This is a genomic window from Leifsonia sp. Ger2509 (assembly GCF_055231915.1).
Genome location: NZ_JBUYVB010000003.1, coordinates 1,871,734 through 1,928,785, shown reverse-complemented (window position 1 = coordinate 1,928,785; position 57,052 = coordinate 1,871,734). Strand labels below are relative to the sequence as shown.

Genomic DNA, 57,052 nt, shown 5'->3' with positions numbered 1-57,052 from the left:
CATCGACGTTCGTCAGCAGCCCACGACCGTCGAGAACTCATCGTCCTCCGGAGAGGTCGTCGATCTTCTCCGCGCCGCCGGATTCCGCACGGCTCTCGTCGACGACATGGAGGCATGGCTTCAAACCCACGTCATCTTCATCGCGGCCTTCGAGCAGGGGATCGTCGACGCGCAGGGCGATGTCGCAGGCCTGGCCGCCGACTATCCCGCCGTTCGCTCGGTCGTCACCACAGTGCGCCGCAACCTCTCAGCGTTCGTGCGGCGAGGCGGCCAGGTCGTGCCGGCGGCGCTCAGGGTCATCTTCCTTCGGATGCCGATCTGGTTCGCGACCCGTTACTGGATGCGCCAGTTGGCGGGGCCGCTCGGGCGAGTCGGCTTCCGACCTCACGCGATGAAGTCGGAAAATACGGAACTCCCCGCCCTGCTGGACGATGTCCACATCCTTACCGTGTCGCGGCCGGTCACGTGAGACCGGGCGTCGGGTTGTACGGCCGGTAGGTCTTCCAGAACCGGAAGTACCGGCGTGCGACAAGAGCCGTCGTTCCGATGGCGTATCCGAGACCGACGATGATGCCGACGATGACGGCCACGACGGTGGCGGCGTGTGCGTCGAGCGCGATGACCGACGCGAACAGTCCGACGAGAGCGCCGACGACCGTCGCCACGAAGAGGAGGCTGCTGCCGAGAACCTGGCTCGCTCCGCGCGGGCCGAGGAAATAGTAGGTGACACGCGCACCGTCGTTGTCATCGTGCGATGAGGCCATGAAGACGGCGCTCACGCCGGGGGACAGTTCCTCGTAGGCGGCACGGAGCCTGTTCATGGCGAGCACGTACATGAGGTCCTCCATGTTCACGTTGGCGACCCGGAGATGCGTGAGGGTGCCGACGAGCACGAGCAGACCGATGACGACGGTGCCGAACATCGGGAAGATGCCCCTGAAGGCGGTGGCCTGGCCGACCAGTGCGACGCTGACGAGCGCGGCCGAGGTCAGAGTGAGAAGCATGCTGATCCGCGTGAGAACTTCGCTCTGCGTGCTGCTGCGCGACGCAAGAAGACTCCAGTGCTCCGTCGCGAGCAGCTGAGCCCGCAATGCCGGCGATTCCTGTGCGCCCGACGGAACGGCAGGGTGCTCATCCACCATCCCCGAATTGTCGTCCCCTGTGGAGCGGATGTCCAGCAAAGCCACCTGACGTTCGCCTGGCGTTCCACCCCGCAGTTCTGGTGCATGCTGTGACCATGGAGCGTGTAGTCGTACTGGGGCGGGGCGGTGCGGGCAAGAGTTCTGTGGCGCGCGAACTCGGGCGGCTCACGGGCCTGCCGGTGATCGAGCTCGATGCGATGTACTGGAATGAGCGGCTCGAGCCGCGTCCCGTGCCCGAGTGGGAAGAGCTGCAACGGGGTTACACGGCGGCCGACCGCTGGATCATGGACGGCGACCTGGGGCCGTACGACTCGCTCGCCCCGCGCCTGACGCGGGCCGACACCGTCCTCGTGCTCGACTTCTCCCTGGTTCGTTGCGCATGGCGAGCGCTTCGTCGATCGCCCGAGGCCTGGTCGTTCTGGCGGTGGGTGCTTCTCTGGAGAGTGCAGAGCCGACCAGTCCTCTTCGCGTCGATCGCGCGGTGGGGACCGCATGCGCGCACGATCGTGGTTCGCGGCCCGCGCGCACTCGGACGGTTCGTCGAGTCGGTCGAATCGCCGGTCGGCTGAGCGCCCCCTCCCACTCGCTACGATGGCGCCATGACTGCGACCCGCGACCACGACCCCGACCGCCTGGCGGTCCTCGCGCTGGTCCGTTCGATGTACGAGTCCTACATGCGCGGCGACCGCGCGGGAATCGACGCCTGCCTGGCGGACGGTTTCACGATGTTCGACTCCGCGCATCCGGGACTGATCCACGGGATCGCCGAACTCGACGCCGTGCGCGCCGGTCGGCCGAACGCCGGCGGCCCTCCGACCGAGCGGCTCTCCACCTACGACGAGCACGTCGAGGTCCGCGGCGGGCTCGCCATCGCCGCCTACTGGCTGCGGGTCGAGGATGGGTCGGGCGCTGAGGTCGAACTGGTCCGGAACACCGCGATCCTGCAGCCTGCGGGCGATGGCTGGGCCATCGTGCATCTCCACGAGGATGTCGTCGGCTGACCCCCACTGTTCATCGGCGCACTCTAGACGCTTCGGTCCACGGAGGACGAGTATCGACAGTGAAGCGATCCCGAGGAGGGGACGAACATGGAGCAGAACGAGCCGACCGCGTCCATCATGAATGCGCACAAACGTGCCTTGGAGAGTCTTCCGTTCGCCGACACCGCCGACTTCGAGGCCGTCGAGCGGGGTTTCCTCGGCACGCTGGACGATCCGGCGATTCGGAATGCCGCAGGCGACATCGTGTGGGATGCGTCGACGTACGACTTCCTGACGGGGGATGCGCCCTCCACGGTGAACCCCAGCCTGTGGCGGCAGTCGATCCTGGTGGCCAGGCACGGCCTGTTCGAAGTGGTCGAAGGCGTATACCAGGCGCGCGGCCTGGACCTCTCCGTGATGTCATTCATCGAGTCGGACAACGGAGTGATCGTGGTCGACCCGCTGATCTCGGCGGAAACGGCTGCGGCCGCATACGGGCTCTACACGAAGCACCGCGGTGAACGGCCCATCGTCGCCGTGATCTTCACCCACAGCCACGTCGACCATTTCGGCGGTGTGCTCGGCATCGTCAGCAGTGGCGATGTTCAGTCCGGGCGCGTGCAGATCGTCGCACCGGAGGGGCTCCTCGAGCACGCGATCGCCGAGAACGTCTACGCCGGCGTCGCAATGAGTCGGCGCGCCGGGTACATGTACGGCGCGGCGCTCGACCGCGGGCCGAAGGGACAGGTCGGAGCGGGTCTCGGCCAGACCACGTCGACCGGCTCACCCGGGATCCTCGTGCCCACGATCGATGTGGGTGAGACGGGGGAGACCCACACGATCGACGGGGTCGAGATCGAATTCCAGTTGGCGCCCAACACCGAGGCGCCTGCCGAGTTCCACTTCTACGTCCCGCGTTACCGGGCGCTGTGCATGGCGGAGAACGCCACGCACACCCTGCACAACCTGCTCACGCTGCGCGGTGCGCTCATCCGGGACCCGCACGTCTGGTCCCAATACCTGACCGAGGCGATCGAACGCTACGGCGACAGGGCGGATGTGCTGTTCACCTCGCATCATTGGCCCACCTGGGGAAACGACGACATCCTGCACTTCCTCGCGATCCAGCGCGACCTATACGCCTATCTGCACGACCAGACGCTCCGGCTGCTGAACAAGGGCTTCACCGGTCCGGAGATCGCCGAGGACTTCCCGATGCCGCCCGCGCTCGAAGCGGAATGGAGCACCCACGGCTACTACGGCTCGGTCTCGCACAACGTCCGCGCCATCTACCAGCGCTACATGGGCTTCTTCGACGGCAACCCGGCCCGCCTGTGGCCGCACCCGCCGCATCCCCTCGCGGAGCGCTACGTCGCTGTGATCGGTGGCATCGACAAAGTGATCGCGGCCGCCCAGCAGGCGTACGACGACGGCGACTTCCGCTGGGCCGCCACGCTCCTGGACCACGCTGTCTTCGCCCAACCGGACAATGCGGCGGCGAAGAGCCTCTATGCCGACACGCTCGAGCAGCTCGCCTACGGAGCCGAGAACGGGACCTGGCGGGACTTCTTCCTCTCCGGGGCCACCGAGCTCCGCGAGGGGAACTTCGGGACGCCGACGACGGCGAACGCGCCCGCGATCCTCGCTCAGCTGTCTGCGGAGCAACTGTTCGATGCTGTCGCGATCACGGTCAACGGTCCGAAGGCATGGGACCTGTCGCTGGTCTTCGACATCACCTTCAGCGATCTCGATCGGAGCTTCCACCTCACGCTCCGCAACGGAGTCCTGATCTACGTCGAGAAGGAACCGACCGGCGATGCCCAGCTCCACCTCACCCTGACGAAGGGGCGTTTCCTTCAACTCCTCGGTGGGGACACGAGCGCGGACGGTCTCACCGTGGAAGGAGACGCGGCCGTCCTCAGCGCGCTGACCGGCGTACTCGACCCGGGCGACCCCGGCTTCAACATCGTCCTGCCCTGAGCCGCCGGCCGATCCCTCGGTGTTCGAGTCGTCACGAACCGCCCTATCCGCTCGGAAAGAAGGTCGGTTAGCGACCACTCGATCGCGGTCAGATCTCCACGTCGCTGCCCATGGTGACCGTCCGCAGCGCGGGGAGGTCGAACCGGGCGGCCGGATCTGCGGCGTTGTGAGCGAGCGCGACGAACAGGGAGCGCCGCCAGCGGACCATCCCTTTCGCCCGGGTGGTGCGGATGGCCCCCCGGGAGATGAAGTACGACGCGGTCCGGATGTCCGAGGCCTTGAGTGGCAGCACGCCGGTGTCGCACGCCGCGCGCAGGGCTCGCGGGATGTCCGGTTCGTCGGAGAAGCCGAAGCGGATGCTCAGAAATTCGATGCCGTCGTCGGCGTAGCCGAGATCGTCGAAGTCGAAGGCCTCCAGCGTGGGCACGTGGGGGACCTGTGCGGTGGTCGCGGCGACGATGAGGACGTATTCGTGCAGGACGTGATTGTGCTTGACGTTCGCACGCAGGGCGAGCGGAGTGCTGTCCTTGTTCGGATGCGGGAAGATCGCGATCCCCGGAACCCGCGCGAGGTTCTTCGCCCGCACGTCCTCGATGAACTGCGCGAGCGAACCCTCCTTCCGCTTCCTGTCGTCCTGGACGAGCTTGCGGCCGCGTCGCCACGTCGTCATGACAGTGATGACCGCCGCGGCGATGAGCAGGGGCACCCATCCGCCGTTCACGATCTTCGGAAGGTTGCCGGCGAGGAACGCGAGCTCCAGACCACCGAAGATGACGGCTGCGGCGGCCATCTTCCACGGTCCCCAGTTCCACAGCGGGCGAGCGACGAGCACCAGCAGCAGCGTGTCCACCACCAGCGCTCCGGTCACCGAGATGCCGTAGGCCGTCGACAGCCGGTCGGATGAGCCGAAGGCGAGCGCGACGGCCATCACCCCGATGAAGAGCATGGCGTTGATGGCCGGCATGTAGATCTGGCCGCCTTCGTGCTTCGACGTCTGGCGGACGGTCAGCGGGGGCAGCAGCCCGAGCTGCACCGCTTGCCGTGACAGCGAGAACGCTCCGGAGATGACGGCCTGGCTGGCGATGACGGTCGCGGCCGTCGCCAGGATCACCACGGGGAGGCGTCCCCATTCCGGGATCAGCAGGAAGAACGGATTGGCGATCGCGCCGGGCTGGTGCAGGACGAGGGCGGCCTGCCCGAGGTAGTTGATGACGAGAGCGGGGAAGACGAGGAAGAACCAGGCGCGCCGGATCGGAGTCCGCCCGAAGTGCCCCATGTCGGCGTAGAGCGCTTCCGCTCCGGTGATGACGAGCACGACGGCGCCCAGCGCGATGAACGAGATGGACGGATGCCCCACGATGAAGAGCACCGCGTAGCTGGGCGACAGACCGAGCAGAACCGACGGGTACTGTACGACCATGCCCAGGCCGGCGCCCGCGAGCACCACGAACCACAGCACCATCACGGGCCCGAAGAGTGTGCCCACCCTGCCGGTTCCGAATCGCTGGACGACGAAGAGCACGACCAGGATCACCGCCGCGATCGGAATGACCAGGTGGGAGATGGCCGGCACAGTGACGTGAAGGCCTTCCACTGCGGAGAGGACACTGATGGCGGGCGTGATGATCGAGTCGCCGTAGAACAGGGCGACTCCGACGATGCCGATGACGAGAAGGATGCCGGCCTTGCCGGCCTGCTTCGAGTACAGCCGCTGGGCCAGCGCCGCCAGGGCCATCACTCCGCCCTCGCCGTCGTTGTCGGCGCGCATCAGGATGGTGATGTATTTGATCGACACCACGATCGTGATGCTCCAGAACATGAGCGAGATGACGCCGAACACATCGCTCTCGTTCGGGCGCACCGCTCCGCCGTCGAGCTGGAACACCGTCTTCAGCGCGTACAGCGGGCTGGTACCGATGTCGCCGAAGACCACGCCCAGGGCAGCGAGGGCCGCGCCGGCGAGAACGCGCGAGCGATGATTGCCGGGCGGGGGAGTCTTCTCGCGCCCTCCGTTGGACGCTTTCGTGTCCTCCGGTTCGGCTGACACCGTCATCGAGCGCCTCCACATCCGCTGCGCCGCGGAATCTCTTCTCGCATTAACGCAACGCTACCCCCGGATGATGGGAGTGGCCGCAACGACTATCGGTCGCCGCTGGGGCCCGCGATCCGGTAGTCGATGATGAGATAGCCGGTCGGCGAAATCTCGCTCCGGAGGGTCTCGAGCCTGAGCGGCGCCACACCGTCGAAGAGACGTCGTCCGCTGCCTGCGATGCCCGGGGCGATCACGAGCCGCAGTTCGTCGACGACGCCGCCGGCCAACAGCGCCCGGGCCACCGTGATGCTCGCATGCACGCCGATGGCACCTCCTGGTCCGCTCTTCAGTCGCCGCGCGAACTCGATCAGGTCGCCGTCGATGGCGTGCGCGTTCGTCCACTGCTGCTCCAGTGGCGTCGAGGTCGCGACGTGTTTCGTCACGGAGTTGATGAACGTCGCGAAGGGTTCGATCCGGCTGTCAGGCCAGAATCCGGCCCACTCGTCGAAACTGCGACGGCCGAGGATGACCGCATCCTGCTCGCCGATCACTGCGGCGAGGTTGCCATCCATCGCATCGTCCCACTCGGTGAAGAACCGGTTGGGATCCTCGGCCACGCCATCCAGGGACAGCAGTTCGTAAAGCACGATCTTCCGCATTCGCCCCACCTCCGGGCTCGTTGCGTCGGACTCTATCGAATCGGTGGGCGCACGACCAGCGGCCTGTTCTCGACACTCATGGGCTGATGGAGACCGCCACCGACCGCTGGCCGGTAGTGCAGCGGCGAGGCTGCGAGGATGCCACCGCCGACCAGCGCGAGTGCTGTGGCGACTGCGGCGGCCCGGATCAGGAGCCGGGGGGTGCCCTTCCTGAGCATGCGGCGCCCCAGCTCGACGAGGAAGAACCCTGCAAGCCCCCCGGACGTGTTGACGATCACGTCGGTGATGTCCGAACTCCCGATCGCGAGAACGTACTGGGTGGTCTCCAGCGCGATGCTTGCTCCTGCGATGCTGACGGCGGCGGTCCACCACCGCCACGACGGTGCGATCAAGCGCAGGTAGCTGCCGAACGGGATGAAGAGTGCGAAGTTCACCGCGACGTCGTACGGCGGGCTGGCGCCGCTGCCGTTCCATGCCACGAACGGGACGAGCTTGATGACGCGGTGCACGCCTCCGACGAACGGAACATCGAGCTTCCACAGCACGGCCCACACGAGCAGGAGCAGGTATGCCACGAACAGTGTGACGAGTCTGGCCTTTCCGGAGCGCATGACCCCAGTCAAACGGGCCGTGCGTTGCCGGGGCGTATGCGGTTCTCGATACGCCGACGATATGCGGCGGCTCCTAGCATGGAGCCTGTGCGCGTGCTGATCGTCGAGGACGAACCATATCTGGCGGAGGCCATCCGCGACGGGCTGCGCCTCGAAGCGATCGCCGCCGACACCGCCGGTGACGGCAACGCGGCGTGGGAGCTGCTGAGCATCAACGACTACGACATCGCCGTTCTCGACCGCGACATCCCTGGGCCTTCTGGCGACGAGATCGCGGCGCGCATCGTCGCATCCGGCAGTGGGATGCCCATCCTCATGCTCACCGCTGCCGACCGGCTCGACGACAAGGCGTCAGGGTTCGAGCTCGGCGCCGACGACTACCTCACCAAGCCGTTCGAGATGCGCGAGCTCGTGTTACGGGTCCGCGCACTCGACCGCAGGCGCGCTCGGAGCCGGCCGCCCGTGCGCGAGCTGGCGGGCCTCCGCCTCGACCCGTTCCGCCGCGAGGTCTTCCGGGACGGCCGCTATGTCGCGCTCACGCGCAAGCAGTTCGCCGTTCTCGAAGTGCTCCTCGAGGCCGAAGGAGGCGTCGTCAGCGCGGAGGAACTCCTGGAGCGGGCCTGGGATGAGAACGCCGACCCGTTCACGAACGCTGTGCGTATCACCGTCTCTGCGCTGCGCAAGCGGCTCGGCAACCCGTGGCTCATCGAGACCGTGGCGGGCGTCGGCTACCGCATCGACGTGGGATCGGACCCCGCGCGCGATACAGGCCGCCGTGAGAACACACGTGGATAGGATGCCCGGGCTGAGCATCCGCCTCAAGCTCACCCTCAGCTACGCGGGCTTCCTCATGCTCGCCGGCGCGCTGCTGCTCACGGCCGTGTGGCTGTTCCTCCTGCGCTACGTTCCGGCCAGGGCGATCGAGACCATCGGCGGTTTCGTGCCCGGCCGCGACGACCTCGTGCGGGCCTTCGTGCCTCCTGCAGCCTGGGCGATGCTCTTTCTTCTGGGGTTCGGGCTGGTGGGCGGATGGATACTCGCCGGCAGCATCCTCGCTCCGTTGGCGCGGATCACCGACGCCACCCGACTCGCGACGAACGGGGGGCTGTCGCACCGCATCCGCCTGCCCGGCCGCCAGGACGAGTTCCACGAACTCGCCGACGCGTTCGACGTCATGCTCGAACAGTTGGAATCGCAGGTCGCCGAGCAGCAGCGGTTCGCGGCCAACGCCTCCCACGAGCTGCGCACTCCGCTCGCGATCACGCAGGCTCTTCTCGAGGTCGCCCAGAACGACCCGGACCACGACACCGGGGTGCTCCTCGAACGCCTCCGGATCGTCAACGCCCGGGCGATCGAACTCACGGACGCGCTGCTGATGCTCAGCCGCGCGGACCAGCGCTCCTTCACCCGCGAGCGCGTGGACCTGTCCCTCCTGGCAGAAGAAGCAGTCGAGACTCTGCTTCCCCTCGCCGAGCTGCGCGGCGTGACTCTCACGGCAACGGGCGAGATCGCACAGACGGCCGGTTCGCCGGCGCTGCTGCTGCAGCTGACAACCAACCTCGTGCACAACGCGATCGTGCACAACCTCACCGAGGGTGGGATGGTGTGGGCCACGACCGCCGCCGGGCCTGAGTGGGTGACGCTCACCGTCGAGAACACGGGCGAGCTGCTCGATCCGGCGCTGGTGTCGACCTTCACGGAGCCGTTCCAGCGCGGCACCGAACGGGTGCACGCCGATCACGCGGGCGTCGGCCTGGGACTCGCGATCGTGAGGAGCATCGTGCGGGCGCACGACGGGCTGCTCACCCTCACCCCGCGCGAGGCCGGGGGCCTCTCCGTTTCGGTCCGGTTGTCTGCGGTGGGTGCGTAATCCCGAGGCTCTGCCGCTGTGAGCGGATCCCACCCCAATAGGATTGGGGCACCATCGGCAGAGTCGGGAGCATTTCGCGTTGGACACCATCCCCAGGTCAGCCCCGGACGACTTCCCGCGTCGTGGCGACCAGGGGCGGAAGACTCCGGATGCCATTGCGCGGCACGGCCGCCTGAAATCCGGCGGAGCCCTCGCGACCGTCTTCAGAGTGCTCGCGGCGACGCTGGCGGTCGTGCTGGTGAGCGGAGCATCCATCGCCACCATCGCCCTCTGGGATGTCTCCCGCAGTGTGAAACCGCCGGTGCACCTGGTCAGCGAGAAGACTGCGAGCCCCATCCCGCAGATCGGCGCGATCGACGGCGGCGTCAACCTTCTGCTGGTCGGGAGCGACAGCCGTCAGGGCCAGGACCCCATGTTCGGAACGGGCGCGGACGCCCAGGGTGTGCTCAACGACGTCACCATGCTGCTGCACATCTCGCAGGACCACACGAATGCGACCGTCGTGAGCTTTCCGCGCGACATGTTCGTGCGCATCCCCTCCTGTCCCGACCCGAAGGGCGGCAGCTTCTCGGCGATGTCGTCGCAGAAGATCAACACGACGCTCACCTACGGCGGCCTCCCGTGCACGGTGGAGACCGTCGCTCAGCTGACCGGGTTGAACATCCAGTTCGCCGCCCTCATCCAGTTCTCCGGCGTGATCGCCATGTCGAACGCGGTCGGCGGCGTGCCGGTCTGCGTCGCCCGCAAGATCGAGGACCGCTACACGAACACCTTCCTGGACCCCGGGATGCACACCCTCAGCGGCGTCGCAGCGCTCCAGTTCCTGCGCACCCGCCACGGCGTCGGCGACGGGTCCGACCTGGGCCGCATCAGCAACCAGCAGGTGTTTCTGTCGTCGCTCGTGCGCACCATCAAGAGCGCGGACACGCTCGCCAACCCGGTGAAGCTGTATGCGCTGGCGAAGGCGGCGGTGAGCAACATGCAGCTGTCGGAGAGCCTCGACAACCTCGACCGCCTGGTGCAGATCGGGCTCGCGCTGAAGGACATCTCGCTCGACAAAGTGGTGTTCATCCAGTACCCCACGGGCGTTTCAGGCGGCGGGGTCAAGCCGATCCCCGAGGCGGCGGATGCGCTCCTCGCGGCCCTCAAGGCGGACAAGCCGGTCGCGTTGTCGGGCGGCACCGGACCCGGCGACATCGGCTCCGTCGTGCAGTCGCCGGCGCCGACGGCCCCTGCACCGGGCGCCACGAAGGCCCCTGCACCGACCCCGTCAGCGACGAACGGGGCCGCGGTGCTTCCGGATGCGGACACCGGGCAGACGGCAGCCCAGGTGACCTGCTCCAAGGGGCGTACGCTCAACAAACAGTAGGCCGTAGGCCGCTCACGGAAAGGACCAAGCGATGACGGATGCGCGAACCGGCGGCACGACGCCCCCCGGCTGGCTCCCCGACCCCACCGGCGCCGAACGGCTGCGCTGGTGGAACGGTCACGACTGGACCGACCACTATGCAGCGCTTCCGCAGGCGGGTCCCCGGGCCCCGCTTCCCGGTGAGCGGCCGCGCATTCCCGACACGACGCCGGTCTACAACGTGTACATCTGGCTCGTCATCGGGGTGCCGATCCTGTCCATTCCTTTGCTTTTCCTCTTCTCTCCCGGAGTCTTCGAGTTCAACCCGCTCGGGTCGCGCACGGAAGTCGCGACGGCGACCGCGAGTATCCTTCTCGTATCCCTGGTGGTCGGGGTGTTCAGCTGGGTGCTCTGGGCGCTCACCGTGCTCTTCTCGTACCTCGACTACCGCGAACTCAAGCGTTCGGGCGTCGAGCGGCCGTTCCACTGGGCGTGGTCGTTCCTGTCGGCGTTCGTCTACGTGATCGGCCGCACCGTGATCGTGCACAAGGTCGCCAGGCCGCGCGGACTCGCGCCGATCTGGTGGCTCATCGGTGTGACCGTCGTCTCCGCGATCATTGCGGTCGTGTGGAGCATCAACCTCACGTCGTCGATCCTGCAGTACTACTACAACAACGGGTACAGCGGCGCGCTCGGGATCTGACGGGCGCTGAGGTGTGCTGAGCGGGCGGCTCTCGGCACCCTGAAAGAAGGCTGTCCGGCGCTGGCCCCTGCGTCCGTTATGATGGCTGTCGTGCGTCCGCATGCCGGTCGCGCTGGAGACGTCGCATAGTTCGGCCTAGTGCACCACCCTGCTAAGGTGGAGAACCCTTTACAGGGTTCCGTGGGTTCAAATCCCACCGTCTCCGCTCAACAAAATGCTGGTCAGAAGCGATTTTCTTCGCCCGGACCTGCGCTATTCGAGCCCTCGCCGGCTCTCAGCAATCGCTCCCCAGGACAGCGTTGCGGAGGATGTGCGCGGCCTTCAGCACTCGATGCCTCGACTTCCAGCCCGTGGGTCCGGAAGGAGGACGGGGCCACCTTCGCGTCGGCTACCGGTCGGCCGTTTGGTCCGCGAGGACGGTGATCATTCCCGCTGTGCGGACGGTGCTGAATCAGGCGCACCAGTCAGCTGATGGGCAGCAGGCCCATTCGGGCCGGCCACCCCAAGTGCCTGAGCAAATTCGCAGACCCGGGGAGTTTTCCGGCCGTCGAGGGAGGGGTACCGTCTTCGAAGCATGGATTGGAGATGGGTGTGAATGACGTGAAAAGTTTGTGGGCATCGGTGCAGGGTGACCCGGTATTCATGCGTCGGGTCAACGGCTGGCTGGCGTTGTTCTGGGTCGTGATGATCCCGGTTTCCATTGCAACGGGATGGGTGAACAGCGTCGTGTACGTCTCGGCGTTGTCGCTCTGGGCCCTCGTATCGGGGCACTGGTCCGCCTGGCAGGCAGCACGGGTCGAGGTCAAACAAGAAGCGGATGCAAAGCTCAAGGAAGAAGAGGATGTGCCGGCGGAGGTGGTCGCCGCGCTCGTGGCCGAGACGACCGTCGAGCCCATAACGGACGCTGCGCCCTCGCAGGCGTAAGACCGATCCACCGAAGCAACCACTGATCCGAGGATGGGGAGCACCCCGCCCGCACCCGACCCCGGATACTCCTACGGACGCTCTACTGAGATAGCTGCTGGTGCATCCCCGCGCGGATCAGAAGCACTCCCGCGATTGCAAAACCTATCCCTGGCAGGAGGGCGAACCAGGTCAGAGGAAGAGTGAACAGGCTCGCAAAGAACAGAACGATGCACCCGGCCGGAATTGCGATTGCCCATCTCGCCGACCCGTGCAGGGTGCGATCTGAAAGAAGCAACACGGCAGCAACAACAACCGCTGCGATGCTGATGAGGTACGCAAGCTCCGAAGGGCCCGGCCCGAGAGGCGAATGCGTCGCAATCTGCACGGTGTTCACCAAGACAACGGCCAGCCCGAGAAGACCGGCAACGATGAGCGCGACACGCCCCCGTCCCCGATAGGAAAAGCCTGTCGCGAGTAGCCCTCCGGCGATGATCACTGAGGGAATCACATTCACCGCAATGGACACGGGCGCTGGCAGGGGAACAGAGGCAAATCCACTGAAGACGATCAGTCGAGCCAACTCCATCACGCCGCCTATCAGGAGCAACAGCGCACCGATACGTCGATCAAGCCTCATGACGTGAGGATCGCACACTGTGAAATGGACGGCAAGGCGTGCGACCCGGCAGGTCCACCCACCGAATTAGTCGCAAGAAATACCGGGCTGCTCTTCTCACAGCCGGCGCCGCCGAGGCGATCGCCATCGAACGCCGGGACATCACGGCCAGGGCAGCATCCAACGACATCGTCACGACCCATGAGGAAGTGACAGGCTGACGCGCGGATGGTGCAGTGACAGGTTGCAGTGAGCCTCGCCCACTCGGCGCAAATGCGGCCATGCACACTCGCCATCGGGCATGGCCCGCGCCGCCGAACGGATGAACAATAGGAACGTATGCAACGACCCTCGCCACCGACGGGATGGAGCGGAACGATGACGTTCTTCGATCAGCAGGTCTGGGACGGCAAGACCTATGTAGGCGGGTGGCGCACCCTCTCGCGCGAGGCGACGGTCGTGTCGCCCTCGACCGCCGACGAACTGGCGCGTTATGCGGAGGCGGACGCTGCGGATGTGGCGGCCGCCGCCGCGATCGCTCTCGACGCTCAGCGCGAGTGGGCCGCGTGGGCACCCGACGACCGTGCGGCGGTGCTCCGGCGCGCGGCAGCGCTCATCGATGAGCATCAGGATGTGCTCTCCCGCTGGCTCATGGACGAGGCCGGCTCCGCATCGGGCAAGGCCGCGTTCGAGGCCGGACTGGTGAGCGGCGAGTTCTGGCAGGCGGCGGCGACGGCCCTGATGCCCTATGGGCAACTCCTGCGGACGAACCGCCCGCGGCTGAGTCTCGCCCGGCGCAAGCCGGTCGGGATCGTCGGCGTGATCTCGCCCTTCAACTTTCCGGGCATCCTGTCGGCGCGGTCGATCGCCCCGGCGATCGCGCTCGGTAATGCCGTGATCCACAAGCCGGACCCGCGCACGACGGTGAGCGGTGGGCTGTTCTTCGCGGGCATCCTGGAGGAGGCCGGACTTCCCGCCGGCGTCTTCAGTGTTCTGCCGGGCGGTCGGGAGGCCGGCGAGGCGCTCGTCGATCATCCCAGCATCCCTGTCATCTCGTTCACGGGATCGACCGCTGCCGGCCGCGCGATCGGAGCCCGGGCCGGACAGCACCTGAAGCGCATCCACCTCGAGCTCGGCGGCAACAACGCGCTCATCGTCCTGGCCGACGCCGACGTCGAGGCGGCAGCCTCGGCGGGCGCGTGGGGGTCGTTCCTGCACCAGGGCCAGATCTGCATGACGACCGGCCGCCACCTCGTCCACTCGTCGATCTATCCGCGCTACGTGGAGTTGCTCGCGGAGAAGGCGCGGAACATCCCGGCCGGCGACCCCGCGACCGGTGCTCCGCTCGGCCCGATCATCGACGAGCGCCAGCTGCAGAAGATCGACGGCATCGTCCGGGCCTCGGTCGAAGCAGGCGCGCGCCTGGTCGCCGGCGGTACGTACGACCGGCTGTTCTACGCGCCGACGGTTCTCGCCGAGGTGACGCGCGAGCATCCGGCCTTCTCGGACGAGATCTTCGGCCCGGTCGCGCCGGTGACCCCGTTCGACACGATCGACGAGCTCGTCGAGCTCGCCAACGCATCCGAGTACGGGCTCTCCCTCGGGATCCTGGGCGGCAACGCCTACGCGGCGTTCGAGCTGGCGGATCGGATCCCATCCGGCATCCTGCACATCAACGACCAGACGGTCGACGACGAAGCCCAGGCGCCGTTCGGCGGGGTTCGGGCATCCGGAACCGGTTCGCGCTTCGGTGGTCACGAGGCGAACATCGAGGCGTTCACCGAGACGCAGTGGGTGACCATCCAGGGCGAGATCGCGCGCTACCCGTTCTGACGCGGCGTGCTGTGGATAACAGGGATGTCGGCTACGGCCCCACCTAGACTGGTGCGCAGAACGAGCGAGCCGCCCCGATCTGGACACGCGGCGTGGGAGCCTCAGACGCGACCGGGAGGAAGATCAGTGGACGAACTTCTTTTGGTCCCGTTGTACAAACAAAGCGAAGCAGCCGCACTTCTCGGAATGCCGTCGTCGACGTTCAACCATTGGGCGAGCGGCTACACGACCTCGTCGGGAAATAGGAAAGCACCCTTCATCACCGTCGAACGGCCCGGGCGCGGGTACACAGTGCCGTTCGTCGGAGTCGCGGAGGCGTGGATCGTGCGTGCCTTCACGAACGCGGGTGTCCCGACCGCGAGGGTAAGGCCCGCGCTCGAGCAGCTTCGTACGCAGATCGGAATCGAGCACGCACTTGCTAGCGACCGGCTCAAGACCGACGGCGCAGATATTCTGTGGGATCTCCGGCAGAAGGATTCTACGTTCGACGACAATCGACTCGTCGTCGTGCGCAATGGTCAGGCGACGTTCGGCGAAATCGTTCGTGCGCACCTTCGGCACGTCGATTATCGCGATGGCTTTGTCGGCCAGCTCCGAATTCCTCGCGCCGACGGCGCCGATCTTACGCTTGACCCCCAGATCAACTTCGGCCAGCCGACACTGACTGAATACGGCATCCGCCGTGACGACATCCTTGACAGGATCGCGGCAGGCGAGACGATGGACGAGGTTGCCGCCGACTTCGACCTTCCGAGTCGGACTGTAGAGAACCTCGCGCTGTCGGCCGCGTAGGCGCAGACGGTGAGCAGCATCCGGTTCTTCTGCGACCGCAGTCTCGGCGATCATGAGGTACCGGACGCGCTCCGCGGAGCAGGATGGCTCGTGGTGAGCATGCGCGAGCGCTACGGTTCGGTGACCGCACAGCAGCTAGCTGACATCGACTGGATTCGTGACGCAAGCGCCGAAGGCGAGGTCCTTCTCACCGGCGACAAAACGATTGCAAAGCGTCCAGTGGAGGCACGGGCGGTCGTCACGGCAGAAGCGCGGGTATTCGCGCTTGGCAGCAGCCAGCTGACGGGCAGGGCAAAGGTTGACCGATTTCTCGGGAAGCAACGTGCGATCTTCCGGCGCGCGAACTCGATGCGCGGTCCTTACGTGGTGAGCGTTACCGGTCACGGGCTCGAGACGCTGAAGCTGCTTCAGTAGCGTGAGCGAGATCGCGCGCTACCCGTTCTGACGCGGCGGCCCGAGGTCAGCCGAGGACCTCGGTCACCCCGGAGAGCATCAGGCCGCGCGCTCCTTTGCTTCGGGCCCGGACGGCGCCCGCCTTGGTCGGGATGATGTGCCCGATCACCGGCTTGCCCAGCGACCTCACACGCTCCCACGCGCCCCGCGACGACCCGTAGTCGAGTCCCAGCGAGGTCCAGCGTTCCTGCGTACTGCTCAGCAGGTCTGGTGTCGCCTCGATCTCGGCGCCGTAGTAATAGCCCCACGAGCGCCATTTCTGCTCAGCCGCGAAGGCCGGCCAGTCCCTGCTCGTGCAGTAGCCTTTCGCGACGAACGTCTCGCGCGGGTTGGAGACGCGACGCGTCAACGCCAGGAGCTCGGGAAAGTATTGCGCCGGGACGACCTTCGGGTCGACGAAGATCGTGTGCGTCTCGCCGAACTCGCGGAGAAGGTCCGTGAAGCGGAGGTACGGACGTGGCGGCTGATGGGGATCGGTCGTCCCCTTCGCGGTGATCGAATACCGTGACACCTCGCGCCAGGTGTGTTCGGAAGCGACGAACCCTGACGTGCCCGACGTGCGGTCCAGCGTTGCGTCGTGCAGGCCGAACCACACGCCGTCCGAGGTGCGCGCCAGGGAGATCTCGAGGGCATCGACGTGATGGGCGGCAGCCTGCTGGTACGCGAACAGCGACATCTCCGGCCAGTCGGCGGAACCGCCGTGATGGGCGACCGAGAACGGGTCGGAGGCGAAGAGAGCGCTGACACGCTTGCCGCGTGGAGGGCCGAACAACTGCGGTCCCTGAACGACCAGCGGCCCGGCGAGCAGGGCCGCAGTGGTCACCGTCGCGGCGGCCGTGACGGACCCGATCACGAACGCGCGACGACTCACCGGGCGGCGCGGATCCGCTGAAGGTGGGGAGGCGGACGGCTCGGTCATGCGGCATGCTAACCCGCTCGCGTTCGAATTGGGCGCGCTCTCGCTGAGGATCGCCGCAGAGAATGGCCCCGACACTAGTCTGAGCAGATGCGATGGGGTCGGGGCTATTTCGCCGTGCAGGCGTTGGCCGGTGCTGCGTGGTGGATCGCGGTGTTCGCATCGCCGTTCGTGCGCGAAGCGACGCTCGGCAGCCTCGATCCGGTGGTCGTCGCGGTCCTCGACATCCCGCTGTTCGTGATCGCGTCGGCGCTCGCCGCGACGGGACTCCGCGCCGCGGCGTTCGTCAGTGCGGGATGGACGGGCCTCGTCACGCTCGCGCTCGCTGTCTACGCCACGGTCACGACCGAGGCCGGCTGGGGCGTTCTGCTCATGGCCGCCGCGGCCGCAGGTTCGATGATCGCGCTCTGCCTCGTCACCCTCGGCCGAGTACCCACCGAGTGGATCATCCGCGGCCCGTTCGCTTTCCGGCCCGCTGTCTCGCGCCGCACATCCGGCGGGCACATCGCATCGACGTTCACTCAGATCGTCGTCTTCTGGGGACTCTTCCTCGTGCTGATCCCGTCCGTGATCATCCTTCTCGAAGGGCGCTGGGGACTCGGGATGGCATTCCCGGCTTTCGTGGGCATCATCGGGGCTGCGGTCCTCGTGCTCGCCAGTGCCCTCGGCGTATGGTCGGCGATCGCGATGTCGACGCGGGGCGACGGAACGCCGCTGCCATCCGCCATGCCGAACCGCCTCGTGGTTGCGGGGCCGTATCGCTGGGTTCGCAATCCGATGGCCGTCGCCGGAATCATGCAAGGTGTCGCTGTCGGGCTGGTCGTCTCGTCGTGGCTGGTCGTGGCGTACGCGGTCGCCGGTTCGCTGCTCTGGAACTACGCTGTCCGGCCGCTCGAGGAAGCAGATCTCGAGGAACGGTTCGGCACCGACTTCGAGCAGTACCGCGACACGGTGCGCTGCTGGATCCCCACGGTACCGGGCCGCGCGCCCGCGAGCGACGCCGTCTGGTGAGGTAGCCGGCACTTCCCTTTCGAGCATCCTGCGGGCACACTGGGTGGAACGAGAGGGGGCCGAGACGAGGAACCCACGCGCTACCCGACACCTCGCCGCCCTCGCGGCCGGGATCTGTGCGCTCGCGGCCGTGCTCGTCCTCAGCCCTTCCTCCGCGCCGGCGAACGCAGCGTTCGCCGACCAGTGCGCCTCGCCGGATCGCACGCTGACCCCGACGGGCTCCACGATCGCGGTGGCGCCAGGGGAGACCGTGCTCCTCACCGGCGGGGCCTTCACCGGCGGGATCAACGCGCTGCCCGCGGGCGGCACCCTGTGCCTGGCGTCCGGCGCCTCCCTCACGCCGCCGTACATGAACAACGCCGAGGGTGCGCTCGTGATCGCCAGTGGTGCGACCCTCACCATGCCGTTCGTCTCCGTCGGCACCGGGTTCTCCCTGTCACTCGAGGGGACCGCGGTGTTCGCCGGGCTGAACATCAACGGCTCGTCAGCGATCGACATCGCGTCCGGCGGCGCTCTCACAATCAGCAACTCGTTCTCACCGTCTGCGGGAACGATCACCAACGCGGGCACGATGCACGTCGCATCGTCGATCAATCTCAACACCGCCGTCCGTCTCACGAACTCGGGGGCGTTGACGGTCGACCAGGGTTCGACGATCAACGGGAGCTTCGTGAACTCAGGCATCGCGAGGTTCGCCGGCACCCTCGTCGTCAACGGGTCCGGGCTTCTCCAGAATGACTGCGCACTGTCGACGACGGGCGACTTCAGCAACAACGGGCCCTCCTCGACGAACCAGGGCCTCGTCCTCGTGACCGGCCGGTTCAGCAACAACGGCACCTGGCAGCAGTCCCCGGCCGGAACGCTGGCGTCCGCGACGCTCACCGACGACGGCCACGTCACCGGCTTCGGCCAGTACCACTTCAGCGGGACCACCAGTGTGCAGGGTTCGTTCGTCGGCGACTCGGCGACCGCGCCCATCATCGTCGACAGCACGGCTCCTCCCGGTCAGATCTTCGACACTCAGACCGGCACGGTCGTCAACGTCGTCCGCGGCAACGTCGGCGACTTCGATCTCGGTTCCTACCCGGCGCCCGACTGTGCGACGCCGCGCCCCTCCGCCGACATCGCCGTCGAGAAGACCGGGCCGGCGGCTGTTATGCAGAACGCGACCGTTACGTACACGATCACGGTCAGCAACGATGGTCCCGGTCCGGCGGATGCGGTGGTGGTGACTGACACCCTCCCGCCCGGCCTCACCGGCGTGACCGCTTCGGCGGGTGGAACGGTGGGGGCGACGGCGGTGACGTGGAGTCTCGGAACGCTAGCCGCCGGAGCGGCGGTGACTCTCAGTATCCAGGGAATCGCCTCCCCGCCGCCGGGCTCCGTACTGACCGACATCGCCAGGGCAACGTCGACGACGCCCGATCCCAATCCGGGGAACAACGATGGATCGACCAGCCGTTCGAACACGATCGTCGTCCCGGCGGTACTGCCGAACACGCGACCGACTGCCGACGACGTCACCGTCGAGGGCAACACCGGTGCGACGATCCTGGGGCGCGCGACGGCGGTCGATGCGGAAATCGACCAGGCCCTCACCTTCACTATCGTGACGGCACCGTCGAACGGTCGACTCGGGATGTTGCCGGGCGGCGAATTCATCTACCGGAGCGGTCCCGCATTCACGGGCGTCGACACCGCGACCTTCAGCGTATGCGACAACGGCACGCCGTCGCTGTGTGATCAGGGCACTATCACGATCAACGTCTTCCCGATCGCATCCGACGGTGCAGCGCAGGTCTTCCAGAACCAGTCGGTGGTGATCCCGCTCGTCCCCGGGAATTCATCGCCGGGCGCCGTGCTGGCGAGCGCTCTCGTCACGCCGCCGGCGAACGGCACGGTGACGCTCGACACCGCCGCCGGAACCGCCACCTACACGCCGGACCCCGGCTTCCTCGGCGCCGACTCCTTCGTCTTCCAGGTCTGTTCGCCGACCGCTCCGACCCTCTGCGACAGCGCCACGATCGCCGTCACGGTCCTCCGGCTGAACCTGCCGCCGGTGGTCGACGATCTCACTATGCGAACCACGGCCACCGTGCCGGTGGGCCGGCAGCTGACGATCACGGACCCTGAGGGCGACCCCTTCGTCGCCGCCCGGGGCATCCCCCCGCGGTCGGGGACGGCCGCTGTCAGCGCGTCGGGATTCACCCGCTACCAGCCCTTGGCCGGCTTCGCGGGTCGCGACTTCTACACCGTGTTCGCGTGCGACGCCGGAACGCCTGAGCTGTGTTCCACCGGGATGGTGACGGTCGAGGTGCTCCCCGTCGCGGTGGCGGACTCGGCCACGACCACTGTAGGGGTCGCGGTGACCCTCCACGTGACTGCGAACGACCTCGGTCTGGTCACTGCCCCCACGATCGTCGATCCGCCCGCTCACGGTTCCCTGAGGGCGGTCGCCAGAGCGTTCGTCTACACGCCTGATCCCGGGTTCACCGGAACCGACACCTTCACGTACAGCATCTGCGCGGCCACTGCGCCCGACCTGTGCGCGGTGGCGACCGCATCCGTCACCGTGAACCCAGCGGTGACTCCGACGCCGACTCCGACGCCGCCTGCGCCCCCCGCACCCGAACAGCCCGCCGGATCGCTGCCCGGAACGGGTTCGGATGCAGGCGGCTGGGGCTGGCTGGGACTCCTCGCGGTCGCGGCTGGTACCGCCCTCGTGATCGCGCAGGCGGCCGTGCGACGGGCACGCCGCCGCCGAACCACCTCCTGATCGACGACGACCTAGGGCCGAGCCCCAGCGCGCGCGGCGACGAGCACGGTGTCCACCGCGTCGCCGCCGTGGCCGCCGCGCAGCTCCCCGTCGTCGTCGCCGCCCCGTCGGAGCTGCTCGCATCGTGTGACCGTCAGGACCAACTCGACGGCGGCGCGCAGCACGTCCGGCGTGTACAGCACGCCGGGTTCAGAGGGGCCGTGGCCGCCCGCGGCGATGTTGTCGACATCGTGTCCGACCACGACCAGGTGCCCGCCCGGCGCAACCCAGCCGGCGATGCGCTGGATGACGGATGCGTTGTCCGCGAGGTGCAGGTAGCCGACGACAACCAGGTCGTACTGCTGCGGCGGCGTCCACGTCCGGACATCCGCCTCGACCCAGTCAACGTCGTCGCCGCCTGGACGAGCTCTCGCCAGGTCGAGCCCGGCCCGCGAGAAGTCGACGCCGGTCGTGGCCCACCCCTGCTGTCGCAGCCATACAGCGGTGCGGCCGTCCCCGGTCGCCACGTCGAGCGCGGAGCCCGGCGCGAGGCTGCCCACGACCTCGCTGATCACGCGCGGCGGGTCGGTCGCCCAGATGCCGCCGTGCTCCGACGCGGCCCGGTACCGCTCATCCCAGCCCGACGCATCCATCGCGCGCTCCTTCCCACATGACCCGAATCGAGTATCGCAGCCGTTCGTGGGCCCGCCCCGCATAACCCCTCACCGGTGGAGCCGGGCGTGCGAGAAGGCGGACCTCAGCCTCCGGTGAGGACGACGAGCTGCTGTGTGGCGCGGGTCATTGCGACGTAGCGGTCGACCGCACCCTCGATCCCGGCGCCGAACAGCTCGGGGTAGATCAGCACCACCAGGTCGAATTCGAGGCCCTTCGACAGTTCCGGCGTCAGCATACGGATGCGCGGGTCGGCCGGAATGCGCATCCCGGCCATCCCGGCCTCCCCGGCGCTGATCACGCAGCCGATCCCGTCGTCGTTCGCGGCGAGCCAGTCTGCGACGATCGCCTCGAGGTCCGCGACGCGGCCGCGAAGGACGGGGATACCGTTCGAGCGGATGGAGGTCGGCACGTTCGCATCCGGGAGGGCCGCACGGATGACCGGCTCGGCCTCTGTCATGACCTCCTCCGGCGTGCGGTAGTTGATGGTGAGCGAGGCCAGCGTGACATCGTCGAGTCCGACCCACTCCAGCCGCTGCCGCCACGACTCGGTGAACCCGTGCCTGGCCTGGGCGCGGTCGCCGACGACGGTGAAGCTCCGGGAAGGGCACCGCGACAGAAGCATCTGCCACTCGGCGTCGGTCAGCTCCTGTGCCTCATCGACGATGATGTGCGCGAAGGGGCCGGCGAGCAGGTCAGGATCGACGCTCGGCAGGCCCGCTTCGTCGACGAGGGTGTTCGCGAAGTCCTGGCCGCGCAGCATCCACATCACCATCAGTTCGCTGTCGTCCGACGCGATGAGGTCGTCGACGACATCCGCCATCTGCGCCTGCTGGCGGGCGATCGCCGCCTCCCGCTTGCGCTTGCGACGGGAGGCGTCCGGGTCGCCGATGCGCTGGCGGGCCGCATCAAGGAGCGGGAGGTCGGAGACGGTCCAGGCCCGCGCATCCGCCCGCTGCAGGAGCCGGACCTCGTCGAGGGTGAGCCACGGAGCGCACAACCGCAGGTAGGCGGAAACCGACCAGAGGTCGCCGACGACGCCGGCCGGGTCGAGCAGGGGCCACGATTTTGCGAAGATGCCGGTCAGCTCTTCGTTCTGCAGCAGGGCGCGGCGAAGCAGGTGCGGCGGAATCTCCTCGTCGTCGAACCTGTCGATGAGGATCTCGAGCAGCGCCTCCCAGACCTGCTCGCGCGCCTCGTTGTGCGGGACGCCCGGGTCCGCCGCCCGGAACGCCTCCGCCCATTCGGCGGCGCTCAGCCGGAGGTCTGCCCACGGGGTCTCTACGGTCAGTCCTTTCGCCGGCGGCTGTTCGTAGTACCCGACCGCAGCCTCCACCGCCTTCACCAGGTCGGCCGACGACTTCAGGCGGGCGACGCGCTCGTCGGCCTCCGCCACCGCGGTCGCTCCTTCGGAGACCAGGTCGCGCAGTGTGCAGGTCTGCACTCCCTCCTCGCCGAGACTCGGGAGCACATCGTCGACATAGGCGAGGTAGCCGCGGTGCGGACCGACGACCAGCACGTCCCCTCGGTTGTGGGCGAGGTGCGGATCGGAATAGAGGAGGTAGGCGGCACGGTGCAGGGCGACGACCGTCTTGCCCGTGCCGGGGCCGCCGTCGACGACGAGCGCGCCGCGGGAACCGGCACGGATGATCGCATCCTGGTCCGCCTGGATCGTGCCGAGCACATCGCGCATCCGTGTCGACCGGCTGCTGCCGAGGCTCGCGATGAAGGCGGACTCTTCATCGAGTGCGGCATTGCCCTCGAAGCCGTCGGGGGTGAAGACCTCGTCCCAGAAGTCGCTGATGCGCCCGCGGATCCATCGGTAGCGACGACGGCTGGAGAGGCCCATCGGGTTCGCGTAGGTCGCGCCGAAGAACGGCTCGGCGGCGGGGGAGCGCCAGTCGACCAGCAGGCGCCGCCCGGCCCGGTCGGTGAGGCCGAGGCGGCCGATGTAGACGGCCGCGTGGTCGTGCGCGCCCACCATGCGCCCGAGGCACAGGTCGAGGCCGAAGCGCTGCAACAGCCGGAGCTGGCCGGACAGGCGGTGGATCTCCAGGTCGCGGGTGAGCGCCGCCTCACCGTCGCCACCGGGGGCCTTGCGCTCGATCTCGAGCCTCTGGGTGAGGTCGGCGATGGACTCGTCGAGGCTCCGCGCGATCGCGGCGAAATGTTCCTCGTCGAGCCCGATCAGCGCATCGTCACGCTTGGCGGCGAGTCGATCGGGCAGGTCGAACGCGCTGGTACGGGAAGTCACAGTGCTCGATTCTCCGTCACGACGGGGGCCTTGCGGCAAGCCCCCTACTCAGCTATAGATTGAAAGTGGAAGGGAGTTCTGCTCCCTTCCTTTTTTGTGCGCGGGGTCGGGCGGGTGCGGGACGGCGGCGAGGGGGCGACGGTGCGCAAAGTCGGAATAGGCGGTTCGTTATTCCGACTTACGGTGCTAAGTCGGAATAAGAAGCTCATCATTCCGACTTATGACTGCTAAGTCGGAATAACTCCGCTACTGAGGACAGACGGTTGACAGCAACGTCGACACCCACCGGACGCTCAGTCAACTCCCGGCCGCCATCGGCGACGATAGGAGGATCCGCGCCGAAAGGGTGACATGTCAGACTCCAAGAACGCTCGAACCCGCGAAGCCAAGGCGGCGGCACGAGCGAAGGCAGCCGCGCTGCTCGAGCAGCAGCGCCGCCGCGAACGACGGAACCGGCTGCTGCTGTGGTCGGGTATCGGTGTGGCGGTCGTCCTCGTCGGCGGCCTCGTGAGCGGCGTGATCGTGGCGAATGCCAACGCGAACGGCAAATCGCCCGCGACGGGGTCCAGCAGCGCACCGACGTCGGCATCGGGCGCGGAGTCGTCACCGCCCTGGGCCGCACCGGCCGATCCGTCTGCGCGCGCGAAGGCCGCGGGCCTCACGATGCTGAGCAGTGAGGGAACGGTCGAGCACATCCACTCGCACCTCAGCGTCACCGTCGACGGCGCGGCCGTGAAGGTTCCGGCACTGCTCGGCATCGACGAGACGAACGCGCAGATCTCCCCACTGCACACGCACGACGAGTCCGGGATCGTCCACGTAGAATCCCCGGTCAAGGCCACCTTCACGCTGGGCCAGGTGTTCACCGAATGGAACGTCGCGCTCGCGGCCGGCCGGATCGGCGCGTATTCGTCCGCATCCGGTGACGCCGTGACGACGTTCGTCGATGGCAAGCCGGTCACCGGCGACCCGGCGGCCATCACGCTCGCCGACCATGAGGACATCGACATCGTCGTGACCAAGTCGGGCGAGACGGCGACCGCGCCGGCCGCGTTCAGCTGGCCGGCGGGGTACTAGCCGGCCGCGCCGCTTGCGGCGAGAGGGCTCGTTCCGGCCGACACGGTCAGGCACGCCTGCCACCCTCGGCCGGAACGGGCGCACTCGCCCGTCGTCCGAGGCGTCGTCGCAGTTTCAGCGGATGATCACGATGCGCCGCCTGTCGGAATCAGGAACGGTGGGTACGGATGCGCGCAGCCCCGCGCCTACTTGGCCTTTAACGCCGCCTATTTGCCGTCGATTCACCGCCTAACTTCGCGACGACCGCTCCACCGCTCTCGATAAAGGGATGAGCTAGTACGCGGCAGCTTGAAACGATTCGACGTGACTTCTCGCCGCTTCATCCCACGTCAACGAGAGGAATCCATGAAACCGATCATCGCAACTTCTGCCGGACTTGTTGCCGGCCTGTTGCTACTGGTCCCTGCCGCACCAGGCTTCGCGGCCGAGTCCGAAGGCTCGCTCGCGCCGGCCGCGGTCGGAGAGCCGAGCCCGCCCGATGATGCCGTGCGGGCACGACTCGAGGCCCTCGTCGGGACACAAACTCAAGCCGAAATCGCCGCGATTATCGCGGCAGGCCCGTCTGAGACGCTATTCGATCCCGAAACGGGAGGCTCATCGGCCGCGTTCGCGACAGAGCAACCGACTGTGTTCCAGCGAATGATCACTATGCGCGGGCCGGGCTGTGGTGGCGGCGACGCGTGTGCGTGGAGTGGGACGATCCCTCACGGCTGGTATGGGACCGGTTCACTTGCAATCAATACGAGCGGAGTAACGCGAGTGAGCGCGGGCGACTATCTCTCGACTTTCTGGTACAGCTCGACGCAAGGAATCGTTATTGCAAAGGGTCAATCTATGACGCTGCCCACGACCTACAACCTCACAAGGCTCACGCGCGGCTGAGCCTGTCGGAACAGGAGTTCCGGGACCGACGCGACCCGGGCATCCGCACCCGGAACTCCTGTTTCACGAAACGCAACCCGACAAGGCGGAGGGGCAGCCGGCTCGTGCCCGCGCGCGGCTGCTCGACGGACTGTGTGTGCACGCATCCGCCGGTTCTATCGCGCACCACCCCTACCTTTGTGCCGCCCCTGGCCCCTAGCCCGAAGCCGTTGAGCCCGGGAAAAGTCCGCGAGATTCTGCGGAATCCGCGGACTTTTCCCGGACTCGACCGGGCAACCACCAGGTGTGAATTCTCTCAGGGGCGCTTACGCGCTGCGCCCCATGCGAGTACAGATTGGCGTCGTCACCACTGGTGCTGCACGAGCAGCGCCGCGAAGGAGGATGCTGCCCGTGCCACGTCGTCGAACGTTCCCGAAGTCGCCCCCGATGCACGGTATCGACCGGATGGTCCGCAACGTCGAGACCGGCAGGTTCGAGCGTTCGCTCTCGGCGCTGACGGCGGCCGGAGCGGTCGTCACCGCCGGTGAGATCTTCTTCGAGCACGACAAGGCCAGCTTCGGCAACAAGTGGATGTGGGTCCCTGTCGTTCTCGGACCGATCGGTGCCGCCGCGGGCATCGCCGGGTTCTTCAGCGAGCGCATGGCGAAGACGCTGCTGCCCATCGCATCCCTCACCATCATCGCCAACGGTATTCAGGGCACGTACCTGCACGCCCGCGGCATCGGCCAGAAGCCGGGCGGCTGGCGCAACGCCCGCTACAACCTGGAGATGGGCCCGCCCCTCCTCGCACCGCTCCTGGTGACGATGGTCGGCGGCATGGGGGTGCTCGCCGCGATCCTTCGGCGGGAGAAATGAGCGGCCTCGCGCTGGACCCGGCGGACGGCGGCGGACGGTTCCCCGGTTTCGACATCCTCGAGTTCCGGGAGCGCTGGGATGACGCGACCCGCAGCGTCGTCGAGGGCCGCCTCGGGATGCTCCCGCCCATCCGCTTCTTCTCGGTCGCCGAGGAGGCCGCGGCGACCGCCCTGTTCGATCAGCTGCTCTACCAGCGCACGGAGCGGAAGGTCCCGGTGACGCGGATGGTCGACTCCCGCCTTGCAGAGCGGGAGACCGACGGCTGGCATTACGACACGATGCCCCCGGACGATGTCGCGTGGCAGCGGTCACTGGCGGCGCTCGACGAGGATGCGAAGGCCGCCCACGGCGCGACCTTCAGCGAGTGCGCGTGGGACGACCAGACCGACCTTCTGGCGGCCGTCCACGACAGCGAGGCGGAGACGTGGCACGGGATGCCTCCCGCACAGGTGTGGAGTCTGTGGACCCGGTACGCCTGCACCGCCTTCTACGCGCATCCGTGGGCGTGGAACGAGATCGGGTTCGCCGGGCCCGCGTATCCGCGTGGCTACAAGGACATCGGCGTCGACCGGCGGGAGCCGTTCGAGGTCGCCGACGCGAGGCCGGCCCAGGACCCCGTGAGGGATGCGCCGGATGCCCGCTGACGTCCGCACGCGCAACGAGTCCGCCTGGCTTCTGACCCCGCGCGGAGCCCTCCCCGACGACCTCGGGATGCGCCACTTCGACGATACGGACGTGGTCGATCTGGTCATCGTCGGGTGCGGCGCGGGCGGCTCGACCATGCTGCAGCGGACGGCGCGTGCCGGCTGGAAGGTCGTCGCGCTGGAGGCCGGACCGTTCTGGGATCCGGAGCGCGACTGGGTCAGCGACGAGGCCGGATCGCACCAGCTGTACTGGACCGAGCCGCGGCAGATCGGCGGGAAGAACCCGGTGCCGCTCGGTTCCAACAACTCGGGGCGCGGTGTCGGCGGCTCGATGGTGCACTACGCGGGCTACACGCCGCGGTTCCATCCAAGCGACTTCCGGACCCGGTCGCTGGACGGCGTCGGCCAGGACTGGCCGATCGACTACCCCGACCTCGCGCCGTACTACCGGGACCTCGAGGAGGAGCTCCCGGTCGCGGGGGAGCACTGGCCCTGGGGCGACCCGCACGGCTACCCGCACCGGCCGCATCCCGTGTCCGGCAACGGCGAGGTGTTCCAGCGGGGGGCGCTCGCGAGCGGCATCACCGCGAAGGTCGGGCCTGTCGCCATCGCGAACGGCCGTTTCGGGCACCGGCCGCATTGCATCTATCGCGGGTTCTGCCTGCAGGGCTGCAAGGTGAACGCGAAGGCGTCGCCGCTGGTCACGCACATCCCGGATGCGGTCGCTCACGGCGCCGAGGTGCGCGCCGAGTGCATGGTCACCTCGATCGAGGTCGACGAGCGCACGGGCGAGGCGACCGGCGTGCACTACCTGCGTGACGGTCGTCCCCGGTTCCAGCGGGCGCGGATGGTGGCGGTCGCTGGATACTCGATCGAAACGCCGCGCCTGCTGCTCAACTCGACCTCGGCGCGGTTCCGCGACGGACTGTGCAACGACTTCGACCAGGTCGGCCGGTACCTGATGGTGCAGGGCGCGCCGCAGACCGCCGGGCGTTTCGATTCGGAGGTGCGGATGTGGAAGGGCCCACCACCCGAAGTGAGCACCGAGGACTTCTACGAGACCGACCCGACCAAACCGTACAAGCGCGGGTTCTCCATCCAGACCGTCTCGCCGCTGCCGATCACCTGGGCCGAGCACGTGATGGCCGAGGGGCGGTGGGGTGCGGAGTTCCGCCGCTACATGACGGACTACGTGCACTGGGCGTGCCTCGGCGCGTTGTGCGAGTTCCTGCCGCTGCCGGACAACCGGGTGACCCTCGCGGATGAGAAGGACCGTTACGGCCTGCCGGTCGCGCACTTCTCTTACACGCAGTGCGACAACGACCGGATGCTCGCAAAGGCCGCTCAGGATGTCATGGAGCGCATCCTGAAGGCGGCCGGCGCCGACGAAGTGATCACCATCCAGCGCTACGCGCACCTGGTGGGCGGATGCCGGATGGCGGCGGACGAATCCGACGGCGTCGTCGACGCGGACTGCCGCACCTTCGCCGTCCCCAACCTGCTCATCGTCGACGGCAGCGTGCTCCCCACCCAGGGCAGCGCGAACCCGGCGCTCACGATCATGGCGCTCGCCGCAAGGGCGGCTGACCGCCTGGTGACGCATCCCGAACCACCAGAGAGAGGAAGACCATGACGACCACCGTCAGCGATTTCGTGATTCAGCGCATCCGGGAGTGGGGGGTCCGACGTGTCTTCGCGTTCCCCGGCGACGGCATCGGCGAGTTCGACGGCGCTCTCGGCAAGGCGGAACGGGACGGCGAGGGTCTCGAGTACATCCGCCCGACCCACGAGGAGATCTGCGCCCTGATGGCCACGGCGCACGCGAAGTTCACCGGAGAGGTCGGTGTGTGCGTCGCTACGTCGAGCCCTGGTGCATTCCACCTGCTGAACGGGCTGTACGACGCGGCGATGGACAACCAGCCCGTCGTCGCGATCGTCGGGCAGCAGGGGCTCAACGCGTTCGGCACGTTCAACCAGCAGCAGAGCAACCTCGAGCGGATGTTCTCGGATGTGGCGGCCTATGTGCAGACGGTCCTCTCGCCCTCCCAGGCGCAGGCGGTCGTGGACACGGCGTTCCGCACGGCTCAGGTGCGCCTCCAGCCGACGGTCATCATCCTGCCCCACGACGTGCAGGGGATGGAGATGGTCGAGCCGTCGCCCGAGATGTGGGTGTCCCGGTCGAGCTCGGCAGCGCCATCCATTGCGGTCGTTCCGCCGCGCGGGCAGCTTGCGAAGGCCGCCGAGATCATCAACGCGGGCAGCAGGGTGACGTTCCTCGTCGGTCATGGCGCCAACGGGGCGACCGACCTGGTGCTCGAGGCGGCGCGCAAGGCCGGCGCGGGGATCATCACGGCACTCCGCGCCAAGCAGGTCATCCCGTCGGATGTGCCCTACCACACGCAGCAGCTCGGCCTGCTCGGCTCGCTGCCGAGCTACCACCAGATGCAGGACTGCGACACGCTGGTGCTGCTCGGCACGAACTATCCGTACGGGCAGTTCCTTCCGGCGACCGGACAGGCGCGGGCCGTGCAGATCGACCTGCGGCCGGAGCAGCTGGGGCTGCGGTATCCGACCGAGCTCAACCTGTGGGGAGACGTCGGCGCGACGCTCGCCGAGCTCGTGCCGCTGCTGGACGAGAAGACCGACCTCGCCTGGCAGGAACGGGTCGCCGCGGAGATGGTCGACTGGGAAGACGAGATGGCCGCGCAGGCCGAGGTCGAATACCAAGACGGGGTGAACCCTCGGCGCGTGTTCCGCGAACTCAACAAGCGGCTGCCGCCCCAGGCGATCGTCACCGCCGATGCGGGCACGACCGCGGACTGGTACGGGCACCACATCCGGCTGCGGCGCGGCATGATGGGCGACCTGTCGGGGCGGCTCGCGACGATGGTCGCCGCCATGCCATACGCGGTCGCCGCGAAGTTCGCCTATCCGGAGCGGCCGGTGATCTGCACCATCGGAGACGGGGCCTTCCAGATGCTCGGGATGAACGAGCTCATCACCATCAAGAAATACCTGTCGCGGTGGGAGAACCCGCAGCTGATCATCCTGGTGCTCCACAACGACGACCTCACCCAGGTCTCGTGGGAGATGCGAACAGAGGATGCGAACCCGGTGTGGTCCACCTCGCAGGATGTCGAGTCGGTGGACTACGCGGGGTGGGCCGAGTTGCTCGGCTTCACGGGCATCCGCGTGACCGCCGACGACCAGGTCGCGGCCGCCTGGGACAGCGCGTTCGCGACCCGTGGTGTCACGCTCATCGACGCTCACACGAGCCGGAACGTTCCGCCGCTCCCGCCGCACATCACCAGGGAGTTCGCCAAGAACACGGCCCTGGCCTTCCTGAAAGGCGATCCGTCGGGCCGCGGTGCCATCCTCGATTCGGCGCAGGCGCTCCTCACCGAGGGGGTCGAACGCGTCAAGGACAAGCTGCATCTCGGGGGCGACGACTCGAAGGGGAAGTGATGCCGGGCGAGGCGACCATCCGTGCCGTTGAGGTGCGCGGCTACACCGTGCCGACCCGCACCGGCGGGGTCGAACGGGCCGAGTCCGACGGCACCGCCCGCTGGGAGGCGACCTCGCTGATCGTCGTGCAGGTCAGCGCGGGCTCGGAGACCGGCCTGGGCTACGCCTACGGGTCTCCCGCGATGTTCGAGGTGGCGAAGGATGTGCTGCTTCCGCCGCTTATCGGGTCGGACCCGTTCGATACGACGCGCGCGTTCTGGGCGATGGCGCGGGCCGTGCGCAACCAGGGCTGGCCGGGCGTCTGCGCGGGTGCCATCTCGGCCGTCGACGTCGCGCTCCACGACCTGAAGGCCCGCCTGCTCGACGTCTCGCTCGCCGCGCTGCTCGGAGGGGCGCGCTCGTCGGTGAGCGCGTACGGCAGCGGAGGCTTCACCGACTACACCGACGGCGAACTGACCGACCAGCTCGCCGGATGGGCGGCCGAGGGGATGCGCGCGGTGAAGATGAAGATCGGCTCCGAACCCGACGCGGACCTCGCCCGGGTGACCGCCGCCCGCGCGGCGATCGGCCCGGACGTCGAACTCTTCGTCGACGCCAACGGTGCGTACGAACGCAAGCAGGCGCTGTGGTTCGCCGAGCGCTTCGCCGACCTGGGCGTCACGTGGTTCGAGGAGCCCGTCTCCAGCGACGACCCGGACGGGTTGCGGTTGCTGCGCGATCGCGCGCCCGCCGGTGTGCGGATCGCGGCGGGCGAGTACGGGTACACGCCCGCGTACTTCCACCACATGCTCGCGGCGGGGGCTGTCGACGTCATCCAGGCCGATGCCACGCGGTGCGGCGGTGTGACGGGGTTCCTCCTGGCCGCAGCGCAGGCGCAGGGTGCGAGCATCCCGGCCAGCTCCCACACGGCCCCCGCCATCCACGCGTCGATCGGGGCGGCCCTGCCCAATGTCGTCAACGCGGAGTACTTCCACGACCACGTCCTCGTCGAGCGGCTGTTCTTCGACGGGCTGCCCGCCCTCACGGACGGCGAACTCGTGCCCGACCGCGCCCGCCCCGGCCACGGCCTCGTCCTCAGAGAGGCCGACGCCGCTCCCTACCGGCAGCGTTGAGCCCGGGAAAAGTCCGCGCGATTCTGCCGGATCCGCGGACTTTTCCCGGACTCGACCGCACGCGCCGGCCGCTAGCGGTGCTCGGCGCGCGTGCGGGAGCCGAGTGGGACCGCGAGCAACAGGACCGCGAGCGCGATCCAGACGGCGATGCCCGCGACGATCCCGGCGACGGGACCGGCGACGAAGCTGAAGATGAACAGGACGACACCGCCCGCGAGCACGGCCACGAGGGCGACGGTCGCCTTGACGAACCGGTCGGCGATCGTCACGGCTTTGGGCTTCTCATGACGCCGGAACAGTGCACGATGAAGCGCGACGGGCACCAGCCCGAGTCCGGTGCAGACCGCAGCGAGCAGGACCAGCGCGAGATACGTGGCGGTGAGGACCGGCCCCAGCGACGTGAAGCGCTGCTGGAACGCGATCGTCAGCAGGAACCCGGTGATGATCTGCGTTCCGGTCTGCGTCACGCGCAGTTCCTGGAGGATCTCGTCCCAGTTGCGGTCGGATCGCTGGCTCAGCGACTCGTTGCGGCCGTCTTCCGGGTCGACATCGGGCTTTCCATCGTCCATGCCCGGAACGATAGTCCCGGCGGAGGTGCCGCGTAAGTCGCGGGCCGTCAGGCGTACACGATCGGGCTCGCAATTTCCAGCCCCTGCCCTCGCCGCCGACGCGGTGGGATCATGCGGGCATGGACACGGAATTCACGGGAAGGACGGTCGTCGTCACCGGAGCATCCGGCGGTGTGGGACGCGCGACGGCGGTCGAGTTCGGACGGCTGGGCGCGCGGGTGGCGCTGCTCGCCCGCGGGCAGGCCGGGCTCGACGGGGCCGTCCGCGAGATCGAGCACGCCGGAGGCACGACGCTCGCGATCAGCGTCGACGTGGCCGACGCGGACGCAGTGGATGCGGCCGCGGAGCGCATCGAGGCCGAGCTCGGGCCGATCGACGTCTGGGTCAACGTCGCCTTCTCATCGGTCTTCGCGCCGGTCGCAGAGCTCACGGCTGCCGAGGTCGAGCGGGCGACCGCGGTCACCTATCTGGGCTTCGTCTACGGGACCATGTCGGCGCTGCGGAGGATGCGCACCCGCGGCTCCGGCACGATCGTCCAGGTAGGCTCGGCGCTCGCGTACCGCGGCATCCCGCTGCAGGCGGCCTACTGCGGTGCGAAGCACGCCATCCAGGGTTTCAACGAGTCCCTCCGGTGCGAACTGCTGCACGACAAGAGCCCGATTCGCACGACGATGGTGCAGCTGCCCGCCCTCAACACGCCCCAGTTCAGCTGGGTGCTCTCGCGGCTTCCGCGCCAGGCGCAGCCGGTTCCGCCGATCTACCAGCCGGAGGTCGCGGCGCGCGCGATCGTCTGGGCGGCCGCGCATCCCCAGCGCCGCGAGTACTGGGTGGGCGCGAGCACGGCCGTCACCCTCCTGGTGAACGCGGTGGCGCCCGGGATGCTCGACCGCTACCTCGGGAAGACCGGGTTCGATTCGCAGCAGACGGACGAGCCGCGCAGCGCCGACCAGCCCGCGAACCTCTGGAAGCCGGCCGACGACGACCGGGACTTCGGGTCGCACGGCAGGTTCGACGATCGGGCGGCGTCCCGGAGCCGGCAGTGGTCGTTGACCAAGCACCACCGGAGCGTCGGAGTCGTACTCGGTGCCGCAGCCGCATCTGCGGCCGTCGGGACGATCGCCCTGCTCAGGAAGGCCGCCGCCTAGCCCTGCGTCTCACGAGCGACTGCGCTCGTCGATCGTGATGGCGGCGTTGATCAGGCCGAGGTGGCTGAGACCCTGCGGGAGGTTGCCCCAGAAGGTCTTCTGGTCCTCGTCGATCATCTCGGCCAGCACGCCGACGTCGTTCGGCAGTTTCACCAGCCGGTCCATCAGCGCGACCGCCTCATCCTGCCGGCCGACGCTCGCGAGCGCGGCAGCGAGCCAGAAGGAGCAGGCGACGAAGGGATGCTCGACCGCGTCCATCCCCGAGTACCGGTAGAGCAGCGGTCCGCGCCCGAGCTCGGCGACGATCGCGTCGATGGTGGAGGCCATCCTGGGTCCCCGGTCGAACCCGCTGGGCGCGTGGAGGAGCACCGATGCGTCGAGATCGGAACCGCCGGCGATCATCGTGTAGGCGTGGCGTTCCTCCGACCAGCAGTGCTCGCCGATCCAGTCGCGGATGCGCTCCCGCTCCGCCCGCCACCGGTCCGCGCTGCCGTGCAGCTGCCCCTTCTCCGCCAGGTGGACGGCCGCATCGAGGGCCTGCCAGCATCCCATCTTCGACGAGGTGAAGTGACGCGGCTCGACGAGTTCCCACATCCCGGAGTCCGGCGTGTGCCAGAGGTCGCACGTCCTGTCGGCGACACCCGCGAGCATCCGCTTCGTCTTCTCGTCGAGGATGTTGCCCGCATTCACGTACTCGTGCGCGAGGCCCAGCAGGTCGCCGAAGACACCCAGCTGGAGCTGGTCCTGGGCGCGATTGCCGGCGACGACCGGACCGATCCCGTTCCACCCGGGAACTGCGAACCGCGTGACTCCGTGCGGCACACCGCCGTCGAGGTCGTAGAAGACGTGCAGGTCGGACGGATCGTCCTCGATGGTCTCGAGCAGCCAGGAGAATGCGGCGTGCGTCTCGGTCCGCAGGCCGAACCGCACGAGCGCGCGCACCGAATAGGCGGCGTCCCGCACCCACGCGAACCGGTAGTCCCAGTTCTTGCCGCCATGCGCGCTCTCGGGCAGGGATGTCGTGGCGGCCGCGGCGATGGCCCCGGTCGGCGCGTACACCAGCGACTTCAGCAGCAGTGCGCTCCGCTGGACCTCGGAGGCCCACCTGCCGTCGAACGAGAAGGTCTTCGACCATTCCCGCCAGGTCGCGATCGTGCGATCGATTCCCGCATCGACCGCCTGTGCATCGGGAAGGTGCAGCGGCTCGTTCTCCGTCGCGACCAGGGCGAGGATGTGCCGCGAGCCCGGCGACGTCGTGAACGTCCCCTGCAGGGCGGTCTCCGATTGCGCCGGCTGGCGTCGCCGACGCGGGTGGTGCTCGGTCCCCGTCACCCCGATCGTTACTCCGCCGGCGTGGATGATCGAATGCCGCCCGTCGTGATGGATCCACGGGGATGCGGTGCCGAGCAGGTTCCCCGGCGTCACCGACCAGCGCATCCGCACCTCGCCGTCGACCCCCTCGACGCGCCTGCCCAGTTCGGTCCAGGGGAGGCGCCCTTCGACGCCGGTCACCAGCGCATCCGTCACCCGGACGCTTCCGGTCGGAGTGTGGATGAGCGAGGTGAGGACGTTGGTGCCGCGCACGTAGCGGCGCGAGACGGTGAAGTCGCCGACCGGGGCGAGTTCGATGCAGCCCCCGGATTCCTGGTCGAGGAGGGCAGCGAACACGGGCGTCGAGTTCAGGCTCGGCAGCGGGAGCCAGTCGATGCTGCCGTTGCGTCCGACGAGAGCGATCGTGCGACCATCGCCGATCACGCCGTAGTCGCGCAGCGCCGAGGACAGACTCACTCTGCGACCATCCGCCCGAAACGGCACGAAGGCAAGGGGAGGCTTCGCGATTCTCATCGGAAACATAAACGGCTCCCAGCCGATTCCTTACCGCGCGTGCATCATTGGAACCATGGACGAGAACATGCCGACGGAGCCATTGCCGCCGGCTCAGCAGCCGCAGCCCCCGCAGCCGGGGTATGTGGCACCGCAGGCGCCGGGGTATGTGCCCCAGCAGCAGCCGGCGTATGTCGCGCCGCAGCCCGGCTCCGTGCCGGCGCAGCAGCATCCCCACCAGCATCCGGCCGATGAGCCGTTCTACAAGCGCTACGGCCTCGCCTTCGCGATCTCCACACTGATCCTGGGCGCATTCGTGATCCTCGGATTCGTCGGCGCTGGTGCGTTCGCGGTCGGCAGCGTCATCTCGCACGGCGGTATCGGCATTGGTCACGTCTTCGAGGACCGCGGGCGCCCGGTGCCGGGGATTCCCGGACAGGGCAAGGGCCAGGGCCAGGGCAATGGGCAGGGCGACGGTTCCGGCCAGGGCCAGGGTCAGGGCGCGGCGCCGAACCCGAACTCGGGAACCCAGTTCTCGGTGGTCCGCGGGACGATCACGGACATCTCGGGATCGACGTGGCAGGTCGAGACGCAGAAGGGTGTCTCGGTCACTGTGGAGGTCTCATCCTCGACCCAGTTCGGTTCTCCGATGCAGTCGGAGAGCGCCTCCGATTTCGCGGTCGGCCAAGAGGTCATCGTGCTCGGATCGCGGTCCGGCAGCACGATCAGCGCGGTGCGGGTGCTCGACCTCTCCACCTTCAAGCAGCCGTTGCCGACCGGCCCGGGAACGCCCGTGACGCCGGGGCCGACCCCGAGCAAGTAGCGCCCCGCGCCCCGAGCCGACGCGCGACGAGTCCGGCCGTGTGCCCGCCGGCCCGGGACATCCTCGTCATGTCGAGGTGGCGGGGACGCCTCACTCCGGCGGGTAGCCCGCGGCCAGGGCGCCTAGGCTGGCGCGTCGGAGGCCGCCGCGCTGCGGTAGACCTCGAGCCCGCCCGCGAGCAGCGTGATCCCGAAGCCGAAGCCGCCCGCCGCATCCTCGTCGTCCAGGCCGCCCGAGTCGCGCGCCGCACCGAGGCTGCTGGCCTGCAGGTGCTGCTGCTCGCGTGAGACGTGGCCGAGGATGAAGTGCAGCACCGCACGCGCCGCCGCAGAGCCCGTCCGCTCGTCGAAGCCTCCGCGCTCGATCGCCGCCGCGAGCCGCCGCTCCGCCTGGTCGCCGCCGAGCCCGAGCGCGAGAGTGCTCGAGACGACCTCCGCACCGTCCCGGTAGGCGAGGAGAGCATCCCGCAGCGCCCCGGCCTCCGAGTGCAGGTCGGCACGCCAGTCCTGCGTCGGCGGCGCGACGCGCACCTGGTCGAGGATGCTGTCGCTGACGGCAGCGAGCAACGACTGCTTGTTCGGGAAGTGCCAGTACAGGGCGCTCGGTTGCACGTTGAGCACGGAGGCGAGCCGACGCATCGTGAGATCGGGCAGGCCCAGCTCGTCGAGCACGGAGAGGGCGGCGCGCGTGACGTCCTGCTGCGTGTGGCGGATGAGGCGGGTGCTGGTCTCGTCCGGGTTGTCCATTCCGCCAGTATAGTGAACACTGTTCAGGTGAACGGCGTTCAGGTGAACGGTGTTCATGATCCCGATTGGAGCGCAACCGTGAAGACTTCCCGTGCCATCGACCCGCGTGACCTCGCCAAAGTCGCCGTCTTCGCGGCGCTCATCGCCGTTCTCGGGCTCCCCGGTGCGATCCCCGTCTTCGGCGGCGCCGTGCCCATCACCGCCCAGACCCTCGGGGTCATGCTGGCCGGCGCGATCCTCGGGCCGTGGCTCGGCGCTCTCTCCGTCATCGTGTTCGAAGTGCTCGTCGCCCTCGGCCTTCCGCTGCTCTCCGGCGGCCGCGGGGGAATCAGCGTGTTCGTCGGACCGTCGGCCGGCTACCTCTTCGGATGGATCGCCGGCTCGTTCGTCATCGGCCTGATCCTCTGGGCGCGCAGCAGCAAGCCGACCTGGCTGCGCGCGTTCGTCGCCTGCCTCGTCGGCGGCATCGGCGTGATCTACGCGATCGGCATCCCCGTGCAGGCATGGGTGACCCACCTCGCCATCAGCCAGACCGCACTGCTCAGCCTCGCCTTCATCCCCGGCGATGTCCTCAAAGCAGTCCTGGCCGCCACCATCACGATGCTTCTCTGGCGCGCCTATCCGCCCGCGTTCACCGCGTACAGCACACGTCGCGCGGCGAAGCCGAAGAAAGCGGAGGCCGACGACCTGGTGGATGTGGAATGACCCGTCCCGGGTGGATCGCGCGGGGCGAGCAGCGGTTGTCGGCGGCCGATATCGACGCCGCGGCAGAGCGCGCGGCCGGCCGCTGCGAGCGACACGCACGGATCGAGCCGATCCGGACCCCGGATGCGCTCGAGGCGCTGATCGAGGCCTTCGCGGTCCGGTCCGCGGGTGGCATCCCGGTGATCGGAGACGACCGCTGGGAGGAACAGCAGTGGCGTGACCTGCAGCGCACCTGCGGAACCCTGGTCGCTCCTCCGGGACTCGCCTGGGCGACGCTGACCTCAGGAAGCACGCGCACGCCGCGGCTGATCCTCCGGACGAACGCGTCGTGGTCCGCCTCCCACCCGGCGATCGCCGAGCTCGTCGGCCTCACCCCCGAGTCGGTCGTCTACCTCCCGGTCCACCTGGTTTCGTCGATGTCGATGTTCTCGGTCGCGATGTCCCGCGCTCTCGGCCACAGCATCCGTCTGCCGCGGCTGCGCCAGCCGGTCGCCGACGACCTCGCGGACGCAACACACGTGCACGCGACGCCGCTGCTGTTCGAGCGCATCCTGGACCTGGTCGACAAGGGCGCGTCCCACCGGCTGAGCGCCGCCCTCATCGGTGGCGCCGGGCTCGATCCCGCCCTGCGGGCACGTGCGACCGACCACGGCATCCAGGTCGTCACCTACTACGGGGCGGCCGAGCTGTCGTTCGTCGCGTTCGACGATGACGGCTCGGGGTTGCGGATGTTTCCCGGCGTGCAGTCGCGGATCGACGACGCCGGACGGCTCTGGGTGCGCTCGCCGTATCTCGCAGCCGGGTACGCGGGCGACCGACGCGGCCCGTTCGAGGTCGGCGAGGACGGATGGGCGACTGTCGGCGATCTCGCGGTGATCGACGGCGACGGCCGCCTGACTCTCCGCGGGCGGGCGGACGGCGCCATCCTCACCGCGGGCGCGACCGTGGTCCCCGAAGAGGTCGAGGCCGTCCTGCGCTCCGTCCCCGGCATCCGGGAGGCCGTCGTGTTCGGCGAGTCCTCCCACGGGACGGACGCCCTCGTGACCGCCGTCGTCGAACTCGATCCCGGCAGCCGGATCACCGCGCCGGAACTGCGGGAGCGGATGCGCGAGGCCCTCATGCTGCCTCACCGGCCCCGCCTCTGGTACGCGATGGAGAGCATCCCTCTGACCCCGACCGGCAAGCCGGCGCGCGGACGTGTGCGCGCAGCCGTCGCGAACGGGGAGGTGTCCCGCCTTGGCCGGTGAACACGCGGCGACCATCGTGGCCGCCCGTCGCACACCGATCGCGACGCGGGGCGGGCGGCTCGCGCAGCATCCGGTGGATGCGCTGGCCGCGTCGGCGATCCGCGCGGCGGTCGACGACGCGGAAGGGCGCGTGGGTCACGGACTGCGCATCGCGGACGTCGTGATCGGCAACTGCATGGGCCCGGGTGGCAACACAGCGCGCGTGGCGGCGCTCGCCGCGGGACTCGACGTGATCGTGCCCGGGATGACGGTCGACCGCCAGTGCGGGAGCGGACTCGCGGCGATCATCACCGGTGCCGGTCTCATCCGGGCGGGCGACGCCCGGGCCGTGGTCGCCGGGGGCGCGGAGAGTGCTTCGACAGCACCGGTCCGCGTGCTGGACGGCCGTCCGTATGCGCGCGCTCCCTTCACACCCGTCGGCCACCTCGACCCCGACATGCTCCCCGCCGCCGAGGCGCTCGGGCAGCGATTCGGGATCTCGCGCGCGGAACAGGACGCGTATGCGCTCCGGAGCCACCGGGCCGCGGGGAACGCCATCCGCGACGGACGGTTCGATGACGAGCTGGTCACCGTCAGCACCACGTCCGCCGATGACAGACCCCGGGCAGCGCTGGACCGGATGCTCCCGCGCTTCCCACCGCTCGCGGGAGGCGCGGTGACGGCGGGTAATTCGAGCCGCATCAGTGACGGAGCGGCGGCCGTCGTGGTCGTCGACGACGCGGTGCGCGCATCCGCTCCCGGGCTCCGCCTGGTCGCGTCCGCGACGATCGGATGCGACCCCGCGCTCCCCGGGATCGGGCCGGTTCCGGCCGTCGAACGGGTCCTCGCGCTCGCCGGAGTCTCCCTCGATGAGGTCGCAGCCGTCGAGATCGTCGAGGCCTTCGCCGCCCAGACCCTGGCGGTGCTCGAGTCCCTCGGGCTGCACGGCGAGGGCCGCACCGACCCGCGTGTCTGCTCCGACGGCGGCACTCTCGCCCTCGGCCATCCGTGGGGCGCGAGCGGAGCGGTCTCGGTCGTCCGCCTGTTCTCGCGGCTGGTGCGCGGCGGCGCGTCGGCGGGCAGTCTCGGCCTCGCCACGGCGGCGGTCGGCGGCGGCATGGGAGTCGCAGCACTCTTCGAGGTCGTCCGGTGAGCGAGCGACGGATCGTCTTCGACGACGCCGCGGTCGAGTTCGGCGGCGTTGCGGCCCTCGCGAACGTGTCGGTCACGCTCGACGAGCAGCGGATCGCCGTGATCGGGAGCAACGGATCGGGAAAGTCGACGTTCGCTAGGCTCCTGAACGCCCTCACCCGGCCGACATCTGGAACCGTCCACGTCCACGGCCTCGACACCGTGCGGCAGCAGAAGGAACTGCGCCGCCGGGTCGGCTTCGTCTTCAGCAACCCGGATGCGCAGATCATCATGCCGACCGTGGCGGAGGACGTCGCCTACTCGCTGCGCGGAAGCGGCGTCGGCAAGGCGGAGATCGCCGCGACGGTCGAGGAGGCGCTCCGCCGGTTCGGCCTCACCGCGCTGCGGGACTCCCCGGCGCACCTGCTCTCCGGTGGCCAGAAGCAGCTGCTCAGCCTGTGCGCGGTGCTCGTCTCCGGCCCGTCGCTTGTGGTCGCCGACGAGCCGACCGCTCTTCTCGACGCTGTCAACAGCCGCCGGATGGAGCGGTACCTGCTCGACGAGATGGACCAGCAGCTCGTGCTCGTCACCCACGATCTGCGCCTCGCCGCTCGCTGCGACGTGGCGATCCGTTTCGACGGCGGCCGGCTGGTCGACCGCGGCCACCCGGCCGAGGTCATCGCGCGCTACGAGGAGGCGTTCGCGTGATCCCGCTCCACGTCGATGGCACGAGTCCGGTGCACCGGATGCCGGCCGGGCTCAAGCTCGGGCTGATGATCGTCGTGCTCACGCTGATCTCGCTCACGACGGATGGTCGGCTCCTGGCCGCGTGGGGCCTCGTCGTCGTCGGTGCATATGCCCTCGCCGGCATGCTTCGCAGCCAGCTCTTCCGGCAGGTCCACCTGATGCGGTGGATCATCGTGGTCACCCTGGTCGGGCAGCTGCTCTTCGTCGGAGAGACGGCGGCCGTGCTCAACACGTCGCGGATCGTCATCCTGATCCTCGCAGCGGCGCTCGTCACGCTCACCACGCCCCTCTCCGAGATGCTCGAAACGATCGAACGCCTCGTGGGGAGGTTCCGGAGGTTCGGAGCGGACCCTGAAGCGGTCGGCACCGTGCTCATGATCGCGATCACGAGCATCCCGGTGATCGCATCGCACGTCGGCCGGGTGCGCGAGGCGTACCGCGCGCGTCGGGCGGGGACGAACATCGTGGCCATGACCTCGACGATGCTCGTGCTCGCCATCAAGCACGCGGACCAGCTCGGGGACGCACTCGTCGCCCGCGGCGGTCACGCAGGGAGCCGGCGATGATCCGCGTGTACGGAGCGACGGTCGACGAACAGACCCGGTGCATCCACTACCGCACCGAGACCGACATCATCGCCATCAAGTTCTGGTGCTGCGGCCGTTACTACCCCTGCCACCTCTGCCACGCGGAGGCGGCAGGTCACGAAGCGCGCCAGTGGCCGGTCGCCGAGCAGGATACGAAGGCGATCCTCTGCGGGGTGTGCAAGACGGAGTTGCCCATCTCCACGTATGTGTCCGTCCTGGCCTGTCCCGCTTGCGGTTCTGCGTTCAACCCCGGCTGCCGCCTCCACACCCACCTGTATTTCGAGGTCGAGAATCACCGTTCGAGCCGAGAATCGCCCGTGTAACGGGTCCTCTCGGCGCGAACGGCGACTCTCGCGCGGGCAGGTGCTTGCGGGAGGGTGTCGTAGATGCGGGCCCACTCGGCCTCGTAGTGCACGGGGTCGATGGTGCCGGCGCGGCGGCGCGCATCCAGGGCCACGAGGGAGGCGGTCGTCTCGCGCAGCAGCGCGGCGTCGCCGTACTCCTCGAGTTCGCCGTGGATGTAGACGCTGACGACGGTCAGCGAGCGGATGCGCGGCCGGACCGAACGCGTCAGCGCCGCTCCGAGCCAGAAGCCGGCCAGGTACGGTGCGCCCACGGCGATGGTCGCCGGGATGGGCGGCCAGAGATCGCCCACCGTGGCCAGCAGGACGATGCCCAGGACGGCGCCGCCGACCGGCCACGTGTGCATGAAGTGCAGCGCGCGCCGTTCGGCACGCGTCGTCCCCGGGGGATAGACGGACAACCGGTCGCGTCGCCACATGTTCCGGTTCACCGGCGAGACGTCGGCGGTTCCCCAGGGCTTGTCGCCCTCGGTCAGTCTGCGCAGGATTTCGACCACGAGAACAGGATGCGCTCGGCCGGGAGCCGTCGGCCGAATCCTTGCGAACTCCATACGGCCGCGGGGCGAATGCTAACGCGGCGCTGACGCGGTGGCCGCAAGGCGTCTCACCGCACGTGTTGCGTCTCACCGCACTAGTCCGAACGCGTGCGGTGAGACGGAACTAGTGCGAAGGGCCGCCACAGGCCGCCACCGCCGGAGGAAAGGCGTTAGGACCGGGCGCCGGAGCGTATGGGTTCCGTTAGGACGCCGTCGGCGGCACCGCGCAGCGAGTTACATGAGTCCTTGGGTTCCGGCAGGTCGCCGGTTCCCGCATCCCGTCAGCGGATGCGAACCCTCGGATGGAGATATTCGGTGCTGGACATCGTTTGTGTGTTGGGGATCCTCGCGCTCGCCGCGATCGTGGCCCTGGTCGGCAGAGGGGTGGAGAAGCTGTGATCGTCTTCGACCTGCTCGCGGTGGCGCTCGCCGTCGCATCCCTCGCCTACCTCGTGTATGCCCTGCTGAAGCCGGAGAAGTTCTAGATGACCGCGTGGCTCTTCGTGGCGCAGTTCGCCACGCTCATCCTGCTGCTCGCGCTCACCTACCGCCCGCTCGGCGACTACATGGCCGCGACCTTCACGTCGAGGAAGGACCTGAGGATCGAGCGCGGGTTCTACCGGCTCATCGGCGTCGACTCCCGCGTCGAGCAGAGCTGGCCCGTCTACCTCCGCAGCGTCCTGATCTTCTCGGTGCTCGGCGTGCTCTTCCTCTACCTGCTGCAGCGCGTGCAGGCGATCCTCCCGTACTCGCTCGGGCTCCCGGCGGTCCCGGAAGGGCTCTCGTTCAACACGGCCATCTCCTTCGTCACCAACACCAACTGGCAGTCGTACTCGCCCGAGGTGACAATGGGCTACAGCGTGCAGATCGCCGGCCTGGCCGTGCAGAACTTCCTCTCTGCAGCGGTCGGCATCGCCGTCGCGATGACCGTGGTGCGCGGCTTCGCTGCACACCGGAGCGGAACAATCGGCAACCTGTGGGTGGATGTGACCCGCGCCACCCTGCGCATCCTGCTTCCGCTCTCCGCCGTCTTCGCAATCATCCTGATCATCGGCGGCACCGTGCAGAACTTCAACGGCTTCGAGCACGTCACCTCCGTCACCGGTGCAACGGTGACGATCCCAGGCGGGCCGGTCGCCTCGCAGGAGGCGATCAAGGAACTCGGCACGAACGGCGGTGGCTTCTTCAACGTCAACTCGGCGCATCCGTTCGAGAACCCGACCGCGTGGACGAACCTCGTCGAGATCTTCCTGCTGCTGCTCATCCCGTTCGCGCTCCCGCGCACGTTCGGCCGGATGGTCGGTGACAACCGGCAGGGCTACGCAATCCTCGGTGCGATGTCGACCATCTACGTGGTCACCCTGGTCTCGATGACCGTGTTCGAACTGCAGGCCGGTGGCACGGCAACGACGGCGGCGGGCGCCGCGATGGAAGGCAAGGAGCAGCGGTTCGGGATCATCGGCTCCACGCTGTTCGCCAATTCGACGACACTGACCTCGACCGGTGCCGTCGACTCGATGCACGACAGCTTCACTCCCCTCGGCGGAATGATCGCGATGGTGAACATGATGACCGGTGAGGTCGCGCCCGGCGGTGTCGGATCCGGCCTGTACGGCATCCTGATCATCGCCATCATCGCGGTGTTCCTCGCGGGCCTCATGGTCGGACGCACGCCGGAGTACCTCGGCAAGAAGATCGGAGCGCGCGAGATCAAGCTCGCGAGCCTCTACATCCTCACCACGCCGACGCTCGTGCTGCTCGGCACCGGGCTCAGCTTTGCGATTCCCGCGGTCGAGCAGTCGATCACGAAGCTTTCGATCTGGAACCCTGGGCCGCACGGCTTCTCCGAAGTGCTGTACGCCTTCACGTCCGCCGCGAACAACAACGGTTCGGCCTTCGCAGGCCTGACCGCGAACACCCCGTGGCTGAATGCCGCGCTCGGCACCGCCATGTTCCTCGGCCGGTTCCTCCCGATCGTGTTCGTCATCGCCCTCGCCGGCTCGCTGGCCGCCCAGGACAAGGTGCCCGCGACCGCTGGCACGCTCCCGACGCACCGACCGCTGTTCGTCACCCTCGTGGTCGGCACGGTGGTCATCGTCGCCGCACTCACCTACTTCCCCGTTCTTGCGCTGGGTCCCCTGGCAGAAGGGCTTCACTAACCGATGTCCACACTCACTGAGACCGTTCCACCGAGCGCTAAGAAGACCGGCCAGAAGGCGCCCCAGGGCGCATTCAGCGCCGGGCAGTTGCTCGCCGGGCTCCCCGGGGCGTTCCGCAAGCTCAACCCGAAGGACATGTGGCACAACCCCGTCATGTTCATCGTGGAGATCGGCGCGGGGCTCACCACGGCGCTCGCGATCGCGCAGCCGTTCCTCGGCCCGCAGACCTCGGGCGGCTCGCCCGTCACGCTCGGCTTCACCTGGGCGATCGCGATCTGGCTCTGGCTCACCGTGCTCTTCGCGACGCTCGCCGAGTCGGTCGCCGAAGGCCGCGGCAAGGCCCAGGCGGCCAGCCTGCGCAAGACCCGCACCACGACCATCGCGAACCGGGTCGCGAACTACGACGAGAAAGCGGATGCGGATGCGCTGACCGCCCAGGTCGACCAGATCGCCTCGGCGGACCTGCGACTGAACGACGTCGTCATCGTCACGGCCGGGGAGCTCATCCCGGGCGACGGCGACATCGTCCGGGGCATCGCCTCGGTCGACGAGTCGGCGATCACCGGCGAGTCGGCCCCGGTGGTCCGCGAATCCGGTGGTGACCGCAGCGCCGTCACCGGTGGCACGCGCGTGCTGTCCGACCGGATCGTCGTGCGGATCACCAGCAAGCCGGGCGAGACGTTCGTCGACCGCATGATCAAGCTGGTCGAGGGCGCGGCGCGGCAGAAGACGCCGAACGAGATCGCGCTGAACATCCTGCTGGCCGCCCTCACGATCATCTTCGTGGTGGTCGTGCTCGTGCTCGGTCCGACCGCCGGGTTCGCGAATGCTGCGCCCGGCGTCACCGTTCTCGTGGCGCTGCTGGTCTGCCTCATCCCGACCACGATCGGTGCGCTGCTGTCCGCGATCGGCATCGCCGGCATGGACCGGCTCGTGCAGCACAACGTGCTCGCGATGTCGGGTCGTGCGGTCGAGGCCGCCGGGGACGTGACGACCCTGCTGCTCGACAAGACCGGAACCATCACCTACGGCAACCGGCAGGCCGCGGAGTTCACGCCGGTCTCCGGCGTCGAACAACTCGACCTCGTCACGGCGGCCGCCCTGGCTTCGCTCAGCGACCCGACGCCCGAGGGTTCATCCGTCGTGGCGCTGGCCGAGATGCAGGGGTTCGCCAACACGGGCGAGCGGGCGGGCGAGGTCGTGCCGTTCACGGCGCAGACCCGGATGAGCGGCGTCGACTTCTCCGACGGCGGCCAGGTGCGCAAGGGCGCCGCATCCATGCTCATCGCCTGGGCGCAGGAGTCGGGGCCGATCGCGGCGTCGATCCTCAGCGACCTGGACGAGAAGGTGGCCGAGATCTCGCGGGCGGGCGGAACGCCGCTCGCGGTCGCGACGAAATCGCCGGACGACACCGCGACCATCCTCGGCGTCATCTACCTGAAGGACATCGTCAAGACCGGGCTCGCGGACCGCTTCGCGGACATGCGCCGGATGGGCATCCGCACCGTCATGATCACAGGCGACAACCCCATCACCGCGCAGGCGATCGCCGCAGAGGCCGGTGTCGACGACTTCCTCGCCGAGGCCACACCCGAGGACAAGCTGGCTCTGATCCGCAAGGAGCAGGAGGGCGGCAATCTGGTCGCGATGACCGGCGACGGTACCAACGACGCCCCGGCGCTCGCACAGGCCGATGTCGGCGTGGCCATGAATACCGGCACGTCGGCGGCGAAGGAGGCCGGCAACATGGTCGACCTCGACTCCGACCCGACGAAGCTGATCGACATCGTCAGCATCGGCAAGCAGCTGCTCATCACGCGCGGTGCGCTGACCACGTTCTCGATCGCCAACGACGTCGCGAAGTATTTCGCGATCATCCCGGCGATGTTCGTCGGCGTGTTCCCCGGGCTCAAGGCGATCAACATCATGCAGCTGCACTCGCCGTCGTCGGCCATCCTGTCGGCGATCATCTTCAACGCGATCATCATCGTGATCCTGATCCCGCTCGCCCTCCGCGGCGTGCGCTACCGGCCGTCATCCGCATCCGTGCTGCTGCGCAGCAACCTGCTCATCTACGGCCTCGGCGGGATCATCGCCCCCTTCATCGGAATCAAGCTGATCGACCTGATCGTCAGCCTGATCCCCGGATTCTAGAAACGGAACGGACACTCACATGAACGCGTCACTACGCGGGACGGGTCGCCAATTCTGGGTCGCCGTGCGAGCCCTGCTCATCCTCACCATCGTCCTCGGGGTCGTGTATCCGCTGGTCATCACCGGGATCGGGCAGCTCGTGCTGCCGGCCCAGGCGAACGGTTCGACGATCGGCTACCAGGGCACGGTCGTCGGCTCCAGCCTGCTCGGCCAGTCGTTCACCGACAAGAAGGGCAACCCGCTGCCGCAGTGGTTCCAGTCCCGGCCGTCGGCCGCAGGCGCCGGTTACGACGCCGGCGCCTCCAGCGGCAGCAACCTGGGCCCGAACAACCCCGACCTGCTGAAGGCTGTCACGGACCGCAAAGCGGTCATCGAGAAGAGGGACGGGGTGGGAGCTGCCCGGATTCCGGCCGACGCGGTGACCGCATCCGGTTCCGGGCTCGACCCGCACATCTCGCCGGCGTATGCGCTCCTCCAAGTCGACGCGGTCGCGAAGGCGCGCGGGATCAGCCCCGACAGCGTGAAGAAGCTGGTCGAGTCGCACACCCAGGCACGCGACCTCGGATACCTGGGCGAGCCGACGGTCAACGTGCTGCAGCTGAACCTGGCGCTGGCGGCGATGGACCCGGCCGGGAACAAGTAGGAGGACGTCGTGGCAGCGCGCGGACGACTCCGGGTCCTTCTCGGCGCGGCACCCGGTGTCGGCAAGACGTACCTGATGCTCGAGGAGGGTCACCGCCTGCGGGACACGGGCAAGGACGTCGCCGTTGCGGTCGTGGAGACCCACGAGCGTGCGGCGACCGCTGCGATGCTCGGCGGCCTGGAGCTCATCCCGCGCATGGCGGTCGAACACCGCGGCATCACACTCACCGAGATGGACCTGGACGCGGTGATCGCGCGCCACCCGGACATCGCGCTGGTCGACGAACTCGCCCACACCAATGCGCCGGGCTCGCAGCACGAGAAGCGCTGGCAGGATGTGGAGGCGCTGCTGGCCGAGGGGATCGACGTGATCTCGACGGTCAACGTGCAGCACATCGAGTCCCTGAACGACGTGGTCGAACAGATCACGGGTGTGCCGCAACGGGAGACCATCCCCGACTCGATCGTGCGGAGCGCGACCCAGATCGAGGTCGTCGACCTCACGCCGCAGTCCCTGCGCGACCGCCTCGCGGAAGGCCAGGTTTACCCGGCCAGCCGGATCGACGCCGCCCTCTCGAACTACTTCCGGCTCGGGAACCTGACGGCGCTCCGCGAGCTGACCCTGCTGTGGCTGGCCGACGAGGTCGACAGCTCGCTGCAGAGATACCGCGCAGAGCATGGGATCGAAGAGAAATGGGAGGCGCGCGAGCGCGTCGTCGTCGCCCTGACCGGCGGACCAGAAGGTGAGACCCTGCTGCGGCGAGGGGCGCGGGTCGCGGCCCGGTCGGGGAGCGGGGAACTTCTGGCCGTCCACGTCGCGAGTCAGGACGGGCTGCGGGTGACGGATCCGGCGGCGCTCGCGGCGCAGCGCAAGCTCGTCGAGGAGCTCGGCGGCACCTTCCACCAGGTCGTCGGCACGGACATCCCGGAGGCGCTGGTCGCGTTCGCCCGCGCCAGCAACGCGACCCAGCTGGTCATCGGCGTCTCCCGCCGCGGCCGGCTGTCCGCACTGCTCACCGGGTCGGGGGTGGGTGCGACCGTGGTGCGCGAATCGGGCGACATCGACGTCCACATCGTCACGCACGGCGCGGCCGGCGGACGAAACCTGCCGAGGTTCCGCCGCAGCGGTGCCCTGAGCGTCCGCCGGCGCGCGTACGGTTTCGCGCTGGCGCTGATCGCGGGGCCGCTTCTGACGCTCCTGCTGCTGCCCATCCGGAGCCCCGACTCCCTCACCGCGGACGCCCTCGCCTACCAGTTGCTCGTCGTAGTGGTCGCCCTGGTCGGAGGCATCTGGCCCGCGCTGTTCGCGGCCATCCTCTCCGGACTCACCCTCGACTTCGTCTTCGTCGCGCCGTATTACACGCTGACGATCGGCAGGCCGACCCACCTGCTGGCACTCGCGTTGTATGTCGTGATCGCCGTGCTGGTCAGCGTCGTCGTCGACCAGGCGGCGCGACGGACGCGGGCCGCTGCGCGCGCCTCCGCCGAGTCCGAGCTGCTTGCGACCGTCGCGGGCGGCGTGATCCGGGGCGGGGATGCGGTGCAGTCGCTGGTCGCCCGCACGCGCGAAGCGTTCGGGCTCGCGGCGGTGCGGCTGACCGCGGGCGACTCGGTCACCGTCGATGGCGAGGTCGATGCTGACGCGGTGCCGACGGTGATCCGCGTCGGGTCGCGCGGGACGCTCGAACTTTTCGGCAGCGACCTGCGTGCCGAGGACCGCCGTCTGCTCTCGGTCATCGTCACACAGCTGGATGCGGCACTCGAACACGTGGACCTGAGCACGGCGGCGAAGGAGGTCGGGCCGCTCGAGGCGACGGACCGCGTGCGCACGGCGCTGCTCGCGGCGGTCGGGCACGACCTCCGGCGGCCCCTCGCTGCAGCGACCGCGGCGATCACGAGTCTGCGTTCCGAGGACGCCCGGCTCTCCAAACGGGACAAGGAGGAGTTGCTCGAAACTGCGGAGGTCAGCCTGCAGGGACTGTCGGACCTGCTCACCAACCTGCTCGATGTCAGCCGGGTGCAGGCAGGCGTGCTCGCGATCTCACTCGCGCCGGTGGACCTCGAGGACATCCTGCCGTCCGTTCTCGACGAACTCTTCGTCAGGCCGGGCGACGTCGTCATCGACGTTCCCGCGGACCTGCCCGAGGTTCGGGCAGACGCGATCCTGCTGCAGCGGGCGATCGTCAACCTGCTGACCAATGCGCTTCGGTATTCGCCGACGGACCAGCCGCCGCGGGTCAGCGCGAGCGCGTTCGGCGGCAACGTAGAGATCCGCGTGGCCGACTCGGGGCCAGGCGTGCCGGACGAGCGCAAAGAGGAGATCTTCCACCCTTTCCAGCGGATGGGCGACACCGACAACACGGCCGGGATCGGGCTCGGGCTGGCGCTTACCAAGGGGTTCGTCGAAGGGATGGGCGGCGTGCTCGAGCCAGAGGACACGCCCGGGGGAGGCCTGACCATGGTGCTGTCGCTCCCCGTCGATGCGGATGCGCGCGGCCCGGTGGACGCGGGCGGCGACCCCAGCGAAACGGATGCGTGATCGTGGACGCGGGCGGTCATCCAAGCGAAGGGGATGCGTGACATGAGGATCGTGGTCGCGGATGACGACCCGCAGATGCTGAGCGCGCTCCGCATCATCCTGAGCGCGCACGGCTACGACGTGACGCTCGCGCGCAACGGGAAGGATGCGCTCGCGGCGGTGGTCGCCACGCGGCCCGACCTGGTCGTTCTCGACCTCGGAATGCCGCACCTGAGCGGCCGGGAGGTGATCGAGGCCATCCGTGGCTGGAACACGGTGCCCATCCTCGTCGTCTCGGGCCGCACGGACTCGGCAGACAAGGTGGGCGCCCTGGATGCGGGCGCCGACGACTACGTGATCAAGCCGTTCGCGGCGGATGAACTGCTGGCCCGCATCCGCGCGCTCACGCGCCGTAGCAGTGGCACGGGAGAGGACGCCCCGGTGGTGCGTTTCGGCCTTGTCGCGGTCGATCTGAGTGCGAAGATCGTCTCCGTGCGGGCCGGCGGCGGCGAGTCGCCTGTGCGGCTGACGCCCACGGAGTGGCAGATCCTCGAGGTGCTGTTGCGCAACCCGCGCAAGCTCGTCACTCAGCGCAGCATCCTGACCGAAATCCGCGGGCCGCAGCATGTGGGCGACAGCGGGTATCTGCGGCTCTACATCGCGCAGCTGCGCAAGAAGCTGGAGCCCGATCCGACGCGGCCCCGGTACATCCTCACGGAGCCCGGCATGGGATACCGCTTCCAGCCGGATGCGGATGCGGATGCGGATGCGCCGTGAGGGCTCACGGCAGTGCCCGGTCTCACCGCACTACTTCGGTCTCGGCGCACTACTTCGGTTTCGCCGCACGTGTTCTGCCTAGTGCGGTGAGATAGAACTAGTGCGCCGGGAGCCGCAGGCGGCAGGCGCCGGGCTCCTGATCGCGACCGCACGTGTTCTGTCCGACCGCAGTACGCACGAATGCGTGCGGTGTGACACAACGCGTGCGGGGGACACAGCGCGTACGGCGGGACACACCGCGTGCGAGCGGGTCTCCGCGAGCGAACGCCGCGGCGAGAGCCGGTCCTCGCGAGCGAACGCCAGGTGGGAGAGCGGGCAACCGCCCCCTCAGCCGCCGACGTACGCAGCGAGATGCTGCCCTGTGAGCGTCGAGCGCGCAGCGACCAGGTCGGTCGGCGTTCCCTCGAAGACGATGCGGCCGCCGTCGTGACCCGCACCGGGACCCAGGTCGATGATCCAGTCAGCGTGGGCCATGACGGCCTGGTGGTGCTCGACGACGATGACGGATTTGCCGGAGTCGACGAGCCGGTCGAGCAGGCCGAGCAACTGTTCGACGTCGGCGAGGTGAAGGCCGGTGGTGGGCTCGTCGAGGATGTAGACGCCGCCCTTCTCCGACAGATGGGTGGCGAGCTTGAGGCGCTGGCGCTCGCCGCCGGACAATGTGGTGAGCGGCTGACCGAGGCTGAGGTAGCCGAGCCCGACGTCGGCGAGGCGACCCAGGATGGTGTGGGCCGCGGGCGTGCGCGCGTCGCCGGAGCCGAAGAACGCCTCCGCCTCGGTCACAGGCATCGCCAGCACTTCGCTGATGTCACGGCCGCCGAGGTGGTATTCGAGCACCGACGAATCGAAGCGCTTTCCCTCGCAGACCTCGCACGTGGACTCGACGCTCGCCATGATCCCGAGGTCGGTGTAGATCACGCCGGCCCCGTTGCAGTTCGGGCATGCTCCTTCGGAGTTGGAGCTGAACAGCGCCGGCTTCACGCCGTTCGCCTTCGCGAACGCGGTGCGGATGGGGTCGAGCAGCCCTGTGTAGGTCGCCGGGTTGCTGCGCCGCGACCCGCGGATCGCGGCCTGGTCGATCGACACGACGCCTTCGCCCTCCCGGATCGAGCCGTGCACGAGCGAGCTCTTGCCCGAACCTGCGACACCGGTCACGACGACGAGCACACCGAGAGGGATGTCCACATCGACGTTCTGCAGGTTGTGGGCGGTCGCGCCGCGGATCGGCAGGGTGCCTTTCGGGGCGCGGACCGCATCCTTGAGCTTCGCCCGGTCGTCGAGGTGGTGCCCGGTGAGGGTGCCGCTCGCCCGCAGGTCGTCGAGCGTGCCTTCGAAGCAGATGGTGCCGCCGGCCGACCCCGCGCCGGGACCCAGGTCGACCACATGGTCCGCGATCGCGATCATCTCCGGCTTGTGCTCGACGACGAGCACCGTGTTGCCTTTGTCGCGCAGGCGCAGCAGGAGTTCGTTCATCCGCTGGATGTCGTGGGGGTGCAGCCCGATCGAGGGCTCGTCGAAGACGTAGGTGACGTCGGTGAGCGACGACCCGAGGTGGCGGATGATCTTGGTGCGCTGCGCCTCCCCGCCGGAGAGCGTGCCTGCCGGACGGTCGAGTGAGAGGTAGCCGAGACCGATCTCGACGAACGAGTCGAGTGCCTGCTGCAGGCCGGCGAGCAGGGGCGCGACCGTGGGCTCGTCGAGGCCGCGCACCCATTCCGCCAGATCGCTGATCTGCATCGCGCAGGCGTCCGCGATGTTGAGGCCCGCGATGCGCGACGACCGCGCGCCTTCGTTGAGCCGGGTGCCACCGCAGTCCGGGCAGGCGCTGAACGTGACCGCCCGATCGACGAACGCACGGATGTGGGGCTGCATCGACTCCTTGTCTTTGGCCAGCATCGACTTCTGGATACGGAGGGTGAGCCCCTCGTACGTCATGTTGATGCCGGCGATCTTCATCCTGACCGGCTCGTGGTAGAGGAAGTCGTGCAATTCGGTCTCGGTGTAGTCGCGGATCGGCTTCTTCGGGTCGACGAAGCCCGACTCCTTGTAGAGCCTTGCGCTCCAGCCGGCCGCCGTGTACCCCGGCACGGTGATCGCGCCCTCATCGAGCGACTTGCTGTCGTCGAAGAGCTCGGCCAGGTCGATGTCGTTGACCACGCCCATCCCCTCGCAGCGCGGGCACATGCCGCCCAGCAGCGTGAAGTCGCGTCGCTCTTTGGTCGGAGCAGTACCCCTCTCGACACTGAGCGCGCCGGAACCTGTCACTGACGCGACGTTGAAAGAGAACGCCTGGGGAGAGCCGATGTGCGGCTGCCCGAGCCGGCTGAAGAGGATGCGCAACATCGCGTTCGCATCGGTGGCCGTACCGACCGTGGAGCGAACGTTGGCGCCCATGCGCTCCTGGTCCACGATGATCGCCGTCGTCAGACCGGAGAGCACATCGACGTCGGGTCGGCCGAGCGTCGGCATGAATCCCTGGACGAACGCGCTGTAGGTCTCGTTGATCATCCGCTGCGATTCGGCCGCGATCGTGCCGAAGACCAGCGAGCTCTTGCCCGAACCGGAGACACCCGTGAAGACGGTCAGCCTGCGCTTCGGCAGCTCGACACTGATGTCTTTGAGGTTGTTGACGCGTGCGCCCTGCACGCGGATCCGGTCGTGACTGTCGGCAATTTCCATGGCGTTCAGCCTATTGCGGGCCTCCGGTGGACGCTTCTCGAATCCTGCCTGCCTGTTGGCAGATCGCGGTTGTGGAGAACTGAGATCCCGCGCTCATCCTGTCCCTTTGCCCCCGGACCGGGAAATATGGAAACGTGACCGAACCGCACCGGCTGACCAGGCAGGAAGCGCGTCGCATCGCCGTGCGCGCCCAGCTCCTCGACGCGGCACGCCCCGTCGACCTGCTCGACACCGTGCGCCGTCTCACCCTCGTGCAGTACGAGCCGACCGCGGCCGTCGCACCGAGCGCCGACCTCGTCCTCTGGAGCCGCCTCGGCCGCCTCTACCGGCCCGAGCAGTTGCAACGGGCGCTTCGCGAGCACGTCGTGGTCGAACTGCAGAGCATGATCCGTGCTGCGCACGACATCGCGCTCTACCGAGCCGGGATGGATGCGTGGCCGGGGCCGGATGCACGGCCCTGGTCGCAGCACCGCGCCGCCTGGCTGCGTGCGAACGACGCGTGCCGCCGCGACATCCTCACACGACTCCGGCACGGCGGCCCGATGGTGTCGCGCGACCTTCCGGACACGTGCGTCGAGCAGTGGGAGAGCTCCGGCTGGAACGACGGTCGCAACGTGCCGATGATGCTCGAACTGATGGAGGCCGCCGGTGACGTGGCCGTCGCGGGCCGTGTCGGGCGCGAACGGCAGTGGGACCTGGCCGAGCGCATCCACCCCGGCGATCCGGCGGTGCCGGAACCGGATGCGACCCGCGAACGCGACGCGCGGCGCCTGCGCTCGCTCGGCATCGCCCGCGGTCGCGGGCCCGAGACACAGGTCGAGCCGGTGGTCGTCGCGGATGCGGGGGAGCAGGCCGTCATCGAGGGTGTGCGCGGTTCGTGGCGCGTCGACCCGGCGCAGCTGGACCGTGCCTTCGAAGGCCGCGTCGCGATCCTCTCCCCGTTCGACCGGCTCATCTTCGAACGGAAACGGATGGTCGACCTCTTCGAGTTCGATTACCAGCTCGGGATGTACAAGCCGGCCTCCCAGCGCCGGTTCGGCTTCTACGCGCTGCCGATCCTCGACGGCGACCGGCTCGTCGGAAAGGTCGACGCGACGACGGACCTGCCGGCTTCCCTGCTGCGGGTGCACCGCATCCACGAGGACGAGCCGTTCGCGCCCGCGCTGCGCGACGGAGTGCGTACCGAGCTCGAGAGCCTCGCCGAGATGCTGCGCGTGCAGCTGGAGCTGCCCTCTGACGCGTGACGGCGGCTCGCTCACGGCGACCGCACGTGTTCTGTGGCGGGCGTCGCGTCAGCCCGCCGCGAGCGCCCGGTGCACCGACGCCACGGCGCTCGCCCCCTCGCCGACCGCAGCGGCGATGCGCTTCATGGAGCCGTGGCGCACATCCCCTGCCGCGAACACGCGCGGGATACTCGTCTCGAACGCCAGCGGCCGTCGCCCGAGAACCGTCCAGGTCTCGTCGGCGGCATCGACGGGCAGGTCCACGTCGGTGAGCAGGAAACCGCTCTGGTCGCGCTGGATGTTCGGGAGCCACGCGGTCCCCGGGACCGCCCCGACGAAGCAGAAGAGCGCGATCGCGTCGACGTCCGTCTGCTCGCCGGTCGCCGACGAGCTCACTGTGATCCCTTCGAGGTGCCCTTCGCCACGCAGCTCGGTCACGTCGCTGGAGGTGTGGATGAGGATGCGCGGATGCGCGGCCACACGGTCCGCCAGGTACGACGACATCTTCGAGCCGATCGAATCGCCTCGGACGATCAGGTGCACGGTGCAGCCGAGGTCGGCCAGGTAGACCGCCGCCTGACCGGCCGAATTCGCACCACCCACGACCGCGACCGGTCTGCCGGCGCAGGTCCGGGCCTCGAGCTCGGTCGCTGCGAAGAAGATGCTGCCGCCCTCGAAATCCTGCCAGCGGTCGAGCGGCAGTCGCCGATAGCGGGCTCCCGTTGCCACCACGATGGCACGCGCAGTGATGGTCTCGCCGTCGGCCATCGTGAGCTCGGCACGCCCGGCGTGATCCGGACCGGAGAGCAGGTCGGCGACCTCAGACGGCGCTGACAGCCGCACGCCGAACTTGAGCGCCTGGACGATGCCGAGTTCAGTGATCTCGGCCCCGGAGACGCCGGACGGGAAGCCCAGGTAGTTCTCGATCCGCGAGCTCGCTGCGGCCTGGCCACCGGGCGCGATCGCGTCGAGCACCAGTGTCGACAGGCCTTCGGATGCGCCGTAGATGCCCGCGGCGAGCCCCGCCGGTCCTGCGCCGACGACGACCAGGTCGAAGTGGTCGCCGGTCTTGCTCCTATACGACAGGCCGACCGCTTCCGACAGCTGCCGCGTGGTCGCGTTCGTCAGGATCTCTCCCCGGGTAACGACGACGGGAAGGTCGGCTTCGGATTTGCCGGAGGCGTCGAGGGATGTGCGCCCAGCCTCGGTCGACACGTCGCGCCAGCGGTGTGGCAGCTCCATGCGTGACGCGTAAGTACGAAGTGCCATCGCCTTCGCCGATCCTTCGAACCCGAGAATCTCGACCGTCTTGTCGGCGGCGGCCATCAGCAGCCGACGACGGGCGCGGAACGTGGCGAGGAGCAGCGAGGAGAGGGAGCCGTCGCTCGACATGAGTTGTTTGAACGTCGCGTTGCTGATGCGGCAGACCCGGCCGGACTCTACAACCAGCGCCGTCAGCAGCGAGGTCTGCCCGGTCAGCATGGCGAGCTCACCAAGGAACTCGTCTGACTGCCACTGGGCCATGATGCGTTCCGGCGAGGAGACCGTGGCTTCGCGCACGATGTTCACTCGGCCGGACTCGACGACGAACATGTCGCAGTCGGAGTCGCCCACGCTGAAGAGATGGGTTCCTGCCTCGACCTCCTCCGAGACACCGAGGGCGAGGAGCCGCTGCAATGTCTCGGCGTCGAGAACAGGGTTGGCGGCGGTGCCGACGGGCACTCGGAACGGCGGTTTGTCGCTCATCGGTCAGCTCGCACTGTCACGGTGGACACGGGACTGATCCTAGTGGCCGCACCCCCAGTGCGAGGGCACTGGAACGGATTCCGTACTGGCACGGATCAGCACGGGCGAAACAGGCCGATACGATCGCGGCAAGCGGGTGACCCCGATCACATGCGAGAAACGGAATATGACGATGACAACCGAGACAGCTCCGCGCGAATACGCCTGGGTACGTCACCTTCTTCCCCGCATCGTCGTCGGCGCGCTCATCGCGGCGGCCCTCGTCGCGGTGTATGCGGTCATCATCGGCCGCTTCGACGACACCTGCTGGCGGCTGATCGGGACGATCTGCCTCTTCGTCTTCTTCTCGCTCGCCTCCTGGTATGACGCGGACGTCTCCGCCCGACGGGCGCCGTGGTTCGGTGCGGTCAGCGTGGTGACGAGTGCGTACCTGCTGCTCGTCGGGCTCACGAAGATCTGGATTCCCGCGTCCTACGACCCGAACGCCCCGGTCTGGGAACCGCTCGCCTGGTTCTTCCTGGTCGCCGTGACGCGCATCGGGCTGCTCCACATCCATCTCGTGCTCAACACGCAACGACGTTTCACCGGGCCGATCATGTCGAAGGTCACGGTGGTCACCCTCGTGCTCGTGGGCCTGCTCACACTCGGACTCTCCCTGCCCCTCCTCTTCACACGCACCGACTTCGGCGACACCTACTGGCGGCTCGTAGGGATCATCGCGATCCTGGATGCGCTCGGCACCATCCTGATCCCGCTGACATTCACCCTCTTCGGGCCGAAGGCCCCCAAGCCGGCCCCGATCGCCCAGGTCTCGTGGCCTGTCGCGTCTCCGCAGTACGCGCCGCCGTCCGGTCCGGGCGCCGCGGCCGCCGGACCTGGCGCTGTCGCTGGTGCCTCGCTCTGGGGCGCGCCCGCCGCCACGCCCGAAGGCTCGGCCTGGGCCGCGCCCGCCGCCACGCCTGCCGAAACCGCCACGCAGGCAGCGCCCGCCGCCACGCCTGCCGAAACCGCCACGCAGGCAGCGCCCGCCCTCACACCGGCCGCGGCCGCCGCCGCATCGTCCGCATCCCACCGGTCGATCCCGCCCGCCGCATACCCCACGCTCTTCCCGCAGGCGGGTCTGCGCCTCGAGTGGCCGCGCTACATCAACGGCGCGCCCCTCCCCGCGAAGCCCGACGGCACCCC

Annotated in this window: 52 protein-coding genes and 1 tRNA gene (2 of these 53 running past the window's edge); 39 read left to right on the top strand and 14 right to left on the bottom strand. The window is 68.5% G+C overall.

From position 1 onward, the window contains the following. Positions 1-469 carry the 3' portion of a ketopantoate reductase family protein gene (locus ACV7NN_RS09495; protein ID WP_463349326.1) on the top strand. Its footprint begins 407 nt before the window's first position, so the window shows 469 of its 876 coding nt (coding positions 408-876); the start codon falls outside the window, past its left edge; its stop codon occupies positions 467-469. On the opposite strand, the gene ACV7NN_RS09490 is transcribed toward ACV7NN_RS09495, so the two are convergent. Further along, positions 462-1,187: a hypothetical protein gene (locus tag ACV7NN_RS09490; protein WP_463349325.1), complete on the bottom strand. Its 726-nt coding sequence runs from the start codon at positions 1,185-1,187 to the stop codon at positions 462-464. The genes ACV7NN_RS09495 and ACV7NN_RS09490 overlap by 8 nt on opposite strands. A gap of 50 nt (positions 1,188-1,237) precedes the next feature. On the opposite strand from ACV7NN_RS09490, the gene ACV7NN_RS09485 reads away from it, so the two are divergent. The 3 genes from ACV7NN_RS09485 to ACV7NN_RS09475 all read left to right on the top strand — a co-directional run bounded on the left by ACV7NN_RS09485 (position 1,238) and on the right by ACV7NN_RS09475 (position 4,102). Next, the gene (locus ACV7NN_RS09485; protein WP_463349324.1) at positions 1,238-1,711 is read left to right on the top strand and encodes a P-loop NTPase family protein; all 474 of its coding nucleotides are present in this window, start codon (positions 1,238-1,240) and stop codon (positions 1,709-1,711) included. A 30-nt stretch (positions 1,712-1,741) separates the two neighbouring features. Then, positions 1,742-2,143 (top strand): nuclear transport factor 2 family protein, encoded by a 402-nt coding sequence (locus ACV7NN_RS09480; RefSeq protein ID WP_463349323.1) that lies wholly within the window; start codon positions 1,742-1,744, stop codon positions 2,141-2,143. 87 nt (positions 2,144-2,230) lie between these two features. Continuing rightward, complete coding sequence (locus ACV7NN_RS09475; RefSeq protein ID WP_463349322.1) at positions 2,231-4,102, top strand: alkyl/aryl-sulfatase; 1,872 nt, start codon at positions 2,231-2,233, stop codon at positions 4,100-4,102. A gap of 88 nt (positions 4,103-4,190) precedes the next feature. Here ACV7NN_RS09475 and ACV7NN_RS09470 read toward each other — a convergent pair whose 3' ends face one another. The 3 genes from ACV7NN_RS09470 to ACV7NN_RS09460 form a co-directional block, all read right to left on the bottom strand. Next, positions 4,191-6,155, bottom strand: coding sequence for a potassium transporter Kup (locus ACV7NN_RS09470; protein WP_463349321.1), 1,965 nt, complete (start codon positions 6,153-6,155; stop codon positions 4,191-4,193). An 86-nt stretch (positions 6,156-6,241) separates the two neighbouring features. Beyond that, positions 6,242-6,793: a dihydrofolate reductase family protein gene (locus tag ACV7NN_RS09465; RefSeq protein WP_463349320.1), complete on the bottom strand. Its 552-nt coding sequence runs from the start codon at positions 6,791-6,793 to the stop codon at positions 6,242-6,244. Positions 6,794-6,825: 32 nt separating this feature from the next. Next, entirely contained in the window at positions 6,826-7,404 is a 579-nt protein-coding gene (locus tag ACV7NN_RS09460) for a VanZ family protein (protein WP_463349319.1), read from the bottom strand. Positions 7,405-7,491: 87 nt separating this feature from the next. Here ACV7NN_RS09460 and ACV7NN_RS09455 point away from each other — a divergent pair, with 87 nt between their 5' ends. From ACV7NN_RS09455 to ACV7NN_RS09430, 6 genes are all read left to right on the top strand, one after another. After that, positions 7,492-8,199, top strand: coding sequence for a response regulator transcription factor (locus ACV7NN_RS09455; RefSeq protein ID WP_463349318.1), 708 nt, complete (start codon positions 7,492-7,494; stop codon positions 8,197-8,199). 1 nt (position 8,200) lies between these two features. Then, on the top strand, positions 8,201-9,274 hold the full coding sequence (locus tag ACV7NN_RS09450) for a sensor histidine kinase (RefSeq protein WP_463351272.1): 1,074 nt from the start codon (positions 8,201-8,203) through the stop codon (positions 9,272-9,274). Between the two features lie 79 nt (positions 9,275-9,353). Next, positions 9,354-10,643 (top strand): LCP family protein, encoded by a 1,290-nt coding sequence (locus ACV7NN_RS09445; RefSeq protein WP_463349317.1) that lies wholly within the window; start codon positions 9,354-9,356, stop codon positions 10,641-10,643. A gap of 31 nt (positions 10,644-10,674) precedes the next feature. Then, on the top strand, positions 10,675-11,325 hold the full coding sequence (locus tag ACV7NN_RS09440; protein ID WP_463349316.1) for a DUF2510 domain-containing protein: 651 nt from the start codon (positions 10,675-10,677) through the stop codon (positions 11,323-11,325). A 114-nt stretch (positions 11,326-11,439) separates the two neighbouring features. Next, a tRNA-Ser gene (locus ACV7NN_RS09435) sits at positions 11,440-11,530 on the top strand. Between the two features lie 386 nt (positions 11,531-11,916). Beyond that, positions 11,917-12,249 carry a hypothetical protein gene (locus tag ACV7NN_RS09430; protein ID WP_463349315.1) on the top strand — a complete coding sequence of 111 codons (333 nt, stop codon included), beginning with the start codon at positions 11,917-11,919 and terminating at the stop codon, positions 12,247-12,249. A gap of 82 nt (positions 12,250-12,331) precedes the next feature. Here ACV7NN_RS09430 and ACV7NN_RS09425 read toward each other — a convergent pair whose 3' ends face one another. After that, positions 12,332-12,868 carry a hypothetical protein gene (locus ACV7NN_RS09425; protein ID WP_463349314.1) on the bottom strand — a complete coding sequence of 179 codons (537 nt, stop codon included), beginning with the start codon at positions 12,866-12,868 and terminating at the stop codon, positions 12,332-12,334. A gap of 38 nt (positions 12,869-12,906) precedes the next feature. Here ACV7NN_RS09425 and ACV7NN_RS09420 point away from each other — a divergent pair, with 38 nt between their 5' ends. The 4 genes from ACV7NN_RS09420 to ACV7NN_RS09405 all read left to right on the top strand — a co-directional run bounded on the left by ACV7NN_RS09420 (position 12,907) and on the right by ACV7NN_RS09405 (position 15,886). Then, complete coding sequence (locus ACV7NN_RS09420; RefSeq protein WP_463349313.1) at positions 12,907-13,068, top strand: hypothetical protein; 162 nt, start codon at positions 12,907-12,909, stop codon at positions 13,066-13,068. Positions 13,069-13,225: 157 nt separating this feature from the next. After that, positions 13,226-14,680 (top strand): aldehyde dehydrogenase family protein, encoded by a 1,455-nt coding sequence (locus tag ACV7NN_RS09415; protein ID WP_463349312.1) that lies wholly within the window; start codon positions 13,226-13,228, stop codon positions 14,678-14,680. 24 nt (positions 14,681-14,704) lie between these two features. Next, a complete protein-coding gene (locus ACV7NN_RS09410) occupies positions 14,705-15,472 on the top strand; it encodes a DUF433 domain-containing protein (RefSeq protein ID WP_463349311.1) in 768 nt (255 codons plus the stop codon). 9 nt (positions 15,473-15,481) lie between these two features. After that, a complete protein-coding gene (locus tag ACV7NN_RS09405) occupies positions 15,482-15,886 on the top strand; it encodes a PIN-like domain-containing protein (RefSeq protein ID WP_463349309.1) in 405 nt (134 codons plus the stop codon). Positions 15,887-15,932: 46 nt separating this feature from the next. Here the strand turns inward: ACV7NN_RS09405 and ACV7NN_RS09400 are convergent, their stop codons facing one another. After that, positions 15,933-16,844 carry a glycerophosphodiester phosphodiesterase gene (locus ACV7NN_RS09400; protein ID WP_463349308.1) on the bottom strand — a complete coding sequence of 304 codons (912 nt, stop codon included), beginning with the start codon at positions 16,842-16,844 and terminating at the stop codon, positions 15,933-15,935. An 87-nt stretch (positions 16,845-16,931) separates the two neighbouring features. On the opposite strand from ACV7NN_RS09400, the gene ACV7NN_RS09395 reads away from it, so the two are divergent. Together ACV7NN_RS09395 and ACV7NN_RS09390 are read left to right on the top strand one after the other, a co-directional pair. Next, a complete protein-coding gene (locus ACV7NN_RS09395) occupies positions 16,932-17,852 on the top strand; it encodes a methyltransferase (RefSeq protein WP_463349307.1) in 921 nt (306 codons plus the stop codon). 43 nt (positions 17,853-17,895) lie between these two features. Next, positions 17,896-20,628: an Ig-like domain-containing protein gene (locus ACV7NN_RS09390; protein WP_463349306.1), complete on the top strand. Its 2,733-nt coding sequence runs from the start codon at positions 17,896-17,898 to the stop codon at positions 20,626-20,628. A gap of 11 nt (positions 20,629-20,639) precedes the next feature. On the opposite strand, the gene ACV7NN_RS09385 is transcribed toward ACV7NN_RS09390, so the two are convergent. Both ACV7NN_RS09385 and helR read right to left on the bottom strand, forming a co-directional pair. Continuing rightward, entirely contained in the window at positions 20,640-21,260 is a 621-nt protein-coding gene (locus tag ACV7NN_RS09385) for a class I SAM-dependent methyltransferase (protein WP_463349305.1), read from the bottom strand. Between the two features lie 104 nt (positions 21,261-21,364). Then, a complete protein-coding gene (helR, locus tag ACV7NN_RS09380) occupies positions 21,365-23,533 on the bottom strand; it encodes an RNA polymerase recycling motor ATPase HelR (protein WP_463349304.1) in 2,169 nt (722 codons plus the stop codon). A 351-nt stretch (positions 23,534-23,884) separates the two neighbouring features. Here helR and ACV7NN_RS09375 point away from each other — a divergent pair, with 351 nt between their 5' ends. From ACV7NN_RS09375 to ACV7NN_RS09345, 7 genes are all read left to right on the top strand, one after another. Next, the gene (locus ACV7NN_RS09375) at positions 23,885-24,610 is read left to right on the top strand and encodes a hypothetical protein (protein WP_463349303.1); all 726 of its coding nucleotides are present in this window, start codon (positions 23,885-23,887) and stop codon (positions 24,608-24,610) included. Between the two features lie 345 nt (positions 24,611-24,955). After that, positions 24,956-25,492 (top strand): hypothetical protein, encoded by a 537-nt coding sequence (locus ACV7NN_RS09370; RefSeq protein WP_463349302.1) that lies wholly within the window; start codon positions 24,956-24,958, stop codon positions 25,490-25,492. Between the two features lie 390 nt (positions 25,493-25,882). Then, a complete protein-coding gene (locus ACV7NN_RS09365) occupies positions 25,883-26,347 on the top strand; it encodes a hypothetical protein (RefSeq protein WP_463349301.1) in 465 nt (154 codons plus the stop codon). Continuing rightward, on the top strand, positions 26,344-26,991 hold the full coding sequence (locus ACV7NN_RS09360; protein WP_463349300.1) for a gluconate 2-dehydrogenase subunit 3 family protein: 648 nt from the start codon (positions 26,344-26,346) through the stop codon (positions 26,989-26,991). The genes ACV7NN_RS09365 and ACV7NN_RS09360 overlap by 4 nt, the downstream gene beginning before the upstream one ends. Continuing rightward, entirely contained in the window at positions 26,981-28,624 is a 1,644-nt protein-coding gene (locus ACV7NN_RS09355; RefSeq protein WP_463349299.1) for a GMC family oxidoreductase, read from the top strand. The genes ACV7NN_RS09360 and ACV7NN_RS09355 overlap by 11 nt, the downstream gene beginning before the upstream one ends. After that, positions 28,621-30,456, top strand: coding sequence for a thiamine pyrophosphate-requiring protein (locus tag ACV7NN_RS09350; RefSeq protein ID WP_463349298.1), 1,836 nt, complete (start codon positions 28,621-28,623; stop codon positions 30,454-30,456). Before ACV7NN_RS09355 ends, ACV7NN_RS09350 begins: the two co-directional genes overlap by 4 nt. Continuing rightward, positions 30,456-31,568 (top strand): enolase C-terminal domain-like protein, encoded by a 1,113-nt coding sequence (locus ACV7NN_RS09345; RefSeq protein WP_463349297.1) that lies wholly within the window; start codon positions 30,456-30,458, stop codon positions 31,566-31,568. The genes ACV7NN_RS09350 and ACV7NN_RS09345 overlap by 1 nt, the downstream gene beginning before the upstream one ends. Positions 31,569-31,639: 71 nt before the next feature. Here the strand turns inward: ACV7NN_RS09345 and ACV7NN_RS09340 are convergent, their stop codons facing one another. After that, on the bottom strand, positions 31,640-32,137 hold the full coding sequence (locus ACV7NN_RS09340; RefSeq protein ID WP_463349296.1) for a DUF6328 family protein: 498 nt from the start codon (positions 32,135-32,137) through the stop codon (positions 31,640-31,642). A gap of 119 nt (positions 32,138-32,256) precedes the next feature. On the opposite strand from ACV7NN_RS09340, the gene ACV7NN_RS09335 reads away from it, so the two are divergent. Then, a complete protein-coding gene (locus tag ACV7NN_RS09335) occupies positions 32,257-33,282 on the top strand; it encodes an SDR family oxidoreductase (protein WP_463349295.1) in 1,026 nt (341 codons plus the stop codon). A 9-nt stretch (positions 33,283-33,291) separates the two neighbouring features. Here ACV7NN_RS09335 and ACV7NN_RS09330 read toward each other — a convergent pair whose 3' ends face one another. Then, positions 33,292-35,127 (bottom strand): glycoside hydrolase family 15 protein, encoded by a 1,836-nt coding sequence (locus ACV7NN_RS09330; RefSeq protein WP_463351271.1) that lies wholly within the window; start codon positions 35,125-35,127, stop codon positions 33,292-33,294. A gap of 55 nt (positions 35,128-35,182) precedes the next feature. Here ACV7NN_RS09330 and ACV7NN_RS09325 point away from each other — a divergent pair, with 55 nt between their 5' ends. After that, positions 35,183-35,929 (top strand): DUF5666 domain-containing protein, encoded by a 747-nt coding sequence (locus ACV7NN_RS09325; protein WP_463349294.1) that lies wholly within the window; start codon positions 35,183-35,185, stop codon positions 35,927-35,929. A 122-nt stretch (positions 35,930-36,051) separates the two neighbouring features. Here ACV7NN_RS09325 and ACV7NN_RS09320 read toward each other — a convergent pair whose 3' ends face one another. Beyond that, the gene (locus ACV7NN_RS09320; protein ID WP_463349293.1) at positions 36,052-36,675 is read right to left on the bottom strand and encodes a TetR family transcriptional regulator; all 624 of its coding nucleotides are present in this window, start codon (positions 36,673-36,675) and stop codon (positions 36,052-36,054) included. A gap of 78 nt (positions 36,676-36,753) precedes the next feature. Here ACV7NN_RS09320 and ACV7NN_RS09315 point away from each other — a divergent pair, with 78 nt between their 5' ends. The 6 genes from ACV7NN_RS09315 to ACV7NN_RS09290 are packed head-to-tail and all read left to right on the top strand — an operon-like array spanning position 36,754 to position 41,394. Beyond that, complete coding sequence (locus ACV7NN_RS09315) at positions 36,754-37,380, top strand: biotin transporter BioY (protein WP_463349292.1); 627 nt, start codon at positions 36,754-36,756, stop codon at positions 37,378-37,380. Continuing rightward, the gene (locus tag ACV7NN_RS09310; RefSeq protein WP_463349291.1) at positions 37,377-38,627 is read left to right on the top strand and encodes a class I adenylate-forming enzyme family protein; all 1,251 of its coding nucleotides are present in this window, start codon (positions 37,377-37,379) and stop codon (positions 38,625-38,627) included. Before ACV7NN_RS09315 ends, ACV7NN_RS09310 begins: the two co-directional genes overlap by 4 nt. Beyond that, positions 38,617-39,759: a thiolase family protein gene (locus tag ACV7NN_RS09305; RefSeq protein WP_463349290.1), complete on the top strand. Its 1,143-nt coding sequence runs from the start codon at positions 38,617-38,619 to the stop codon at positions 39,757-39,759. Before ACV7NN_RS09310 ends, ACV7NN_RS09305 begins: the two co-directional genes overlap by 11 nt. After that, positions 39,756-40,445: an energy-coupling factor ABC transporter ATP-binding protein gene (locus ACV7NN_RS09300; protein ID WP_463349289.1), complete on the top strand. Its 690-nt coding sequence runs from the start codon at positions 39,756-39,758 to the stop codon at positions 40,443-40,445. Before ACV7NN_RS09305 ends, ACV7NN_RS09300 begins: the two co-directional genes overlap by 4 nt. After that, positions 40,442-41,050: an energy-coupling factor transporter transmembrane component T family protein gene (locus tag ACV7NN_RS09295; RefSeq protein WP_463349288.1), complete on the top strand. Its 609-nt coding sequence runs from the start codon at positions 40,442-40,444 to the stop codon at positions 41,048-41,050. The genes ACV7NN_RS09300 and ACV7NN_RS09295 overlap by 4 nt, the downstream gene beginning before the upstream one ends. Then, positions 41,047-41,394 (top strand): CHY zinc finger protein, encoded by a 348-nt coding sequence (locus ACV7NN_RS09290; protein WP_463349287.1) that lies wholly within the window; start codon positions 41,047-41,049, stop codon positions 41,392-41,394. The genes ACV7NN_RS09295 and ACV7NN_RS09290 overlap by 4 nt, the downstream gene beginning before the upstream one ends. Here ACV7NN_RS09290 and ACV7NN_RS09285 read toward each other — a convergent pair. Further along, positions 41,364-41,930 (bottom strand): DUF6611 family protein, encoded by a 567-nt coding sequence (locus ACV7NN_RS09285; protein ID WP_463349286.1) that lies wholly within the window; start codon positions 41,928-41,930, stop codon positions 41,364-41,366. The two genes, ACV7NN_RS09290 and ACV7NN_RS09285, sit on opposite strands and share 31 nt — an antisense overlap. Positions 41,931-42,364: 434 nt before the next feature. Between ACV7NN_RS09285 and kdpF the strand changes: the two genes are divergently transcribed. Genes kdpF through ACV7NN_RS09255 form a run of 6 tightly spaced genes read left to right on the top strand, consistent with a single transcriptional unit; the run spans position 42,365 to position 50,219 of the window. Beyond that, entirely contained in the window at positions 42,365-42,454 is a 90-nt protein-coding gene (gene kdpF, locus ACV7NN_RS09280) for a K(+)-transporting ATPase subunit F (RefSeq protein WP_463349285.1), read from the top strand. Next, entirely contained in the window at positions 42,455-44,128 is a 1,674-nt protein-coding gene (gene kdpA / locus ACV7NN_RS09275; RefSeq protein ID WP_463349284.1) for a potassium-transporting ATPase subunit KdpA, read from the top strand. It begins immediately after the preceding gene. Between the two features lie 3 nt (positions 44,129-44,131). Next, entirely contained in the window at positions 44,132-46,282 is a 2,151-nt protein-coding gene (gene kdpB / locus ACV7NN_RS09270) for a potassium-transporting ATPase subunit KdpB (RefSeq protein ID WP_463349283.1), read from the top strand. A gap of 19 nt (positions 46,283-46,301) precedes the next feature. After that, positions 46,302-46,925: a K(+)-transporting ATPase subunit C gene (gene kdpC, locus ACV7NN_RS09265; RefSeq protein ID WP_463349282.1), complete on the top strand. Its 624-nt coding sequence runs from the start codon at positions 46,302-46,304 to the stop codon at positions 46,923-46,925. A 9-nt stretch (positions 46,926-46,934) separates the two neighbouring features. Further along, on the top strand, positions 46,935-49,463 hold the full coding sequence (locus ACV7NN_RS09260; RefSeq protein ID WP_463349281.1) for a DUF4118 domain-containing protein: 2,529 nt from the start codon (positions 46,935-46,937) through the stop codon (positions 49,461-49,463). 42 nt (positions 49,464-49,505) lie between these two features. Next, entirely contained in the window at positions 49,506-50,219 is a 714-nt protein-coding gene (locus tag ACV7NN_RS09255; RefSeq protein ID WP_463349280.1) for a response regulator, read from the top strand. 327 nt (positions 50,220-50,546) lie between these two features. On the opposite strand, the gene ACV7NN_RS09250 is transcribed toward ACV7NN_RS09255, so the two are convergent. After that, positions 50,547-52,898, bottom strand: a complete 2,352-nt coding sequence (locus ACV7NN_RS09250) for an ATP-binding cassette domain-containing protein (RefSeq protein ID WP_463349279.1) — start codon at positions 52,896-52,898, stop codon at positions 50,547-50,549. Between the two features lie 134 nt (positions 52,899-53,032). On the opposite strand from ACV7NN_RS09250, the gene ACV7NN_RS09245 reads away from it, so the two are divergent. Then, the gene (locus ACV7NN_RS09245) at positions 53,033-54,142 is read left to right on the top strand and encodes a winged helix DNA-binding domain-containing protein (protein WP_463349278.1); all 1,110 of its coding nucleotides are present in this window, start codon (positions 53,033-53,035) and stop codon (positions 54,140-54,142) included. 48 nt (positions 54,143-54,190) lie between these two features. On the opposite strand, the gene ACV7NN_RS09240 is transcribed toward ACV7NN_RS09245, so the two are convergent. Continuing rightward, positions 54,191-55,867 carry an FAD-dependent oxidoreductase gene (locus tag ACV7NN_RS09240; protein WP_463349277.1) on the bottom strand — a complete coding sequence of 559 codons (1,677 nt, stop codon included), beginning with the start codon at positions 55,865-55,867 and terminating at the stop codon, positions 54,191-54,193. A 166-nt stretch (positions 55,868-56,033) separates the two neighbouring features. Here ACV7NN_RS09240 and ACV7NN_RS09235 point away from each other — a divergent pair, with 166 nt between their 5' ends. Continuing rightward, positions 56,034-57,052 carry the 5' portion of a hypothetical protein gene (locus tag ACV7NN_RS09235; protein WP_463349276.1) on the top strand. The gene runs 34 nt beyond the window's last position, so only the first 1,019 of its 1,053 coding nucleotides appear in the window; its start codon is at positions 56,034-56,036; its stop codon lies beyond the right edge, outside the window.

Bases quoted from the DNA above. Each gene is read 5' to 3' on its own strand.
- ACV7NN_RS09360 (WP_463349300.1), top strand. From the start codon at position 26,344: ATGAGCGGCCTCGCGCTGGACCCGGCGGACGGCGGCGGACGGTTCCCC.
- ACV7NN_RS09340 (WP_463349296.1), bottom strand. From the start codon at position 32,137: ATGGACGATGGAAAGCCCGATGTCGACCCGGAAGACGGCCGCAACGAG.
- ACV7NN_RS09470 (WP_463349321.1), bottom strand. From the start codon at position 6,155: ATGACGGTGTCAGCCGAACCGGAGGACACGAAAGCGTCCAACGGAGGG.
- ACV7NN_RS09400 (WP_463349308.1), bottom strand. From the start codon at position 16,844: ATGACCGAGCCGTCCGCCTCCCCACCTTCAGCGGATCCGCGCCGCCCG.
- ACV7NN_RS09290 (WP_463349287.1), top strand. From the start codon at position 41,047: ATGATCCGCGTGTACGGAGCGACGGTCGACGAACAGACCCGGTGCATC.
- ACV7NN_RS09385 (WP_463349305.1), bottom strand. From the start codon at position 21,260: ATGGATGCGTCGGGCTGGGATGAGCGGTACCGGGCCGCGTCGGAGCAC.
- ACV7NN_RS09335 (WP_463349295.1), top strand. From the start codon at position 32,257: ATGGACACGGAATTCACGGGAAGGACGGTCGTCGTCACCGGAGCATCC.
- ACV7NN_RS09345 (WP_463349297.1), top strand. From the start codon at position 30,456: ATGCCGGGCGAGGCGACCATCCGTGCCGTTGAGGTGCGCGGCTACACC.
- ACV7NN_RS09375 (WP_463349303.1), top strand. From the start codon at position 23,885: ATGTCAGACTCCAAGAACGCTCGAACCCGCGAAGCCAAGGCGGCGGCA.
- ACV7NN_RS09465 (WP_463349320.1), bottom strand. From the start codon at position 6,793: ATGCGGAAGATCGTGCTTTACGAACTGCTGTCCCTGGATGGCGTGGCC.
- ACV7NN_RS09460 (WP_463349319.1), bottom strand. From the start codon at position 7,404: ATGCGCTCCGGAAAGGCCAGACTCGTCACACTGTTCGTGGCATACCTG.
- ACV7NN_RS09485 (WP_463349324.1), top strand. From the start codon at position 1,238: ATGGAGCGTGTAGTCGTACTGGGGCGGGGCGGTGCGGGCAAGAGTTCT.
- ACV7NN_RS09255 (WP_463349280.1), top strand. From the start codon at position 49,506: ATGAGGATCGTGGTCGCGGATGACGACCCGCAGATGCTGAGCGCGCTC.
- kdpC (WP_463349282.1), top strand. From the start codon at position 46,302: ATGAACGCGTCACTACGCGGGACGGGTCGCCAATTCTGGGTCGCCGTG.
- ACV7NN_RS09330 (WP_463351271.1), bottom strand. From the start codon at position 35,127: ATGAGAATCGCGAAGCCTCCCCTTGCCTTCGTGCCGTTTCGGGCGGAT.
- ACV7NN_RS09450 (WP_463351272.1), top strand. From the start codon at position 8,201: ATGCCCGGGCTGAGCATCCGCCTCAAGCTCACCCTCAGCTACGCGGGC.
- ACV7NN_RS09250 (WP_463349279.1), bottom strand. From the start codon at position 52,898: ATGGAAATTGCCGACAGTCACGACCGGATCCGCGTGCAGGGCGCACGC.
- ACV7NN_RS09395 (WP_463349307.1), top strand. From the start codon at position 16,932: ATGCGATGGGGTCGGGGCTATTTCGCCGTGCAGGCGTTGGCCGGTGCT.
- kdpA (WP_463349284.1), top strand. From the start codon at position 42,455: ATGACCGCGTGGCTCTTCGTGGCGCAGTTCGCCACGCTCATCCTGCTG.
- ACV7NN_RS09240 (WP_463349277.1), bottom strand. From the start codon at position 55,867: ATGAGCGACAAACCGCCGTTCCGAGTGCCCGTCGGCACCGCCGCCAAC.
- ACV7NN_RS09325 (WP_463349294.1), top strand. From the start codon at position 35,183: ATGGACGAGAACATGCCGACGGAGCCATTGCCGCCGGCTCAGCAGCCG.
- ACV7NN_RS09480 (WP_463349323.1), top strand. From the start codon at position 1,742: ATGACTGCGACCCGCGACCACGACCCCGACCGCCTGGCGGTCCTCGCG.
- ACV7NN_RS09425 (WP_463349314.1), bottom strand. From the start codon at position 12,868: ATGAGGCTTGATCGACGTATCGGTGCGCTGTTGCTCCTGATAGGCGGC.
- ACV7NN_RS09415 (WP_463349312.1), top strand. From the start codon at position 13,226: ATGACGTTCTTCGATCAGCAGGTCTGGGACGGCAAGACCTATGTAGGC.
- ACV7NN_RS09370 (WP_463349302.1), top strand. From the start codon at position 24,956: ATGAAACCGATCATCGCAACTTCTGCCGGACTTGTTGCCGGCCTGTTG.
- ACV7NN_RS09475 (WP_463349322.1), top strand. From the start codon at position 2,231: ATGGAGCAGAACGAGCCGACCGCGTCCATCATGAATGCGCACAAACGT.
- ACV7NN_RS09310 (WP_463349291.1), top strand. From the start codon at position 37,377: ATGACCCGTCCCGGGTGGATCGCGCGGGGCGAGCAGCGGTTGTCGGCG.
- ACV7NN_RS09355 (WP_463349299.1), top strand. From the start codon at position 26,981: ATGCCCGCTGACGTCCGCACGCGCAACGAGTCCGCCTGGCTTCTGACC.
- ACV7NN_RS09320 (WP_463349293.1), bottom strand. From the start codon at position 36,675: ATGGACAACCCGGACGAGACCAGCACCCGCCTCATCCGCCACACGCAG.
- ACV7NN_RS09350 (WP_463349298.1), top strand. From the start codon at position 28,621: ATGACGACCACCGTCAGCGATTTCGTGATTCAGCGCATCCGGGAGTGG.
- ACV7NN_RS09440 (WP_463349316.1), top strand. From the start codon at position 10,675: ATGACGGATGCGCGAACCGGCGGCACGACGCCCCCCGGCTGGCTCCCC.
- kdpB (WP_463349283.1), top strand. From the start codon at position 44,132: ATGTCCACACTCACTGAGACCGTTCCACCGAGCGCTAAGAAGACCGGC.
- ACV7NN_RS09410 (WP_463349311.1), top strand. From the start codon at position 14,705: ATGTCGGCTACGGCCCCACCTAGACTGGTGCGCAGAACGAGCGAGCCG.